53 protein-coding genes (1 of these 53 only partly in view) are annotated in these 57,671 nt (G+C 59.0%); 37 read left to right on the top strand and 16 right to left on the bottom strand.

Annotation, left to right across the window (positions count from 1 at the left end; translation table 11 throughout):
- Positions 1-253 precede the first annotated feature (253 nt).
- From rpmH to V5E99_RS15960, 26 genes are all read left to right on the top strand, one after another.
- Positions 254-388: a 50S ribosomal protein L34 gene (rpmH, locus tag V5E99_RS16085; protein WP_003213577.1), complete on the top strand. Its 135-nt coding sequence runs from the start codon at positions 254-256 to the stop codon at positions 386-388.
- Positions 369-806 carry a ribonuclease P protein component gene (gene rnpA / locus V5E99_RS16080; protein WP_499803316.1) on the top strand — a complete coding sequence of 146 codons (438 nt, stop codon included), beginning with the start codon at positions 369-371 and terminating at the stop codon, positions 804-806. Before rpmH ends, rnpA begins: the two co-directional genes overlap by 20 nt.
- Positions 799-1,044 carry a membrane protein insertion efficiency factor YidD gene (yidD, locus tag V5E99_RS16075; protein ID WP_083355989.1) on the top strand — a complete coding sequence of 82 codons (246 nt, stop codon included), beginning with the start codon at positions 799-801 and terminating at the stop codon, positions 1,042-1,044. The genes rnpA and yidD overlap by 8 nt, the downstream gene beginning before the upstream one ends.
- Positions 1,045-1,046: 2 nt before the next feature.
- Positions 1,047-2,735, top strand: coding sequence for a membrane protein insertase YidC (gene yidC / locus V5E99_RS16070; protein ID WP_499803315.1), 1,689 nt, complete (start codon positions 1,047-1,049; stop codon positions 2,733-2,735).
- 79 nt (positions 2,736-2,814) lie between these two features.
- The gene (gene mnmE / locus V5E99_RS16065) at positions 2,815-4,185 is read left to right on the top strand and encodes a tRNA uridine-5-carboxymethylaminomethyl(34) synthesis GTPase MnmE (RefSeq protein ID WP_499803314.1); all 1,371 of its coding nucleotides are present in this window, start codon (positions 2,815-2,817) and stop codon (positions 4,183-4,185) included.
- A 549-nt stretch (positions 4,186-4,734) separates the two neighbouring features.
- Entirely contained in the window at positions 4,735-6,633 is a 1,899-nt protein-coding gene (gene mnmG / locus V5E99_RS16060; protein ID WP_054048147.1) for a tRNA uridine-5-carboxymethylaminomethyl(34) synthesis enzyme MnmG, read from the top strand.
- Positions 6,630-7,274: a 16S rRNA (guanine(527)-N(7))-methyltransferase RsmG gene (gene rsmG, locus V5E99_RS16055; protein WP_499803313.1), complete on the top strand. Its 645-nt coding sequence runs from the start codon at positions 6,630-6,632 to the stop codon at positions 7,272-7,274. The genes mnmG and rsmG overlap by 4 nt, the downstream gene beginning before the upstream one ends.
- Before the next feature lie 18 nt (positions 7,275-7,292).
- The gene (locus tag V5E99_RS16050; protein ID WP_133835237.1) at positions 7,293-8,090 is read left to right on the top strand and encodes a ParA family protein; all 798 of its coding nucleotides are present in this window, start codon (positions 7,293-7,295) and stop codon (positions 8,088-8,090) included.
- A gap of 9 nt (positions 8,091-8,099) precedes the next feature.
- Positions 8,100-8,972 (top strand): ParB/RepB/Spo0J family partition protein, encoded by an 873-nt coding sequence (locus V5E99_RS16045; RefSeq protein WP_499803312.1) that lies wholly within the window; start codon positions 8,100-8,102, stop codon positions 8,970-8,972.
- A 148-nt stretch (positions 8,973-9,120) separates the two neighbouring features.
- On the top strand, positions 9,121-9,528 hold the full coding sequence (locus V5E99_RS16040; RefSeq protein ID WP_010465473.1) for a F0F1 ATP synthase subunit I: 408 nt from the start codon (positions 9,121-9,123) through the stop codon (positions 9,526-9,528).
- Between the two features lie 16 nt (positions 9,529-9,544).
- Positions 9,545-10,414 (top strand): F0F1 ATP synthase subunit A, encoded by an 870-nt coding sequence (atpB, locus tag V5E99_RS16035; RefSeq protein WP_123408558.1) that lies wholly within the window; start codon positions 9,545-9,547, stop codon positions 10,412-10,414.
- Between the two features lie 134 nt (positions 10,415-10,548).
- Positions 10,549-10,806 (top strand): F0F1 ATP synthase subunit C, encoded by a 258-nt coding sequence (atpE, locus tag V5E99_RS16030; RefSeq protein WP_002555987.1) that lies wholly within the window; start codon positions 10,549-10,551, stop codon positions 10,804-10,806.
- 56 nt (positions 10,807-10,862) lie between these two features.
- Complete coding sequence (locus V5E99_RS16025; protein ID WP_008027535.1) at positions 10,863-11,333, top strand: F0F1 ATP synthase subunit B; 471 nt, start codon at positions 10,863-10,865, stop codon at positions 11,331-11,333.
- A gap of 12 nt (positions 11,334-11,345) precedes the next feature.
- A complete protein-coding gene (locus V5E99_RS16020; protein WP_499803311.1) occupies positions 11,346-11,882 on the top strand; it encodes a F0F1 ATP synthase subunit delta in 537 nt (178 codons plus the stop codon).
- 21 nt (positions 11,883-11,903) lie between these two features.
- Positions 11,904-13,448, top strand: a complete 1,545-nt coding sequence (gene atpA, locus V5E99_RS16015; protein ID WP_008007884.1) for a F0F1 ATP synthase subunit alpha — start codon at positions 11,904-11,906, stop codon at positions 13,446-13,448.
- 50 nt (positions 13,449-13,498) lie between these two features.
- Positions 13,499-14,359: a F0F1 ATP synthase subunit gamma gene (atpG, locus tag V5E99_RS16010; RefSeq protein ID WP_054048164.1), complete on the top strand. Its 861-nt coding sequence runs from the start codon at positions 13,499-13,501 to the stop codon at positions 14,357-14,359.
- A gap of 27 nt (positions 14,360-14,386) precedes the next feature.
- Entirely contained in the window at positions 14,387-15,766 is a 1,380-nt protein-coding gene (gene atpD / locus V5E99_RS16005; RefSeq protein WP_123408561.1) for a F0F1 ATP synthase subunit beta, read from the top strand.
- A 45-nt stretch (positions 15,767-15,811) separates the two neighbouring features.
- Complete coding sequence (locus tag V5E99_RS16000; RefSeq protein ID WP_140665201.1) at positions 15,812-16,237, top strand: F0F1 ATP synthase subunit epsilon; 426 nt, start codon at positions 15,812-15,814, stop codon at positions 16,235-16,237.
- Between the two features lie 117 nt (positions 16,238-16,354).
- Positions 16,355-17,722, top strand: coding sequence for a bifunctional UDP-N-acetylglucosamine diphosphorylase/glucosamine-1-phosphate N-acetyltransferase GlmU (gene glmU / locus V5E99_RS15995; protein ID WP_499803310.1), 1,368 nt, complete (start codon positions 16,355-16,357; stop codon positions 17,720-17,722).
- 190 nt (positions 17,723-17,912) lie between these two features.
- Positions 17,913-18,689: a DeoR/GlpR family DNA-binding transcription regulator gene (locus V5E99_RS15990; RefSeq protein ID WP_499803309.1), complete on the top strand. Its 777-nt coding sequence runs from the start codon at positions 17,913-17,915 to the stop codon at positions 18,687-18,689.
- Between the two features lies 1 nt (position 18,690).
- Complete coding sequence (gene glmS / locus V5E99_RS15985) at positions 18,691-20,526, top strand: glutamine--fructose-6-phosphate transaminase (isomerizing) (protein ID WP_499803308.1); 1,836 nt, start codon at positions 18,691-18,693, stop codon at positions 20,524-20,526.
- Positions 20,527-20,944: 418 nt separating this feature from the next.
- Complete coding sequence (locus tag V5E99_RS15980) at positions 20,945-21,460, top strand: hypothetical protein (RefSeq protein ID WP_499803307.1); 516 nt, start codon at positions 20,945-20,947, stop codon at positions 21,458-21,460.
- 123 nt (positions 21,461-21,583) lie between these two features.
- Positions 21,584-22,147 (top strand): hypothetical protein, encoded by a 564-nt coding sequence (locus tag V5E99_RS15975; protein WP_499803306.1) that lies wholly within the window; start codon positions 21,584-21,586, stop codon positions 22,145-22,147.
- Between the two features lie 115 nt (positions 22,148-22,262).
- A complete protein-coding gene (locus V5E99_RS15970; protein WP_499803305.1) occupies positions 22,263-22,793 on the top strand; it encodes a hypothetical protein in 531 nt (176 codons plus the stop codon).
- A 338-nt stretch (positions 22,794-23,131) separates the two neighbouring features.
- Positions 23,132-23,872, top strand: a complete 741-nt coding sequence (locus tag V5E99_RS15965; RefSeq protein ID WP_216642224.1) for an SDH family Clp fold serine proteinase — start codon at positions 23,132-23,134, stop codon at positions 23,870-23,872.
- A gap of 577 nt (positions 23,873-24,449) precedes the next feature.
- Entirely contained in the window at positions 24,450-26,291 is a 1,842-nt protein-coding gene (locus tag V5E99_RS15960; protein ID WP_499803304.1) for a hypothetical protein, read from the top strand.
- Positions 26,292-26,478: 187 nt separating this feature from the next.
- On the opposite strand, the gene V5E99_RS15955 is transcribed toward V5E99_RS15960, so the two are convergent.
- Together V5E99_RS15955 and V5E99_RS15950 are read right to left on the bottom strand one after the other, a co-directional pair.
- Positions 26,479-27,579 carry a hypothetical protein gene (locus V5E99_RS15955; RefSeq protein ID WP_499803303.1) on the bottom strand — a complete coding sequence of 367 codons (1,101 nt, stop codon included), beginning with the start codon at positions 27,577-27,579 and terminating at the stop codon, positions 26,479-26,481.
- Positions 27,576-28,565 carry a hypothetical protein gene (locus V5E99_RS15950; protein WP_499803302.1) on the bottom strand — a complete coding sequence of 330 codons (990 nt, stop codon included), beginning with the start codon at positions 28,563-28,565 and terminating at the stop codon, positions 27,576-27,578. The genes V5E99_RS15955 and V5E99_RS15950 overlap by 4 nt, the downstream gene beginning before the upstream one ends.
- Positions 28,566-28,775: 210 nt before the next feature.
- Between V5E99_RS15950 and V5E99_RS15945 the strand changes: the two genes are divergently transcribed.
- Positions 28,776-28,970, top strand: coding sequence for a hypothetical protein (locus tag V5E99_RS15945; RefSeq protein WP_499803301.1), 195 nt, complete (start codon positions 28,776-28,778; stop codon positions 28,968-28,970).
- Between the two features lie 809 nt (positions 28,971-29,779).
- On the opposite strand, the gene V5E99_RS15940 is transcribed toward V5E99_RS15945, so the two are convergent.
- The 6 genes from V5E99_RS15940 to V5E99_RS15915 are packed head-to-tail and all read right to left on the bottom strand — an operon-like array spanning position 29,780 to position 35,505.
- On the bottom strand, positions 29,780-30,712 hold the full coding sequence (locus tag V5E99_RS15940; protein ID WP_163910545.1) for a phosphatidate cytidylyltransferase: 933 nt from the start codon (positions 30,710-30,712) through the stop codon (positions 29,780-29,782).
- A gap of 1 nt (position 30,713) precedes the next feature.
- Positions 30,714-31,334, bottom strand: coding sequence for a lysophospholipid acyltransferase family protein (locus tag V5E99_RS15935; RefSeq protein ID WP_499803300.1), 621 nt, complete (start codon positions 31,332-31,334; stop codon positions 30,714-30,716).
- Positions 31,335-31,345: 11 nt separating this feature from the next.
- A complete protein-coding gene (locus V5E99_RS15930; RefSeq protein WP_499803299.1) occupies positions 31,346-31,801 on the bottom strand; it encodes a hypothetical protein in 456 nt (151 codons plus the stop codon).
- Positions 31,791-33,098 carry a phosphatase PAP2/dual specificity phosphatase family protein gene (locus V5E99_RS15925; protein WP_499803298.1) on the bottom strand — a complete coding sequence of 436 codons (1,308 nt, stop codon included), beginning with the start codon at positions 33,096-33,098 and terminating at the stop codon, positions 31,791-31,793. The genes V5E99_RS15930 and V5E99_RS15925 overlap by 11 nt, the downstream gene beginning before the upstream one ends.
- A complete protein-coding gene (locus V5E99_RS15920) occupies positions 33,098-34,855 on the bottom strand; it encodes a bifunctional alpha/beta hydrolase/class I SAM-dependent methyltransferase (protein ID WP_499803297.1) in 1,758 nt (585 codons plus the stop codon). The genes V5E99_RS15925 and V5E99_RS15920 overlap by 1 nt, the downstream gene beginning before the upstream one ends.
- Before the next feature lie 26 nt (positions 34,856-34,881).
- Positions 34,882-35,505 carry a CDP-alcohol phosphatidyltransferase family protein gene (locus tag V5E99_RS15915; protein WP_499803296.1) on the bottom strand — a complete coding sequence of 208 codons (624 nt, stop codon included), beginning with the start codon at positions 35,503-35,505 and terminating at the stop codon, positions 34,882-34,884.
- Between the two features lie 147 nt (positions 35,506-35,652).
- Between V5E99_RS15915 and V5E99_RS15910 the strand changes: the two genes are divergently transcribed.
- The 3 genes from V5E99_RS15910 (at position 35,653) to V5E99_RS15900 (ending at position 39,504) form a co-directional block, all read left to right on the top strand.
- Positions 35,653-36,552: a LysR family transcriptional regulator gene (locus V5E99_RS15910; protein ID WP_499803295.1), complete on the top strand. Its 900-nt coding sequence runs from the start codon at positions 35,653-35,655 to the stop codon at positions 36,550-36,552.
- A gap of 239 nt (positions 36,553-36,791) precedes the next feature.
- Positions 36,792-37,418: a glutathione S-transferase family protein gene (locus V5E99_RS15905; protein WP_499803294.1), complete on the top strand. Its 627-nt coding sequence runs from the start codon at positions 36,792-36,794 to the stop codon at positions 37,416-37,418.
- Positions 37,419-37,473: 55 nt separating this feature from the next.
- Positions 37,474-39,504 carry a 2Fe-2S iron-sulfur cluster-binding protein gene (locus V5E99_RS15900; protein ID WP_499803293.1) on the top strand — a complete coding sequence of 677 codons (2,031 nt, stop codon included), beginning with the start codon at positions 37,474-37,476 and terminating at the stop codon, positions 39,502-39,504.
- 39 nt (positions 39,505-39,543) lie between these two features.
- Here V5E99_RS15900 and V5E99_RS15895 read toward each other — a convergent pair whose 3' ends face one another.
- From V5E99_RS15895 to V5E99_RS15860, 8 genes are read right to left on the bottom strand one after another with little or no spacing between them, the layout of a single operon-like run.
- A complete protein-coding gene (locus V5E99_RS15895; protein ID WP_499803292.1) occupies positions 39,544-40,674 on the bottom strand; it encodes a glycosyltransferase family 4 protein in 1,131 nt (376 codons plus the stop codon).
- Positions 40,675-41,805 (bottom strand): glycosyltransferase family 4 protein, encoded by a 1,131-nt coding sequence (locus V5E99_RS15890; RefSeq protein ID WP_499803291.1) that lies wholly within the window; start codon positions 41,803-41,805, stop codon positions 40,675-40,677.
- Positions 41,789-43,159, bottom strand: a complete 1,371-nt coding sequence (locus V5E99_RS15885; protein ID WP_499803290.1) for a glycosyltransferase family 4 protein — start codon at positions 43,157-43,159, stop codon at positions 41,789-41,791. Before V5E99_RS15885 ends, V5E99_RS15890 begins: the two co-directional genes overlap by 17 nt.
- Entirely contained in the window at positions 43,156-44,421 is a 1,266-nt protein-coding gene (locus V5E99_RS15880; protein WP_499803289.1) for an ABC transporter ATP-binding protein, read from the bottom strand. The genes V5E99_RS15885 and V5E99_RS15880 overlap by 4 nt, the downstream gene beginning before the upstream one ends.
- Complete coding sequence (locus V5E99_RS15875; RefSeq protein ID WP_499803288.1) at positions 44,421-45,218, bottom strand: ABC transporter permease; 798 nt, start codon at positions 45,216-45,218, stop codon at positions 44,421-44,423. Before V5E99_RS15875 ends, V5E99_RS15880 begins: the two co-directional genes overlap by 1 nt.
- Positions 45,219-46,661, bottom strand: a complete 1,443-nt coding sequence (locus V5E99_RS15870; RefSeq protein ID WP_499803287.1) for a mannose-1-phosphate guanylyltransferase/mannose-6-phosphate isomerase — start codon at positions 46,659-46,661, stop codon at positions 45,219-45,221. It lies immediately after the preceding gene.
- A gap of 3 nt (positions 46,662-46,664) precedes the next feature.
- Positions 46,665-47,636 carry a GDP-mannose 4,6-dehydratase gene (gmd, locus tag V5E99_RS15865; RefSeq protein WP_499803286.1) on the bottom strand — a complete coding sequence of 324 codons (972 nt, stop codon included), beginning with the start codon at positions 47,634-47,636 and terminating at the stop codon, positions 46,665-46,667.
- Positions 47,633-48,547: a GDP-mannose 4,6-dehydratase gene (locus V5E99_RS15860; RefSeq protein ID WP_499803285.1), complete on the bottom strand. Its 915-nt coding sequence runs from the start codon at positions 48,545-48,547 to the stop codon at positions 47,633-47,635. The genes gmd and V5E99_RS15860 overlap by 4 nt, the downstream gene beginning before the upstream one ends.
- 430 nt (positions 48,548-48,977) lie before the next feature.
- On the opposite strand from V5E99_RS15860, the gene V5E99_RS15855 reads away from it, so the two are divergent.
- From V5E99_RS15855 to V5E99_RS15825, 7 genes are all read left to right on the top strand, one after another.
- Positions 48,978-50,645, top strand: a complete 1,668-nt coding sequence (locus V5E99_RS15855) for a glycosyltransferase (RefSeq protein WP_499803284.1) — start codon at positions 48,978-48,980, stop codon at positions 50,643-50,645.
- Positions 50,639-51,943, top strand: a complete 1,305-nt coding sequence (locus V5E99_RS15850; RefSeq protein ID WP_499803283.1) for a glycosyltransferase — start codon at positions 50,639-50,641, stop codon at positions 51,941-51,943. Before V5E99_RS15855 ends, V5E99_RS15850 begins: the two co-directional genes overlap by 7 nt.
- An 8-nt stretch (positions 51,944-51,951) precedes the next feature.
- Positions 51,952-52,821, top strand: coding sequence for a class I SAM-dependent methyltransferase (locus tag V5E99_RS15845; RefSeq protein ID WP_499803282.1), 870 nt, complete (start codon positions 51,952-51,954; stop codon positions 52,819-52,821).
- Entirely contained in the window at positions 52,818-53,972 is a 1,155-nt protein-coding gene (locus tag V5E99_RS15840) for an acyltransferase family protein (protein WP_499803281.1), read from the top strand. Before V5E99_RS15845 ends, V5E99_RS15840 begins: the two co-directional genes overlap by 4 nt.
- Entirely contained in the window at positions 53,966-54,793 is an 828-nt protein-coding gene (locus V5E99_RS15835) for a class I SAM-dependent methyltransferase (protein ID WP_499803280.1), read from the top strand. Before V5E99_RS15840 ends, V5E99_RS15835 begins: the two co-directional genes overlap by 7 nt.
- A 148-nt stretch (positions 54,794-54,941) precedes the next feature.
- On the top strand, positions 54,942-56,138 hold the full coding sequence (locus tag V5E99_RS15830; protein ID WP_499803279.1) for a DUF3142 domain-containing protein: 1,197 nt from the start codon (positions 54,942-54,944) through the stop codon (positions 56,136-56,138).
- A protein-coding gene (locus V5E99_RS15825) for a hypothetical protein (protein WP_499803277.1) crosses the window boundary here: on the top strand, positions 56,125-57,671 show its 5' portion. The gene runs 592 nt beyond the window's last position; the window shows 1,547 of its 2,139 coding nt (coding positions 1-1,547); the start codon lies at positions 56,125-56,127; the stop codon falls past the right edge of the window. The genes V5E99_RS15830 and V5E99_RS15825 overlap by 14 nt, the downstream gene beginning before the upstream one ends.

Here is a 57,671-nt window from a genome sequence, read left to right as displayed (position 1 = left end):
AGAAGGGCTGAAGGCAGTTATCCACAGAGGATGGTGCCCCTAGCTTTTATAAGCTTTACAGAAAAGCTTTAAATAATTCCCTTCTTTATTTCTATATCTAGCGAAGGAGCGTTGATCGAGAAAACGGCTGGAGATCTATTTATAAGGAAACGCTGGTTGGAAATTGACCTAGAGGCTTGCTTTCTCTAGAATCCCCGGTCTCTTAAAACGGGGGCCATTCCGGCCCGTTGTGGACGAACCAGGTAACACGACAATGAAACGTACTTTCCAACCAAGCACTATCAAACGCGCTCGTACCCACGGTTTCCGTGCTCGCATGGCTACCAAAAACGGTCGTGCCGTCCTGTCGCGTCGTCGCGCCAAAGGTCGTGCGCGTCTGGCAGTTTGATAATCCGGCACTGGAGGTGAGTCAGGACTTCAGTCGGGACAAGCGTTTGCTTACGCCCCGGCATTTCAAAGCAGTCTTTGACTCCCCTACCGGCAAGGTTCCGGGGAAAAACCTCCTGCTCCTTGCGCGCAACAACGATCTTGATCACCCCCGTCTCGGGCTGGTTATCGGGAAAAAGAGCGTAAAGCTCTCCGTCGAGCGCAATCGCCTCAAACGTCTGATGCGCGAATCGTTTCGCCTGAACCAGGATTCACTGGTCGGCTGGGACATTGTTATCGTCGCGCGCAAAGGTTTGGGGGACGTAGAAAACCCCGAATTGATTCAGCATTTCGGCAAACTCTGGAAGCGTCTGGCACGCAGCACGCCAGTACCAGCAGTCAAAGCCGAAACTGTAGGGGTAGACAGTCCCGATGCGTAAACTGGCACTCGTTCCGATCCAGTTTTATCGCTATGCCATTAGTCCCCTGATGGCAGACCACTGTCGTTTCTACCCCAGTTGTTCCTGCTACGCGTTAGAGGCCATAGAAAATCATGGTCTTCTGCGCGGTGGCTGGCTGGCCTTTCGTCGTTTAGGTCGCTGTCATCCGTGGAATCCCGGTGGTTATGACCCGGTTCCGCCTATCCCTACCTCCCGTTCTTCTTCGATGGCCGAGTAATCATGGATATCAAACGCACGATCCTGATCGTCGCCCTGGCAATCGTGTCCTACGTTATGGTTCTTAAATGGAACCAGGACTATGGTCAGGCTGCCCTGCCGACTCAGAATGTTGCTTCCAGTACTACCGCACCGGGCCTACCGGACACGGCGACTGGCACTAATGCTTCTGTCAGTGACGACATTCCACGCGCCGCAAGCGATACCAGTCCCACTGCACCTGCCGAAACGCCGGTTGCTGTCAGCAAAGACCTCATCCAGATCAAAACGGATGTGCTCAACCTGGCTATCGATCCACAAGGTGGTGATGTTGCCCAACTGACCTTGCCGCTGTATCCACGTCGCCAAGACCATCCGGAAATTCCTTTCCAGTTGTTCGATAACGGCAACGAGCGGACGTATCTGGCCCAGAGCGGTTTGATCGGTACCGACGGTCCGGACGCAAGTCCAGCCGGTCGTCCGGTTTACTCCTCGGAGAAGAAGATTTACCAACTGGCTGACGGTCAGGACCAATTGGTCGTAGACCTGAAGTTCAGCCAGGACGGCGTCAACTACATCAAGCGTTTCACTGTGAAACGTGGCCTGTATGACGTAACCGTTTCCTACCTGATCGACAACCAAAGCGCCAAGCCTTGGTCCGGTGCGATGTTCGCGCAACTGAAGCGTGACGCCAGCTCCGATCCTTCGTCCAGCACCGCTACGGGCACCGCGACTTACCTGGGCGCCGCCCTGTGGACAAGTAACGAGCCGTACAAAAAAGTGTCCATGAAGGACATGGACAAGGGTCAGTTGAAAGAAACCGTTAACGGTGGTTGGGTTGCCTGGTTGCAACACTACTTCGTGACCGCGTGGATTCCGGCGAAGGGCGAAAGCAACGTCGTCCAGACCCGTAAAGACAGCAAAGGCAACTACATCATCGGCTACACCGCTCCGGCATTGACCGTGGCGCCAGGTGCAAAAGCCGAAGTCAGCGCTGTTTTGTACGCCGGTCCTAAAAGCCAGGCTGTGCTGAAAGAGTTGTCCCCAGGTCTGGAACTGACCGTCGACTACGGCATTCTGTGGTTCATTGCCCAGCCAATCTTCTGGCTGCTGCAACACATCCACGCCATCGTCGGTAACTGGGGCTGGTCGATCATCTTCCTGACCATGCTGATCAAAGGGCTTTTCTTCCCTCTGTCGGCTGCCAGCTACAAATCCATGGCGCGCATGCGTGCAGTGGCACCGAAACTGGCCGCGCTGAAAGAGCAACATGGCGACGACCGGCAAAAAATGTCCCAAGCCATGATGGAGCTGTACAAGAAAGAGAAGATCAATCCGCTGGGTGGTTGCTTGCCAATCCTCGTGCAGATGCCGGTTTTCCTTTCGCTGTACTGGGTTCTGCTGGAAAGCGTTGAAATGCGCCAAGCGCCGTTCATGCTGTGGATCACTGACCTGTCGATCAAAGACCCGTTCTTCATTCTGCCGATCATCATGGGTGCAACCATGTTCATCCAGCAGCGGTTGAACCCAACGCCTCCGGACCCGATGCAGGCCAAGGTGATGAAGCTGATGCCAATCATCTTCACCTTCTTCTTCCTGTGGTTCCCGGCTGGTCTGGTGCTGTACTGGGTGGTCAACAACTGCCTGTCCATCAGCCAACAGTGGTACATCACCCGTAAGATCGAAGCTGCTACCAAAAAAGCCGCTGCGTAACTTACTCTGTGGATAACCACTCAAAACGCCCCCTAGTGGGGCGTTTTGCTATCTGTCACTTTTGTCTGGATACCGGTTTATGAGCGTTCCTCGTGAAACCATCGCTGCTGTCGCCACCGCTCAAGGTCGCGGTGGCGTGGGCATCGTCCGTATTTCCGGGCCGCTGGCGAGTGTGGCGGCCAAAGCCATCAGCGGTCGCGAACTGAAACCGCGTTTTGCCCATTACGGCCCGTTCCTCAATGAAAACGAGGAGGTTCTGGACGAAGGCATCGCCCTTTATTTCCCGGGACCGAACTCGTTCACCGGCGAAGATGTGCTGGAACTCCAGGGCCACGGCGGTCCGATCGTGCTGGATATGCTGCTCAAGCGCTGCCTAGAACTGGGCTGCCGACTGGCCCGGCCGGGTGAATTCAGCGAACGCGCCTTCCTTAACGACAAACTCGACCTGGCCCAGGCCGAAGCGATTGCCGATTTGATTGAGGCGAGTTCTGCACAGGCTGCACGAAATGCCCTGCGTTCCCTGCAAGGTGCGTTCTCCCTGCGTGTGCATAACCTCACTGAGCAATTGATTGGCCTGCGTATCTACGTTGAAGCCGCCATTGACTTCCCGGAAGAAGAAATCGACTTCCTCGCCGATGGCCACGTGCTGAGCATGCTCGACAAAGTCCGGGATGAATTATCCACAGTCCTTCGCGAAGCCGGGCAGGGCGCCTTGTTGCGGGACGGGATGAACGTGGTGATTGCCGGTCGGCCAAACGCCGGCAAGTCCAGTCTGTTGAATGCCTTGGCCGGGCGCGAAGCGGCGATCGTCACCGAGATCGCCGGCACCACCCGGGACATTCTTCGCGAACATATCCACATCGACGGAATGCCGCTGCACGTGGTCGACACCGCAGGCCTGCGGAATACCGATGACCAGGTGGAGAAAATCGGTGTCGAGCGTGCATTGAAAGCCATCGGCGAAGCGGATCGGGTGTTGTTGGTGGTCGATGCCACCGCACCGGAAGCGCTCGATCCGTTTGCGTTGTGGCCGGAGTTCCTCGAAACCCGCCCAGACCCGGCCAAAGTCACGCTGATTCGGAACAAAGCCGACCTGACGGGCGAGGCGATTGCCCTGGAAATCAGTGACGATGGCCATGTCACCATCAGCTTGAGTGCCAAATCGGCCGGCGAGGGCCTTGAGTTGCTGCGTGAACACCTCAAGACCTGCATGGGCTACGAGCAGACGTCTGAAAGCAGCTTCAGCGCACGCCGGCGTCACCTGGAGGCGCTGCGACATGCCAGTGCGTCCCTTGAGCATGGCCGTGCGCAACTGACCTTGGCGGGTGCTGGTGAGCTGTTGGCGGAAGATTTGCGTCAGGCTCAACATTCTTTAGGCGAAATCACCGGTGCTTTCAGCTCCGATGATCTGCTGGGAAGGATCTTTTCCAGCTTCTGTATCGGTAAATAGTCCTTCTGCTGTTCACAGACAGGCCATTCGCGCCTGTCTGTTCCCTCCTTTTCTGAAAATTCCCCCGAGTGCCGAGCAGATTCTTTTTGCCTGGGCGGTTTTCCCGTGTCCGAGATTCCCTCATTTGCGGCTTTTCTGTGGATTAAGCCCTGTGAATAACTGCCACTAAGGGCAGTTGATAACAGGGCCTAAAAACTGAAGATAAACCCCTCTGTGGATAACCACCCCTTTCATCCACAGGCTTAAACCGGTTATCCAAAGGCCTCCTTGGCACATGACCACAGGGTTTTGAATCTCTGTACATATTGAAAATAAAGGCCTGTAGGAATCTATCCACAGAAATGGTGCTCAGTATAAATAAACATAAAAACAAAGATTTAATAAATTTCTTTCTTTTTAATTTCTATAACCCCGACTTCTCCACAGCTGGTTAAATTTTGTGCAAAGGGTTCTTTAGGAAGGGCGAAGTCCCTATACTTGCCGACCGGGTCCAGAAACCGGGCTCAAACTATTCCTGAATTACCTACTTAAGCAGGCACGAGGTGCGTGGTGGATTTCCCTTCCCGTTTTGAAGTGATCGTCATCGGCGGCGGTCATGCCGGTACCGAGGCAGCACTGGCGTCAGCACGCATGGGGGCAAAAACCCTATTGCTGACGCATAACGTGGAAACCCTGGGTGCCATGAGTTGCAACCCTGCCATTGGCGGGATCGGCAAAAGCCACTTGGTCAAGGAAATCGACGCCCTCGGCGGTGCGATGGCCATGGCCACCGATAAGGGTGGTATCCAGTTTCGCGTGTTGAACAGCCGCAAAGGCCCGGCCGTGCGAGCGACTCGCGCTCAAGCCGACCGGGTTCTGTACAAGGCCGCTGTCCGCGAAGCCCTGGAAAACCAGCCGAACCTGTGGATATTTCAACAAGCCGCTGATGACCTGATCGTCGAACAGGAAACAGTGCGCGGTGTTGTCACCCAAATGGGTCTGCGTTTCTTCGCCGATTCCGTGGTGTTGACCACTGGCACCTTCCTCGGTGGACTTATCCACATCGGAATGCAGAATTATTCCGGCGGTCGCGCCGGCGATCCGCCATCGATCGCCCTGGCTCACCGTTTGCGTGAATTGCCATTGCGCGTCGGTCGCCTGAAAACCGGTACGCCGCCGCGTATCGACGGTCGCTCTGTGGATTTCTCGGTGATGACCGAGCAAGCAGGGGATACGCCGATCCCGGTGATGTCGTTCATGGGTTCCAAAGAGCAGCACCCGAAACAGGTGAGCTGCTGGATTACCCACACCAACGCCCGTACTCACGAAATCATTGCCGCGAACCTCGACCGTTCGCCGATGTATTCCGATGCAGGCTTGATCGAAGGCATCGGCCCGCGTTATTGCCCGTCGATCGAAGACAAGATCCACCGCTTTGCCGACAAGGAAAGCCATCAGGTCTTCATCGAACCGGAAGGCTTGACCACCCACGAGCTGTACCCGAACGGGATATCCACAAGCTTGCCGTTCGACGTGCAATTGCAGATCGTTCAATCGATCCGTGGCATGGAAAACGCGCACATCGTTCGGCCGGGCTACGCCATCGAATACGACTACTTCGACCCGCGTGACCTGAAGTACAGCCTGGAAACCAAAGTGATTGCCGGTCTGTTTTTCGCCGGGCAAATCAACGGCACCACCGGTTACGAAGAGGCCGGCGCCCAAGGTTTGCTGGCCGGGGCCAACGCGGCACTGCGTGCTCAGGGCAAAGACGCCTGGTGCCCGCGTCGCGACGAGGCGTACATCGGCGTGTTGGTGGACGACCTGATTACCCTCGGTACCCAGGAACCGTACCGGATGTTCACGTCCCGGGCCGAATACCGCCTGATCCTGCGTGAAGACAACGCTGACCTGCGCTTGACCGAAAAAGGTCGCGAACTCGGTTTGGTGGATGACGCGCGTTGGGCGGCGTTCTGCAAGAAACGCGAAAGCATCGATCTCGAGGAGCAGCGCCTGAAAAGTACCTGGGTGCGCCCGGGTACCGAGCAAGGCGATGCGATTTCCGAAAAGTTCGGCACGCCGCTGACCCACGAATACAACTTGCTCAACCTCTTGAGCCGTCCGGAAATCGACTACGCTGGTCTGATCGCCGTGACAGGCGGTGGCGCAGAAGATCCACAGGTCGCCGAGCAGGTCGAAATCAAGACCAAATACGCCGGCTACATCGATCGCCAGCAGGATGAAATCGTGCGCCTGCGGGCCAGCGAAGACACAAAACTGCCTGTGGATATCGATTACACGAACATCTCCGGTCTCTCCAAAGAGATCCAGAGCAAGCTCGGCGCGACCCGTCCGGAAACCCTGGGCCAGGCCTCGCGTATTCCGGGCGTGACCCCGGCAGCCATTTCGCTGTTGATGATTCATTTGAAAAAACGCGGCGCGGGCCGTCAGTTGGAGCAAAGCGCTTGAGTTCGTTGGTTACCTCGCAACACGCCGAAGAGTTATCCACAGGTGCTCGCCAGCTCGGTATCACCCTGACAGACACCCAGCACACGTTGCTGCTGGGTTATCTGGCCCTGTTGATCAAATGGAACAAGGCCTACAACCTGACCGCCGTGCGCGATCCGGACGAAATGGTCTCGCGTCATCTGCTCGACAGCTTGAGCGTGATGTCGTTTGTGGAAAACGGGCGTTGGCTGGACGTGGGCAGCGGTGGCGGCATGCCGGGTATTCCGTTGGCCATCCTGTTTCCAGAGTCCCAGGTCACGTGCCTGGACAGCAACGGCAAGAAAACCCGCTTCCTGACCCAGGTCAAACTCGAACTCAAACTGGATAACCTGCAAGTTACCCACAGTCGCGTCGAAGAATTCCGGCCGCAACTGCCATTCAACGGGATCATCTCCCGGGCGTTCAGCAGCATGGAGAACTTCAGCAACTGGACTCGCCACCTCGGCGATAGCGATACACGTTGGCTGGCAATGAAGGGCGTTCATCCCGCCGATGAGCTGGTAGCATTGCCGGCAGACTTCCACCTCGATAGCGAACACGCCCTGGCCGTACCTGGTTGCCAAGGCCAACGCCATCTGCTGATACTGCGCCGCACGGCATGATTGGGAACACAAGCAAGAATGGCTAAGGTATTCGCGATAGCGAACCAAAAGGGTGGTGTGGGCAAGACCACCACCTGCATCAACCTCGCAGCTTCCCTGGTCGCTACCAAGCGCCGGGTGCTGTTGATCGATCTCGATCCACAGGGCAACGCCACCATGGGTAGCGGTGTGGATAAACATGGCCTGGAAAACTCGGTCTACGACCTGTTGATCGGTGAATGCGACCTGGCCCAGGCCATGCACTTCTCCGAACACGGTGGTTACCAGTTGTTGCCGGCCAACCGCGATTTGACTGCGGCTGAAGTGGTTCTGCTGGAAATGCAGATGAAGGAAAGCCGCCTGCGCAGTGCGCTGGCGCCGATCCGTGAAAACTACGATTACATTTTGATCGACTGCCCGCCGTCGCTGTCGATGCTGACCCTCAACGCATTGGTCGCCGCCGATGGGGTGATTATCCCCATGCAGTGCGAGTACTTTGCGCTGGAAGGGTTGAGCGACCTTGTGGATAACATCAAGCGCATCGCCGAACTGCTGAACCCGAACCTGAAAGTCGAAGGCCTGCTGCGGACCATGTATGACCCGCGCCTGAGCCTGATGAACGATGTCTCGGCCCAGCTCAAGGAACACTTCGGCGAGCAGCTCTACGACACCGTGATTCCACGCAACATCCGCCTGGCCGAAGCGCCAAGCTATGGCATGCCGGCGCTGGCGTATGACAAATCATCGCGCGGCGCCATTGCCTACCTGGCATTGGCCGGCGAACTGGTTCGCCGTCAACGCAAAAACTCACGCACCGCCGCCGCTCAGGCAACTTAAGGAATCCCCATGGCCGTCAAGAAACGAGGTCTCGGACGTGGACTGGATGCACTGCTGAGTGGTCCGACTGTCAGCTCGCTCGAAGAGCAAGCGGTACAAGCCGATCAACGTGAGCTGCAACACCTGCCCCTGGACCTGATCCAGCGCGGCAAGTACCAGCCGCGTCGGGACATGGACCCACAGGCGCTCGAAGAGCTGGCGCAGTCGATCAGGGCCCAGGGCGTGATGCAGCCGATCGTGGTTCGCCCGATTGGTGGCGGTCGCTTCGAAATCATCGCCGGCGAACGCCGCTGGCGTGCGAGCCAGCAGGCTGGCCAGGAAACCATCCCGGCGATGGTGCGCGATGTGCCGGATGAAACCGCCATCGCCATGGCGCTGATCGAGAACATCCAGCGCGAAGACCTGAACCCGATCGAAGAAGCGGTGGCCCTGCAGCGTTTGCAGCAGGAATTCCAGCTGACTCAGCAACAAGTGGCCGAAGCGGTGGGCAAATCCCGGGTAACCGTGGCGAACCTGCTACGCTTGATCGCGTTGCCGGAAGTTATCAAAACCATGCTGTCCCACGGTGACCTGGAAATGGGTCATGCGCGTGCTTTGCTCGGTTTGCCGGAAAATCAACAGGTTGAAGGGGCGCGACATGTTGTCGCACGTGGGCTGACGGTGCGCCAGACCGAAGCACTGGTTCGCCAGTGGTTGGGGGGTAAACAGGAGCCTGCTGAACCGGTAAAGCCAGACCCGGATATCGCGCGACTCGAACAGCGCCTGGCCGAGCGCCTAGGCTCTGCGGTGCAGATCCGCCACGGAAAGAAGGGCAAAGGTCAGTTGGTGATTGGTTACAACTCTCTCGACGAGCTTCAAGGCGTGCTTGCACACATCCGCTGAAACATTTCCTCATGTAGCGCGCAGTCGGAAATCACTACCTGACAGTTGAATAGGGGCTGAACCGCCCCTATACTCTGCGCGCATTTTGTCGGCACAAATTATGCCAAGTTATTGAATTCTGGCAGCCGACCATTGGGGAGTAAAAGTGATGGAAAGCCGCACGCCAAACCGCTTGCCGTTCCATCGCCTGGCAGTTTTTCCGGTGTTAATGGCTCAATTTGTCGTTTTGCTCATTGCCGCTTTGGCGCTCTGGCAATGGCACGGAGTCGTTGCCGGGTACTCAGGACTCTGCGGAGGCCTGATAGCCTTGCTACCCAATGTTTATTTCGCTCACAGGGCATTTCGGTTTTCCGGCGCCCGAGCAGCTCAAGCCATCGTCCGGTCTTTTTATGCCGGCGAGGCGGGCAAACTGATTTTGACGGCAGTGCTCTTTGCATTGACGTTTGCAGGTGTGAAGCCATTGGCGCCGCTAGCTGTATTCGGCGTCTTCGTGTTGACCCAACTGGTCAGCTGGTTCGCGCCCCTGCTGATGAGAACAAGACTTTCGAGACCTTAGGGCGTTTGAGGCAACCATGGCAGAAACAACCGCTTCGGGCTATATCCAGCACCACTTGCAGAACCTGACCTTCGGTCAGCATCCAACCGGCGGCTGGGGCTTTGCCCACACCGCAGCAGAGGCCAAAGAAATGGGCTTCTGGGCTTTCCACGTCGATACTCTCGGCTGGTCGGTCGCATTGGGTCTGATCTTCGTTCTGATTTTCCGCATGGCGGCAAAGAAGGCGACGTCGGGTCAACCGGGTGCTTTGCAGAACTTCGTTGAAGTATTGGTCGAATTCGTCGATGGCAGCGTGAAAGACAGCTTCCATGGCCGTAGCCCGGTGATTGCACCGTTGGCACTGACCATCTTCGTCTGGGTCTTCCTGATGAACGCCGTCGACCTGATCCCGGTCGACTGGATTCCTCACCTGGCCATCCTGATCACTGGCGATGCGCACATTCCATTCCGTGCCGTATCGACCACTGACCCGAACGCTACCCTGGGCATGGCCCTGTCGGTGTTCGCGTTGATCATTTTCTACAGCATCAAGGTCAAGGGCATCGGCGGCTTCATCGGCGAACTGACCCTGCACCCGTTCGGCAGCAAGAACATCTTCGTTCAAGCCCTGCTGATCCCGGTGAACTTCCTGCTGGAGTTCGTGACACTGATCGCCAAGCCGATCTCCCTGGCTCTGCGTCTGTTCGGCAACATGTATGCCGGCGAGCTGGTCTTCATTCTGATTGCTGTGATGTTCGGCAGCGGTCTGCTCTGGCTTAGCGGCCTGGGCGTAGTTCTGCAGTGGGCGTGGGCTGTGTTCCACATCCTGATCATCACCCTGCAGGCGTTTATCTTCATGATGCTGACCATCGTTTACCTGTCGATGGCGCACGAAGAGAACCATTAAGACCAGTTTCGACTAGTCTGATGTCCCACTCGGTCAAACGAGTGGGTGCCCGAACAGGGCTTATGAAACGATTTGTTTTACCGCTTTAAAATCTAAAAAACCTAAACCATACGACGTAAAAGTCGGGAGGAAAGATGGAAACTGTAGTTGGTCTAACCGCTATCGCTGTTGCACTGTTGATCGGCCTGGGCGCACTGGGTACCGCAATTGGTTTCGGCCTGCTGGGCGGCAAGTTCCTGGAAGGCGCAGCGCGTCAGCCAGAAATGGTTCCAATGCTGCAAGTTAAAATGTTCATCGTTGCCGGTCTGCTCGACGCCGTAACCATGATCGGTGTTGGTATCGCTTTGTTCTTCACCTTCGCGAACCCATTCGTTGGTCAACTCGCTGGCTAATTACTCGAACCTTCGAGTAATTGGTGTGATGTGCAACGAACGAGCGAGGTGTTGGCGTGAACATTAATGCAACCCTGATTGGCCAGTCCGTTGCGTTCTTCATTTTTGTACTGTTTTGCATGAAGTTCGTGTGGCCTCCGGTCATCGCGGCTTTGCACGAACGTCAGAAGAAGATCGCGGATGGACTGGACGCTGCCGCCCGAGCAGCTCGCGACCTGGAGCTGGCCCAAGATAAAGCGGGTCAGCAACTGCGCGAAGCGAAAGCTCAGGCAGCCGAAATCATTGAGCAAGCCAAGAAACGCGGTAACCAGATTGTTGAAGAGGCTGTTGAAAAGGCCCGTATCGACGCTGACCGTGTGAAGGTTCAGGCTCAGGCCGAGATCGAGCAGGAACTGAACAGTGTCAAAGACGCGCTGCGTGCCCAACTGGGTGCACTGGCCGTCGGCGGCGCCGAGAAGATCCTGGGTGCCACAATCGATCAAAACGCGCACGCGGAGCTGGTAAACAAACTGGCTGCTGAAATTTAAGCGAGGGCGATCATGGCAGAATTGACCACGTTGGCCCGACCTTACGCTAAGGCAGCCTTCGAGCACGCCCAGGCCCACCAGCAACTGGCCTCTTGGTCAGCCATGCTCGGCCTGGCTGCAGCAGTGTCGAAAGACGACACCATGCAGCGCGTGCTCAAGGCCCCGCGACTGACGAGCGCAGACAAGGCCGCCACGTTTATTGACGTGTGCGGCGACAAGTTTGATGTGAAGGTGCAGAACTTCATTCACGTCGTTGCCGAAAACGACCGTCTCCCGCTGTTGCCGGAGATCGCCGCTCTGTTCGACCTGTACAAGGCCGAACAAGAGAAATCGGTAGACGTTGAAGTCACCAGTGCTTTCGCATTGAACCAAGAACAGCAAGACAAACTCGCCAAGGTTCTCAGTGCACGACTCAACCGGGAAGTGCGCCTGCAAGTTGCGGAGGATGCCGCCCTTATTGGTGGTGTCATCATTCGCGCCGGCGACCTGGTAATCGATGGCTCGATTCGCGGCAAACTCGCGAATCTTGCCGAAGCATTGAAATCTTGAGTTTGAAGGGGCAGCAGAGCAATGCAGCAACTCAATCCTTCCGAAATAAGTGAAATTATCAAGGGCCGCATCGACAAGCTCGATGTGACCTCCCAAGCCCGTAACGAAGGCACTGTCGTCAGCGTATCTGACGGTATCGTGCGGATTCACGGTCTGGCCGACGTTATGTACGGCGAGATGATCGAGTTTCCGGGCGGCGTCTTCGGCATGGCTCTCAACCTTGAGCAAGACTCCGTAGGCGCCGTTGTATTGGGCTCCTACCAGTCTCTGGCTGAAGGCATGAGCGCCAAGTGCACCGGCCGCATCCTCGAAGTTCCGGTTGGTAAGGAACTGCTGGGTCGCGTAGTCGACGCACTGGGTAACCCAGTTGACGGCAAAGGTCCGCTGAACAACACCGAGACCGATGCGGTCGAGAAAGTTGCTCCAGGCGTGATCTGGCGTAAGTCGGTAGACCAGCCTGTACAGACTGGCTACAAGGCTGTCGATGCCATGATCCCTGTCGGCCGTGGCCAGCGTGAGCTGATCATCGGTGACCGTCAGATCGGTAAAACCGCTCTGGCGATCGACGCGATCATCAATCAGAAAGACAGCGGCATTTTCTGCGTCTACGTAGCGATCGGTCAGAAACAATCGACCATCGCCAACGTGGTTCGCAAGCTGGAAGAAAACGGCGCACTGGCTAACACCATCGTCGTGGCAGCGAGCGCTTCGGAATCTGCAGCACTGCAATTCCTGGCACCGTACTCCGGTTGCACCATGGGTGAATTCTTCCGCGACCGCGGTGAAGACGCGCTGATCGTTTATGACGATCTGTCCAAGCAAGCAGTGGCTTACCGCCAGATTTCCCTGCTGCTGCGCCGTCCACCAGGCCGTGAGGCTTACCCAGGCGACGTGTTCTATCTCCACTCCCGTCTGCTGGAGCGCGCATCCCGCGTTTCGGAAGAATATGTAGAGAAGTTCACCAACGGCGCAGTGACCGGCAAAACCGGTTCCCTGACCGCACTGCCGATCATCGAAACCCAGGCTGGCGACGTTTCCGCGTTCGTTCCGACCAACGTGATTTCCATCACCGACGGTCAGATCTTCCTGGAATCGGCCATGTTCAACTCCGGGATTCGTCCTGCAGTGAACGCCGGTGTTTCGGTATCCCGTGTGGGTGGTGCCGCTCAGACCAAGATCATCAAGAAGCTCTCCGGTGGTATCCGTACCGCTCTGGCTCAGTACCGTGAACTGGCGGCATTCGCCCAGTTCGCTTCTGACCTGGACGAAGCGACCCGTAAGCAACTTGAGCATGGTCAGCGCGTTACCGAGCTGATGAAGCAGAAGCAATACGCACCAATGTCGATCGCTGACATGGCGCTGTCGCTGTATGCCGCTGAGCGTGGGTTCCTGACTGACGTTGAAATCGCCAAGATCGGCAGCTTCGAACAAGCGCTGATTGCTTTCTTCAACCGCGATCACGCCGATTTGATGGCGAAGATCAACGTGAAGGGTGACTTCAATGACGAAATCGACGCTGGCATGAAAGCCGGTATCGAGAAGTTCAAGGCCACCCAAACCTGGTAAGCCGCAGCGGGAGCCGCAAGGCTCCCGCTTGCTAACCTGATAGGTGTTACATGGCAGGCGCAAAAGAGATTCGCAGTAAGATTGCGAGCATCAAAAGCACGCAAAAGATTACCAGCGCCATGGAAAAAGTGGCGGTCAGTAAAATGCGCAAGGCACAAATGCGCATGGCTGCTAGCCGTCCTTACGCGGAGCGCATCCGCCAGGTTATTGGTCATTTGGCCAACGCTAACCCGGAATATCGCCACCCCTTCATGATCGACCGTGAAATCAAGCGCGTTGGTTATGTGGTAGTGAGCAGTGACCGTGGTCTGTGTGGTGGCTTGAACACCAACCTGTTCAAGGCCTTGGTCAAGGACATGGCGAAAAACCGTGAAAACGGCGTCGAGATCGATCTGTGTGTAGTTGGTAGCAAGGGTGCGGCTTTCTTCCGCAACTTCGGCGGTAACGTCGTAGCCGCTATCAGCCACTTGGGTGAAGAGCCATCGATCAATGATCTGATTGGCAGCGTCAAGGTGATGCTGGATGCCTACCTCGATGGTCGTATCGACCGTCTGAGCGTTGTATCCAACAAGTTCATCAACACCATGACGCAGCAGCCTACCGTGGAGCAGTTGATTCCACTGGTGGCAACCCCGGATCAAGAACTCAAGCACCACTGGGACTATCTCTACGAACCGGATGCCAAAGAGCTGCTTGACGGCTTGATGGTTCGCTACGTGGAGTCGCAGGTCTACCAGGCGGTGGTCGAGAACAACGCGGCTGAACAAGCTGCGCGGATGATCGCGATGAAGAACGCTACCGACAACGCCGGTGATTTGATCAGCGATTTGCAGCTGATCTACAACAAGGCGCGTCAGGCTGCGATCACCCAAGAGATCTCGGAAATCGTCGGCGGCGCTGCCGCGGTTTAACGGTTCAAATATTCAGAGGATCCAGCTATGAGTAGCGGACGTATCGTTCAAATCATCGGCGCCGTTATCGACGTGGAATTTCCACGCGACAGCGTACCGAGCATCTACAACGCTTTGAAAGTACAAAGCGATGCCGGCACCACTCTGGAAGTTCAGCAGCAGCTGGGCGACGGCGTGGTTCGTACCATTGCGATGGGTTCCACCGAAGGCTTGAAGCGCGGTCTGGAAGTCACTGACTCTGGCGCAGCCATTTCCGTACCAGTCGGTAAAGCGACCCTGGGCCGGATCATGGACGTCCTCGGTAACCCGATCGACGAAGCCGGTCCAATCGACACCGAAGAGCGCTGGGGCATTCACCGTCCTGCGCCAACCTTCGCTGAACAAGCGGGCGGCAACGACCTGCTGGAAACCGGCATCAAGGTTATCGACCTGGTTTGCCCGTTCGCCAAGGGCGGTAAAGTCGGTCTGTTCGGTGGTGCCGGTGTAGGCAAAACCGTAAACATGATGGAACTGATCCGTAACATCGCCATCGAGCACAGCGGTTATTCCGTGTTCGCCGGTGTGGGTGAGCGTACTCGTGAGGGTAACGACTTCTACCACGAGATGAAGGATTCCAACGTTCTGGACAAAGTGGCACTGGTTTACGGTCAGATGAACGAGCCGCCGGGTAACCGTCTGCGCGTAGCACTGACCGGCCTGACCATGGCCGAGAAGTTCCGTGACGAAGGTAACGACGTTCTGCTGTTCGTCGACAACATCTATCGTTACACCCTGGCCGGTACTGAAGTATCCGCACTGCTGGGCCGTATGCCTTCCGCAGTAGGTTACCAGCCGACCCTGGCCGAAGAGATGGGCACTCTGCAAGAGCGTATCACTTCGACCAAAAACGGTTCGATCACCTCGATCCAAGCGGTATACGTACCTGCGGATGACTTGACTGACCCGTCGCCAGCGACCACTTTCGCCCACTTGGACGCCACCGTCGTTCTGTCCCGTGACATCGCCTCCCTGGGTATCTACCCAGCGGTCGATCCACTCGACTCGACTTCGCGCCAGCTGGACCCGAACGTGATCGGCCAGGACCACTACGACACCGCTCGCGGCGTCCAGTACGTTCTGCAGCGTTACAAAGAACTGAAGGACATCATTGCGATCCTGGGTATGGACGAGCTGTCGGAAGCCGACAAGCAGTTGGTAAACCGTGCTCGTAAGATCCAGCGCTTCTTGTCGCAGCCGTTCTTCGTGGCTGAAGTCTTCACCGGTGCTTCGGGTAAATACGTTTCCCTGAAAGACACCATTGCTGGCTTCAAAGGCATCCTCAACGGTGACTACGACCACCTGCCAGAACAAGCGTTCTACATGGTCGGCGGCATCGAAGAAGCGATCGAGAAAGCCAAGAAACTGTAATCCCGGCGCCCGGCAACGGGCGCTAATTTAGGTTGAGGCAATCAGATGGCTATGACAGTCCATTGCGATATCGTCAGCGCGGAAGGGGAAATCTTTTCCGGCCTGGTCGAGATGGTGATTGCGCACGGTGCACTGGGTGATCTTGGTATCGCCCTGGGTCACGCGCCGCTGATCACTAATCTGAAACCAGGTCCTATCCGCCTGATCAAGCAGGGCGGGGAAGCCGAGGTGTTTTACATCTCCGGTGGTTTCCTCGAGGTTCAGCCGAACATGGTCAAGGTTCTTGCCGACACCGTGCAACGTGCTGCCGACCTGGATGAAGCCTCCGCTCAGGAAGCCGTTAAGGCTGCCGAGAAGGCCTTGCATGAACGTGGCGCGGAATTCGATTACGGTTCTGCTGCCGCACGTCTGGCCGAGGCGACAGCTCAGCTGCGCACCGTCCAGCAGATCCGCAAGAAGTTCGGCGGTTAATCCGTCATCGGCTTGTTGTGCGATTGATTAAAAAGGGTAGCCTCGGCTACCCTTTTTTCTTTTCCGACTTTCATAACCCGGTCGCAGTTGCTGACCACCCAGGATTGGTAGCCAGTCATGTCTCTTGAAATCGTTATCCTCGCTGCCGGCCAAGGCACTCGCATGCGTTCGGCGCTGCCAAAGGTTTTGCACCCGATTGCCGGCAATTCGATGCTGGGCCATGTTATCCACAGCGCCCGGCAACTTGATCCACAGCGCATTCATGTGGTGATCGGCCATGGCGCCGACGCCGTGCGTGAACGTCTGGCGGCGGATGACTTGAATTTCGTGCTGCAGGACAAGCAACTGGGCACCGGCCACGCCGTCGCCCAAGCCGTGCCGTTCATCACCGCCGATACCGTGCTGATTCTTTACGGTGACGTGCCGCTGATCGAAGTCGAAACCCTGCAACGCCTGCTCAAGCAGGTGGCACCGCAGCAACTGGGCCTGCTCACCGTCCAGTTGGATGATCCGACCGGTTATGGCCGTATCGTTCGCGATGCCGAGGGCAAGGTCACGGCCATCGTCGAGCAGAAAGACGCCAGCGAAGCCGAACGCGCGATCACCGAAGGCAACACCGGCATTCTGGCCGTACCGTTTGAGCGACTGGGCGACTGGATGAGCCGGCTCTCCAACAACAACGCCCAAGGCGAGTACTACCTGACTGACGTGATTGCGATGGCGGTCAGCGATGGTCTGGTGGTGGCCACCGAACAACCCGTTGATGCCATGGAAGTGCAGGGCGCCAACGACCGCAAGCAACTCTCTGAGCTGGAACGCCACTATCAGCTACGCGCCGGTCGTCGTTTGATGGCTCAGGGCGTGACCCTGCGTGACCCGGCTCGTTTCGATGTACGCGGTGAAGTCACCGTCGGTCGCGATGTGCTGATCGATATCAACGTGATCCTCGAAGGCAACGTTGTGATCGAAGACGACGTGGTGATTGGCCCGAACTGCGTGATCAAGGACAGCACCCTGCGCAAAGGCGTGGTGATCAAGGCCAACAGCCACATCGAAGGCGCTATTTTGGGTGAAGGCAGCGATGCCGGCCCGTTCGCTCGTTTGCGTCCAGGCACGGTGCTGGAAGCGCGGGCTCATGTGGGTAACTTTGTCGAACTGAAAAACGCACACCTGGGCGAGGGCGCCAAGGCCGGTCACCTGAGTTACCTGGGTGATGCCGAAATCGGTGCGCGGACCAACATCGGTGCCGGCACCATTACTTGCAACTATGACGGCCAGAACAAATGGAAAACCGTGTTGGGCGACGATGTGTTCATCGGTTCCAACAACTCGTTGGTCGCGCCTGTGGATATCTCTTCGGGTGCGACCACGGCGGCGGGTTCGACCATTACCCAGAATGTGGATAACGCGCAGTTGGCCGTCGGCCGGGCGCGGCAGAAGAACATCGACGGCTGGAAGCGGCCGGTGAAGATCAAGAAGAGCTGAGTTATCCACAGATCAAAAGATCGCAGCCTTCGGCAGCTCCTACAGGGTGTACAAAATCTGTGTAGGAGCTGTCGCAGGCTGCGATCTTTTTGCTTTACCCACAGATCTTTTTTTGGACGCCGGGTTGACGAAGTTTCGCCAATAGGTTTCTATTGCTTCCGTTATCTTTCGAATCGAAACTTACCAGCTCATGTCGAAGCGCAATACACCTCAACGCCGCCACAATATCCTCGCCTTGCTCAATGAGCGGGGCGAAGTCAGCGTGGATGAATTGGCCAAGCGTTTCGAAACCTCGGAAGTTACGATTCGCAAGGATCTGGCCGCCCTTGAGAGCAACGGCTTGCTGCTGCGTCGTTACGGCGGCGCGATCACCATGCCGCAGGAATTGGTCGCAGACCTTGGCCAACCGGTTTCCAAGTTCAAGCAAGCCATCGCTCGCGCCGCCGTCACGCGGATTCGCGAGCATGCGCGGATCATTATCGACAGCGGCAGCACCACCGCCGCGATGATCCCGGAACTCGGCCAGCAGCCGGGTCTGGTGGTGATGACCAATTCCCTGAATGTGGCCAGCGCCCTGAGCGAGCTCGAGCACGAACCGGTGCTGTTGATGACCGGCGGCACGTGGGACCCTCATTCCGAGTCCTTTCAGGGGCAAGTGGCCGAGCAGGTACTACGCTCTTACGATTTCGATCAGTTGTTCATCGGTGCCGATGGCATCGATCTGGTTCGTGGCACCACCACCTTCAACGAACTGCTGGGCTTGAGCCGGGTCATGGCTGAAGTCGCCCGGGAAGTCGTCGTGATGGTCGAGGCCGACAAGATCGGCCGCAAGATTCCCAACCTGGAGCTGCCCTGGAGCAGTGTCCATACCCTTATTACCGATGATCGCCTGCCGCTGGAGGCACGGGATCAGATTCAGGCCCGCGGTATCAATGTGATCCTCGCGGCTGTCAGTCAGGAGAAATAGCATGTGTGGAATTGTCGGCGCAGTCGCAGAACGTAACATCACCGCCATCCTGCTCGAAGGGCTGAAACGCCTGGAATACCGTGGCTACGACAGCGCCGGTGTGGCGGTTTTCACCAATGACGGGATTCTTGATCGCGTCCGCCGTCCGGGTAAGGTCAGTGAGCTGGATCAAGCCTTGGCCGCGTCGCCACTGGTCGGTCGCCTGGGCATCGCCCACACCCGTTGGGCCACCCACGGTGCCCCTTGCGAGCGTAACGCCCACCCGCATTTCTCCGGGCAGAACCTGGCTGTGGTGCACAACGGCATCATCGAGAACCACGAAGCACTGCGCGAACAGTTGAAAGCTCAGGGTTACGTGTTCACCTCCGATACCGACACCGAAGTGATCGCCCACCTGCTGGCGCACAAACTCAAAGACCTGCACGACCTGACTGTGGCCCTCAAAGCCACGGTTAAAGAGCTGCACGGTGCTTACGGTTTGGCGGTTATCAGCGCCGACCAACCGGATCGCCTGGTCGCCGCCCGCAGCGGCAGCCCGTTGGTGATTGGTCTGGGCCTGGGGGAAAACTTCCTCGCGTCCGACCAGTTGGCCCTGCGACAGGTCACCGACCGCTTCATGTACCTGGAAGAAGGCGATATCGCCGAAATTCGTCGCGATAGCGTACAAATCTGGGACGTTAACGGCAAAGTTGTCGAGCGCGAAACCGTGCAATACCGCGACAGTGCCGAGTCCGCCGAGAAGGGTGAGTTCCGCCACTTCATGCTCAAGGAAATCCACGAGCAGCCATCGGTTGTACAGCGCACCCTGGAAGGACGTCTGAGCCAGCAACAAGTGCTGGTGCAAGCATTCGGTCCCCAAGCGGCCGAGCTGTTCGCCAAGGTTCGCAATGTGCAGATCGTCGCCTGCGGCACCAGCTACCACGCCGGTATGGTTGCCCGTTACTGGCTCGAAGAACTGGCCGGTATTCCGTGCCAGGTCGAAGTGGCCAGCGAATTCCGCTACCGCAAAGTGGTGGTGCAGCCCGACACCCTGTTCGTGACGATCTCCCAGTCCGGCGAAACCGCCGACACCCTGGCCGCCCTGCGCAACGCCAAGGAACTGGGTTTCCTCGCCAGCCTGGCGATCTGCAACGTCGGCATCAGCTCCCTGGTGCGTGAATCCGACCTGACCCTGCTGACCCAGGCCGGTCGCGAAATCGGCGTGGCCTCGACCAAAGCCTTCACCACTCAGTTGGTGGGCCTGCTGCTGTTGACCCTGTCCCTGGGCCAAGTGCGCGGTACGTTGGACAAAGCGGTCGAAGCCACTTTGGTGGAAGAACTGCGTCGCCTGCCAACCCGTCTGGGCGAAGCCCTGGCGATGGACAGCACCGTGGAAAAAATCGCCGAGCTGTTCGCCGACAAGCACCACACCTTGTTCCTCGGCCGTGGCGCGCAATACCCGGTGGCGATGGAAGGCGCGCTGAAACTCAAAGAGATCTCCTACATCCACGCCGAAGCCTATCCGGCCGGCGAGTTGAAACACGGCCCATTGGCGCTGGTGGATAACGACATGCCGGTGGTCACCGTGGCGCCGAACAACGAACTGCTGGAGAAGTTGAAATCCAACCTCCAGGAAGTCCGCGCCCGTGGTGGCCAGTTGATCGTCTTCGCGGACGAAAAGGCCGGCATGACCAATGGCGAAGGTACGTACGTGGTGCAGATGCCGCACATCCACGACATCCTGTCGCCGATCCTCTACACCATCCCGCTGCAGTTGCTGTCGTACTACGTGGCTGTTTTGAAGGGCACCGACGTTGACCAGCCGCGTAACCTCGCGAAGTCGGTGACGGTGGAATAAGTTATCCACAGCGGATGCAGAAACTGTCTGCAATAAATAAAGGTTGTCACAAGTGTTGGCGCTGACGTCGAATTGACCCAGTTGCCGAGATGTCCCAGCCCAGTCGGACCCCTGAAACACATCGCCTAAGCAGGGCTTGTGCCGGTTTGGAGGTGTGGCATTCTTGTGTCGGCACGTGGGTCAATTCGGCATAGGCCTCAACACCCAATCCCATCAAAGACGGCAACGCTCGATCGCCTCCAGCGTATGTCGTACTTGCTGAGGTAGGGGACTGGCTGTAGCGACGCATGGATAAACGCCAAGGACCTACGAACGGTGCGAAACAATTTGCCGAGGCTTGAAGTCGAGCTAAGGCTGCCGTTAAGCAGGGTTGCCGAGGTAAGCTGCGGAAACGGAAATATCGGCTCGGGAAATGGCCATGACTAACGAAATAATTTTTTACACGCAGATCGCCTCAATCGTCACCTTCATCATCGCCCTTTTCACGGTTTATAACGTCTTGGTGCAGGCCAAGGATGCAGCGATCCAGTTGCTCAAAGAACGTCTGATCAATAAGGACGAGCAGATTGCAGCGTTAAAAGCTCAGACGTCCGACACACTGGTATCCATCCTCAATGATCGGATCAAGGTTACCCAAGAGGAAATTGGCCGTCTAAAAAATGACGGGGACATGCATCGCATAGAGATCGACTTGAAGGAAGAGGAGCTTCGCGGTATTCAAAACAAGCTGTCCGCCCTGTCCGAATTGATCCGTGAAAGCGATTTCGTTTGCCCGAAATGTGGATATCCACTGGCTGGCCGCCAGTCGCACACGATCTATGGAGGTGCGGACGGTGAACAGGAAGCGGACATCCTGATCAGTAATTATGAGTGCGGATACTCGATCGCAGACGATGGTAGAGAGCTCTCGCGCTGCAAACATCAAGCAAGCTGAATGGAAACGCTGGGTGCCGCTCGTTGGCACATTGATACCCGCTCGCCCCTTCTAAGCAATTGGATGGACTGGAGGAAGATAAGTGCGGGTCTGGGCTATGCAGTTAACGGGGGCTAAAGCCTAATGAACAGCAAGTTCCTTGCTCGACAAATCAGTGCGATCGAATCTTCGAGGCTTCCCAGAAGCCTCTATGGTTACATCTATGCCATAGGCATGGACCGCCAAGATTTCACCGACTACAGCGAGTGGCAGCAATACTGCGTGCTTTATAAGGCAATGGTCGCCTTACAAGGACAGGAAGGATTCGCGATATTAGCCGCCCGAATAATTGCTTTCACAGAAAAGACCCGGCCAAAACCAAGTCTAGCTACTCCAAATACCGCTCAGCGGCTCACCAAGAAAGAGCGGCGCCGTTTGGGGCAGGAAGGGCCGGATCAGAGTCCGAGCAAAGCAGAACGTCGTCTAGCTAAAGAACTACGTAGAGCAAAGCCCACGCCAAGCAAAACGATTGAGGACTGGAACGCATCGCCAAAAATTGGTCTCGGAATCAAAAGCACAATGCCACCCCCGCCGAAAACTAGACGCGATCAAGTGAAGTTAGATGCTCACACGAGCCCTCCTCATCAGAACGACCCATCTCATATTTTGTACGTCGCCGGATGGACAATGGCAGAGGACGAAAATTAGCCCTTTGCCAGCTTCGCTTCCCGGCAACCACTCTTGCGGCGCCTCGCCGGTATTATCCTCGATTCCCGCTCAGCCATCCTCCACGACCCAATGTCAGGTTTTGTCGAGCCGATCCATGTTGAGTTTTGATATGTCGCTGGCGCTGACCAGATCGAGCGGTATCCACTCTGGTCTCCACGGTTTGGATACTTCATCACCTAGAGGAATAAACATGCTCTACAGAGGCGTCTCGCTCGCGATCCATACCGAATCAGCGGGCACAATCAAGGTAAACGGTGATCAGGGGGAAATTATCCCCTTGCATGACGGCAAAGCACGCTATGACGGAACCTTCACATATGGGGCCTCCGAGGAAAATGCCGTGAATGCTCAACAGATCGAGACGGGGACATGGGGCTCTGCGTTCATCTCGACAACTCGAGATAAGAAGACGGCAGAGTATTTCGCTACCCATGATAGAGACGGTAACACCGTACCAGGAGTCGTTTATTGGATCGATGACACACTGTTCGAACAGCACGGCTTGGTAGCCATCGAATCTCAACAGCCGAAGTATCCTGAAGAACGCGAAGTTTCAATCCGGCCCAGCTCAGGCCGAATAATTCCAAGCGAGGTTATCATCAGGATTGAGCACATCGATTCGTAGCCAGCACTATTGATAAATGCTCCATGAAAGGCTGGCGCCAAGCCGGCCGGCGTGTTTAATGCAGACATATCACGCCCCTGGATTACGCGAACCTCCTGTGGGAGCGGACTGCGTGGCGCAGCGGAAAAATGGCATGACCTCAAATTGCCAGCTAAGGTGGCTTAAGTAAAAGTGTCTTGGACTGTCGAGTTGAGAGAACTCAGGGATCTAATGTGCCTAGTCTTGATAATCACATTCTCATTGCGTTGACTCATTATCGGGGGCTGATTGCGAAGCACTTCGGATGCTCATTGCTGGCATATTCCGGCCCCATACACCCTGCAGTCCAAAGCGCGTACGTGAATGCAATCGAAGAGTTAGTTCAGCATCGCGCCGATACAGAAAATCCGAACCGAATTTGCATCGTCATAGCTACGCCAGGCGGGGTGGTTGAAGCTGTTGAAAAAATGGTTGAGGTAACTCGACATCATTTTAATGAAGTCTTTTTCGTGGTACCTACGGCAGCGATGTCCGCTGGTACAATTTTTTGTATGTCCGGCGATAAAATTTTCATGGACTACACCTCCTCGCTCGGCCCCATTGATCCGCAGGTTCCCTTGGCAGATGGGCAGCTTGTCCCTGCTCTCGGTTACATCGACAAGGTGAATCAACTCATCGAAAAATCTGCGGCTGGGAGCCTCACTGATGCAGAGTTCATGATGCTACAGCGTCTGGATCTCGCGACTCTTCGTCGCTATGAACAAGCCAGGGATCTCTCCGTTAGTCTGCTAAAACTCTGGCTTGTGAAATATAAATTCAAAGACTGGACAGTCCATGGTTGTACCAATCCGGGCACGGCCGTATCCGAAGCAGAAAAAGAGGCCCGTGCCGAACAAATTGCAAAAGATCTCAGCGATAACAACCGTTGGCATTCGCACGGCAGAATGATCGGAATCAACACGTTAACCGGTGGTCTGAAGCTAAAGATCGAAGACTATACTGATGATCAAGAACTCAGGCAGAATCTGCGCGTTTATTCAGAACTGATCGCTGAGCACGCAGAACGTCAGCGATCTGCTTTCATGCTTCACTACACATAACCAGCTAGGGAGGGATGCCATGACGACGCTTGCAAACCGTACAGCAGAAGCGCTTGAACGCGAGTCGGTAATCCGTTCGGGGGAGAGATCCCAGCGCCTTTCAGCGATCAACGACCGTTATGATCGCCTTGTAAAGTCTGGAGCCGTTCAGCCTGAGCGCTACAACATTGCTCCAATTAACCCGTCGTCGATGACTCTCCCGCCAAGCTCCCTGTGAGTTTACGTTGAACCCAAAGCCCTGCTATCAGCTGGGCTTTTGTTTTTTTGGCTAATCAACTTTGCAGCAGATCAGTGAGGCTTTCATGCGGAGGATCAGCTATCGCGAATTCATTTCGCCGTGCCGTGACAAGTAGGTAAGGCGAAGTGAGAGTAAAAAGCACAGATCCTCAGGCGGCAGCGGGCTGGCACATTGACATCCTATAGTGATATGGCTTTAGCATTTGCACCTTCTTCAACATGCCACGGATGAGCAATGCCAAGCGCAAAGAATTTGACACCCAGCCAACTATGGGCTCGTTTGATCAAACAGGCTGGCCTAGAGCTTCGGCTTAAACAAAAGCCGGGGCGGGATGCTGATATGGAGCTGGCCGTTCTCCAGCAACTGGACCCCGCCAGCGGCACCGCCGGGGCATACCAAACGATCAGAGCCTTACTAGAGGCTGACCAGGATTTACCTGCACCGACGGTGACGGTGGAGCGCTTGCTGATTGCCGTATTGGAATCGCAGAAGGGCTTTGCGGCCATGATGAACGAGATTCTCGAAACGCTCGTCATGGCAGAGGGTACCTTGGGCGAAAGCAACCTTGAGTTCGAATTCAACTTTGATGCGGTGGCAGGCCCGCTGAGGTTGACCCTTGAGCAGTTCCAAGCGTATGAGGAGCGTACGCGTCGGGTGTGCGCCAGCCGCTTCGTACCGTTGTCACAGCAACAGCGTTGGCAAATCAGTAACATACTGTCCGACCTCCGCTTCCATTGGGAAAATCGCCCGGACGATAGCCTGCCAGACGCGCCTCAGGTCAATGCCAGATCTGCTCCTGCAAGGTTTCATGTGCCTTTGCTCGCGTTGGAAGCCGCCGTGGCAGATTTTCTGCAGCGCTGCAGCTCCGTTGGGCTATCGCGGACAGGCAACTTTCGTCGCCTAAATGAGCAACGGCAAGGCACCCCCAGGACTGCGGAGCAACAGGAAGAGTTCGATAGGATCGTGGATGCAACCGATTTTTGGGATGTTTCAATTGTCGATAGTATCAACTTCATCAAGGACGGCCTGAGCACACGGGACCTGGACCAAGACCGTACTTTCGAAATACTTATGCGGGCGGTGGAATTGATACCGGTCAAGCAACAGTGGATCGATGAGAGCTACCAGGAGTTACTCGACCTGTTGAACCTACCGACCTGGAAACGACGCCATGAGCTCTATTCGGTCTGGGTCGGGACACGCCTGCTGAACGTCGCCAAGCAGCACGCAAGCAAACTTGAATTCCATCCTCGCGATAGGGTGCTGTCGTTCGCCTTTGGGGGTAGTTCGTTGGCCAGTTACGAGGCGCATGGCGAGCATTTTTCCATTCACTGTGAGGTACGCAGTGAACTGGTGGGGGCAAGCCGCAAACGCAAGCGCGCCATCCAGCCGGACTTCAGGGTGCTTCGTGAAGGTGGGACGGCAACAACGAACGATGCCACCCGCTTGGTGGTTGAGTGCAAGCATTACCTGCAGCAAAGCACTTCCAACTTCTCCAGTGCAGCTAACGATTATGCGCGCAGTTGCTGTTTTGCGACCGTATTGGTGGTTAACCATGGCCCGGTGACCGAGGCAGCATTACTGGATGCCGTAGAGCCTGAGGTTCGCAATCGCGCACGGTTCATTGGAGATGCGGTACCGAACGCTTCGGATGGGCTGCAAGAATTCTTACGGACAACGCTGTTTTCGGCACCCGCGACGCTGTCATCGACTCCAGAGCAGCGTTCGCAACCGCGCGCTGATGCTACTAACGTTGTCATACCGGTAGGAGAGTTAGCGCACCCACAGGTGTCGTTGGAAGTGGAGTGGGACGAGACCCTGCAAGACATCGACCTGGCACTTGCCTTTAATCTCGACACGAGCAATGAGCAAGTCATGGTTGATTTCAGAAACCGGGGAGGGCTGAAGGCGCGGTTTTTCGCGCAATTACTCGAAGACGTGCGAGAGGGACCTGGCGTCGAGATGATCAACATCTACCAACTCAATGCAAAGCGCTACGAAGTCATCGTGCGTAATTATAGCGAGCCGGGCCATTTTCCAGCGGGACACCTGCGCGGCCGTATCACCCTCGGGAACAGCACTCTCGTGGTAAACCCGCCTACGCATGGAGTGCACTTGGGCGACTGGAAGATGGCAACCTTGCTGGTCAACGCAGACGGTACGGTCGCAATTCAAACCTGACCGCGCCTAAATTCGGCTAAGGGCGGGCGATCAAGGGCGCCTGTTGCTTGGCCGACCGGGGAAGCTACTTCCGCATTATCTGTATATATGGGCGGTATTGTTGTCTAGGTAGTATTAGGTGATTCGGGACGTGTTGTCGCTCAAGCCGAATTGACCTATGGGTCAAAATCGCATCAGCGCCAACACGCTACGGATCGACAAAGCGCCTTAGCCAGGAAAATATCCCTACACCTACGAACACTAAGAATCCAAGGATGCGTGGCACTGCGACCAGCCAAAGAGAAGGCGGTTTCCACGAGCCCTCCTTCACAAAGCAACCTTCCGGTCTAAAAGGCCCAAGCGGACGCGTCAGGAAGCTGTGCCAGAGGCCGTTTTTTCGAATCAGGCCACCAAGGTTCTCCGGTCTGAAAAAACTGGAATGACCAAAAGCATCGTTTCGAACGTTTATAACCGCCCGGCTCGTATAACCGACTTTCCCACCCGGGCCTGACCCGGGAATGCACCATTGAGCGAATGGCACAGATCCATCCTTGGCAGCGACGTGATTCATCACCGCTTCCACCCGCTTCTCTGCCAAGTGGCGATCCCAATCGAAGTTGGGCGTGATGATGCTCCCGGCAGTGATGACTCGTCCGAACTTCAAGTCCGCAAAGCCGGGATCTTCAAGCACTAACGAGAAGAGGCGTGTCCCAAAGCTATGGGCAACAACGTCAGGACGGTCGGGCCGTCCCATTGACCGCGCCGCCTCAATTGCAGTCCGAAATCGCTCACCTAATTTACGGGCCATCCGGCGATGCACGGGTGCCAAAAGGACTTCGACCGTTGCCCAACCGTACTTGTAGATTAGTACCGGCGCGGAGTACTTTAGCTGGTTAGCGATCTCCCAACTGAACGTCTCCTGCCAGGGAGCACGGCTGTTCATCCCATGGATGACGACCATCCAGCGAATGTCGCGACTGATAACGGCGGTGAGCCGAAAATATTGCTCAGGAATGGCTTTTGCGTCAGCCTCGACAAAGTTTGTCTTACAGTATGGACAGGCGACGGGGTCAACCCCATTCGGAAGTGTCCGTCGGCAGCTGTCAACAGGGCAAATGAAAGCGGTAAACCCGATGGCCGAGCCCCACCCCACTATTTTGGTAAGGAACGCTTCAAGGCGAACAACATCAGACTCACCCAATTGGCGTGCGAGTAAAGCTGCGGAAAACTCGATGTTTTCACCGAGTTCAACCCGACAACTGAGTTCCCTGGCCCATCGCTCCTCTGGTGAATCCTCAGCGGTAGTCACGGTGCGTTGTACCCCCAGATCAATCGGAGAATCACCAGCACGTCCTCACGCTTGCACTGAGCCCAAATTCTCAATTTTGCCTCGGCGCCGAACACCTCCACGGAGAGGTCACGGCTCGTCCCGTGCTCCAGAGAGACGAAATTGAGCATCCCTTGCGCCCTGGCAAACTGGTTCGTGTCCACGGCCTGCAAAACTACTCGCACGGGCCCTACCGCCTCGATCCCCATTCCCGGTAAGTTAGAGCCAACCTCGACGTAGCCGGCATCCTGCTCAAACCGGGTCGATTGCACGCCATTAATCCTCTGGGCTGACGTCCGGATAGCCTGCGTAAGCGGCACGAGCCTTACAGGCAAGTTGCCACACCCGAATCGCGCGAGCATCTCTCCAACGGCCTCAAAAACGTCATGGTGCTTGATCTCAGGATTACGGTGGATGAGGACAAGGCAGTATTCGTCGCCGAATCGCCACTCAAATCGAACGACGCTTCGATCAAGGCGTTGCCGGTAGGCAACGTATCGGTACCGTTCAACCCCTTCCTCCTCCTCGTAATCCTTCCGTGACCAGCGGTTCCATGCTTCCTTGCCTTGGTGCCACACCATCGACAAATGCTGGCCATCCACTGCAATCTGCTTGAGCTCCAGGTCTTCTGGAAACTCCGGGCTAGCCGCAGCATCGTTGAGGTGAGCGACTGGGCTCGCGTTGATGGCTCGAGTTAGCGCTGCAGCATCAATCGCCGGCGGCGATAGCACGTAGACATACTGATCGCCCCAGCCCTCGACCTCTGCAAGCCAAGCCTCCAGGCGGGCCTGGGTCAAGCGACCTTCGTCGATGGCACCGTCCAGGTTCTGGACGAAGTCCTGCTTGGTGGCGCCGATTTTGCTATCAGTGGCACGCAGCAGGTCTTTGATGAAGTTGTTGCCCTGGGCAACCACTACTTGCTTCACTAGCTCTTTGAGCTGCGCAGTGGACAACACTTCGTTGGGCATGTCTGTTCCTTTCGATTAGTCGATGATCCCGAATGCTGATCTAGCACGCCGCAGCATAGCGAGTAGCCATCATACGGGATCCAAACCGGAAGAGAATGGGGGGAGCAGCGTGTTCGTCGGGAGCGTCACGGGAAGCACCAGTACGGGCCGCTCACAGCTGAGTATGGAGGTTGCGCCGTATCCGAATGGCAGATGGCTTGCCGGCTTTGCATGAGCAAACAACCGATGCGAAGCTCAACGCTGACGCTGACGCTGACGCTGACGCTGACGCTGACGCTCAGTTCTGTCGGTGTGCCCGTGTGGACGCCGAATCGAGTTAACGTGACCACCAAAGGTGGACGACCATCTGATGAGCGGTGTGTTTGGGCGCTGTGCCCAGGTGCCGCCTACCTCGACATGCCGTAATGAATCGGCGAGCTATGTGGTGTGCGTTGCCAACGGTTCCAGCGCATCTCTTTACGAATTTCGTAACCCCAAAGGCCTTGTGACAATCTTTATTGTTTGCAATGGAGCCGTTTTTTTGGAGATTTTGAGTTTTGTGACAAACTTTATTTTTATGGAGCTAGCTTTGTAATGACCTACGGGCCCCGGAATACGCGGGGCACTGTGACAATCTTTATTGTTTCATCACAGAAACTGGTTTTGAACAATAAAGATTGACACAAAACAATAAAGTTTGACACTCATGAGCATAGATTGACACAAGGCTCAAACCCCCGTATCTACGGGGGTTTTCCTTTCCAGGCTTTCCCTTTGGTCTGGATTCATCGCTTCAACTTTCAGCGGGTGTAGTCTGGAAAATGTTTTGAATACGGCCGTTTTGGCGGTCGTGTCCTTCTACGACTTTTTCTCGGCGCGAGGTGAAGCGTGATGGGGACCGGTCGAAGGTTGCGCACGGATTTAGACATCGCACTGAGCCTGTGCTGAAAAAACGCTATTTCCGCACAGGTGAGTGACCGGTCGCGCTCACATAATGTTTCGGCCTGAATGAACGCTCTCGATGTAGTGTCAATCTATGTTGTTACCAATCGAGCCCCGTATTTGAAGTGCGACCCATCTGTGTCAATCTATGTTGCTGTTGCCTTTACCCCGAATCATCCTACAGACCCCGATTTACGGGAGGGGCTGTGTCAAACTATGTTGTTGATAACCAGAAACAAAAAGACCGCAGCTTTGGCTGCGGTCTTTTTTTGCCTCGGATAAGGCCGGCTATTTCAAGTCCACCAGTAGCGCACCAGATGAAAGAAGATCGGCGCGGCAAAACACACCGAATCCAGTCGATCCAGCATCCCGCCATGCCCCTCGATCATGTGGCCCCAATCCTTGACGCCGCGATCGCGCTTGATCGCCGACATCACGATGCCGCCGGCAAAGCCCAGCAGGTTGATCAGCAACGCAATCAAGAACGACTGCCACGGGTTGAACGGCGTGGTCCACCACAACGCCGCGCCAATCAGCGACGACAGCAGCACGCCGCCGACAAAGCCTTCGACGGTTTTCGACGGCGACAGGTTGGGGGCGATTTTGTGTTTGCCGAACAGCTTGCCGCACACGTACTGCAACACGTCCGAGAGTTGCACCACGATCACCAGGTAAGCGATCAGCAGCAGGTTGCGGCCTTCATATCCGACGATGTCCAGGGTCAGCAGCGCCGGCACGAACGACACGCAGAACACCGCGATCATTAAGCCCCACTGCACTTTCGAGGCGCGTTCGAGGAAGTGCGTGCTGTCCCCGCCCAGGGACGCGAGGATCGGCAGCAGCAGAAACACGTACACCGGGATAAAGATCGAAAACAGTCCGTACCAATCGAAATAAATCAGCAGGTATTGCAGCGGCAACGCCAGGTAAAACGCCGCGACCAGCGCCGGGTAGTCGCTGCGACGGGTCGGCGTGAGGGTGAGGAATTCGCGCAGGGCATAGAACGACACCGCGTAGAACAGCAGGATCACCGCGCCGGTGCCCAGCCAAAACGCGATGCCGATCACCACCACCATCACCCACCAGGCGTTGATGCGGGCGTTGAGGTTGTCGACCACTGCGTTCGGCGTGCCACGGGTGCGCAGTTTGAGGATCAGGCCGATCAGCGAGGCCAGCACCAGAATCATGCCGATCCCGCCGAACAGCATCAGGGTTTGTCTATCCATGTCAGGAATGCTCCGGGGCGAGGGCCAGCAGGGCGTCGCGGCTGCGGGTCAGAAACTGCGTTTTGCTCTCGTCTTCTTCCAACTGCAAAGGGGCGCCGAAACTGGTGGTGCACAACAGCGGCAGTGGCAGCACTCGACCCTTGGGCATGACGCGATTGAGGTTGGCGATCCACACCGGAATCACTTGGGCCTGTGGGTAACTTTTCGCCAAGTGATACAGACCGCTTTTGAACGGCAGCAGACCGTCCTCCAGATTGCGCGTGCCTTCGGGAAAGATAATCAGCGAATCCCCGTTCTCCAGAGCATCAAGCATGGGCTGCAAGGGGTTATCCACAGGCTCCTTGCGCTCGCGGTCGATCAACACGCCGTTGAACACGCGGTTGATGATGTAGCGGCGCACGACGCTTTTGTTCCAATAGTCGCTGCCGGCGACGGGCCGCGTGAGTTTGCGCAGGGCGGGGGGCAGCGAGGCCCAGAGCAGCACGAAGTCGCCGTGGCTGCTGTGGTTGGCGAAATAAATCCGCTGCACCGGTTCCGGCGCGCAGCCCATCCACAGGCTGCGGGCGCCGGTGACGGTGCGGGCCATGGAGGTGATGAGGGTGGCGACCACGGGTTCGAACATAAACGATTTCCTTATCCGGCGAAGGACAGCCAGGGGCTGGCCAGGATGATGGCCAATGTCGGCAGCACTTGGGCTGCCACCAGGACAGCCTGATTGCGCAGCAGTTTAAGCGCCCCGCGCTGACGCTCGGCCCAGGGCCGCCCGGCACGATTGGCCGGATGCAGGCCGAGGCTGTGCAAGGCTTGATCGAGATCGACAGTGCGGTGCGGCACGGCGTCAGCGTCTTGGGCCACGGCATCGAACAAGTCCGCGTCGAACGCGACGCGCAGTGCCCAGTATTTTTGCAACAAACCGACGACGATCAGCCAGGCACTGAGCAGCAGGCCCAGCGCCACCGGGGTGATCAACAGCAGTTGCAACAGCCCGAACACCACACCGAGCAGCGTCAGCCCTGTGGATAACTGATCGAGGCTGCGACCCCGACGCAGCAGACTGGCGACCACGTGCAATTCCATATCAACCGACATAGGCGTGCTCCAGGGCTTGGCGATGGGCCGGGTGCAACACCACGTGCGGGCGTGCGGCTTGAATCATCGTCACGGCGGCATCGACTGTCGCTGCTCGTCCGCTGTGCAGCAACCACGCAGCCACGGCGGTGGCACTGCGTGAATAACCCAACGCGCAGCACACCAGTAGCGGGCCGTGCTGGCGCAATTGTTCAATCGCTTGGGCGGCGGCGAGGCATTGCTCAGCGCTGGGCGCGGTCAGGTCGAGCACCGGAATACTTTGATAAGCGCGGCCACTTGGATTCAGTGGTAGTTCGGCGCAGAGATCGACCACGGCGTTAAACGGCGCCAACTGATCCGCGTCGGGCAGGCGACCGAGCCAAACGTTATCCACAACCTCATTGGGCTGTGGATGCTTGCGTGTCCACAGCCGTGAATTGATCCACGCCGCCGCGACGTAAGGCGCAAACAACCAACGGGCCGCCGGGCTCAGGCGTCCGTCGGCGCGTTTCTGAAAACCGGCGGCGTCGAACAACGCGTAATTGAGCGCGACCATGAATGAAGCCACGGCGGGCCAGATCAGCCACAACCACCCGCCGCCCAGGCCAAAGGCCGGGATCGCGAAAATCGCAGCGCCGACGCCATATCGCAGGGCCAACCGCCAACGTTTCGAATCCTTGGCCAGTCGCAGGCTGCTCAACGGACTCGGCCGATCCAGCGGCCACAACCACACGCACAGCCAACCGGCGAGGGCACCTGTGGGTAAGTCGATAAAGTGATGTTGATAAGTGGTCAGCACCGAAATCCCGATCAACGCGAACCAACCGTGCACCACCCAGCGCCAAAAGCCTTGGGTGTGCCGTTGATACATCACCCACAAAATCACCAACAGGGCGATGTGCAGCGACGGTGCCTGGTTGAACGGTTTGTCGAACCCGGCCAGTACCGCGAACAGCCAGCCGAACACCCCGTCCAGTTCCGGCCGGTCGAAGGTGAAGCGCAGCGGCCACAGCAGGAAGCAACTGACCGCAATCACCTGAGCGCTCAGTAGCCGCAAGGCGTGGCGTTTGAGCTCGTGGCGGCTGTTGGGCAGCAGCAGGGAAAAGCCGTACAGCAGATCAATCGTCCAGTAGGGCACGATGGTCCACGCCCAGAAGGGCATGGCGCTTTCCCACTCGAACACGAAGGTGCCGACGTCGCTGCGCTGGTTGGTGACCCACGTGGCAAAGCCGTAGCTGGCGAAAAACAGCGGCGCCAGCAGCAACAACCAGAGCACTGCTGGTTTGAGTAATCCCGGTTCCCTTGGCGCTTGGAGCATCATTGCACCCGTTGTGCGAGAGACACCGTGAAGATCCCCCATTCATCCACACGCTGGGTGATCTTGCGGAAACCTGCCGCTTCCACCAGTTGATCCATTTCCGCCTGGCTGCGCCGACGCATCACCCAGGCCTGGCCTTGGCGGTGGCTAGTGAGGGCGCGGGCGATCAGTTCCAGTTGCGGGTGCCACGGCTGGCCGGTGTAGACCAGATAACCACCGGGTTCCACCGCTTCGGCCAGGCCCGCCAGCGAACCGCCGACCAGCCCGTTGTCGGCAAACAACTCATACAACCCGGACACCACCGCCAGTGTCGGCTTCGGCTCCAGCGCTGCCAGATCAGCGCGGTCAAACGCGTCGCCCTTGACGAATTGCGCGATGCCGCCGAGGCCTTTATCGCGGATCAACGCACCGCCGTCGCGCACGTTGATGTCGCTGTAATCGCGCAGCAGGATCGATTCCGGCAGCGGACTCACGCCTTGCAAGGCTTCAAGAATGTAGCGGCCATGACCGGCGGCGATGTCGACGATGCGCACCGGGCGACCTTCGTCGCGCAGTTTGGCCATGGTCAGGCGCAGCAGTTCTTCGACGTTGAGTTTGCGTTGGCGAATACCGCGCCAGCCGATGGAATTCAGGTAGTTCTGGTCAATCATCCGCCCCAGTCCACCCTTGCCGGTGGGCTGGTTGCGGTACACGTAATCCAGGGTGCTGCCGGAGTCGAAACCGGTGTCGAAGCCCAGTTTCACGCCATCGGACAGTTTGCTGCCCAGGCGCATGCTGGCGCGGGTCATACGCCAGTACAGGTCGCGCAGCGAGTTGTGCGGCAGCGGCGCGGCGAGGGATTCGGATTCGGCGCAGGTCAGGCCGATTTTGTCGGCGTCCAGCAGCGAGGCGCGGTCCAGCGGGTAGTCGAAGTTTTGCAGGATAAAACGCTTGGCGCTGGCCACCGCCACGGCGCGATCCCGCTCGCCGAGGGTGTCGTGGAAGAAGCCCGGCAGGATGTGTTTTTCCTTTTTCAGGCTGCCCAGGCGTTCGAAAAACTGTTCCTGGGGTTTGCGATGGACCACAAAGTCCGAGCCGGAAATCAGCAACTGGGTCGGCACCTGGATCGCCTGGGCATCGGCCACCACGCGGTCGGCGGCTTCGTATAAACCGAGCAACACATTCACCGAAATCGCCTTGGTGATCAGTGGATCGCTGTCGTAGGACGCCACGCGTTCCGGGTCATGGCTGAGGAACCTGGCCTTGACGTAGCTGTTGACGAAAAAGTTGCCGCGAAACCTGCGCATCAGCCCCAGGCCCGAACGGGCGAACGGTACGTAGAGCTTGACCTTGAACGCGGGCGAGGCGAGCACCAGCGAACGGATGCGTGGCGCGTAATCGTGGACCCAGGTCGACACAATCACCGCGCCGACGCTCTGGGCGATCACTGCAATGTTCTCTTCGTCGATCTGGTGGGCGCTGTTCAGGTGATCGCAAAAGGTCTGCACGTCCCGCACGCTGGTGGCGAAACTCGGGCTGTCGCCGCGTGCGCCGGGGGACTGGCCATGGCCGCGTGCGTCCCAGGCAAAGAAGTCGAACCCGGGCAGGTCCAGTTCATCCACCAAGTGGGCGATGCGCCCGGAGTGTTCGTGGCCGCGATGGAACAGCAGCACCGCTTTGCGCGGTTCATCCGGATTGCCTGCGGTGGCCGGCCAGTGACGGTAGAACAGCTCGACGCCGTCGTGGGTGGTGAAGGTCTGAGTCTGGGTTTCGCGCATTGCATGCTCCATATGCTGTGTGGCCCTTACGCTGAAGGGGCTGTTTCCTGCACTTCTTTGAGGCCCTGGCGGACCCGGTTGATCAAGGTGTAAGCCAGCAGGACGGCGACCACCCCAAACACAACGTTAATCCACAACGGGTTGATCCAGCCGAGGGCGATGCCGGTGGCCACCACGCCCAAGACAAACGCCCGATCACTCTTGCCCATCGGCCCGTCATAACGCCGGGATGCGCCGACCATCGGCCCGAGGACGCCACTGTACTCGCTGAACACGGCCAGCAGCGTGACCGACAGCACAATCAACACGCTCACGTCGGCAATCAAGGCAAACGGCAGGATCAGCGCGCAGTCGGCGACGATATCGCACAGCTCATTGAGGTAGGCACCGAGGCGCGACTGCTGGCCGAACTCCCGGGCGAGCATGCCGTCGATGGCGTTCAGCGCCATGCGCAGGATCATCCAGACCGGAATCAGCACAAACACCCACGGATGATTGGCCAAGCAGGCAATCGCGACGCCCACCACCACCGAAATGACCCCGGCCAGCACGGTGATTTGATTGGCGGTGGTGCCGTTATCGAACAAGCGTTGAACCAGCGGTCGCAACAGGTTCTGGAAGGCGGGTTTGAGTTGATAAATGGAGGGCATCGGCGGACGGTCTCGGCAAATGAACGCGTGAACGTTCAGGGTTATACGTCACAATAATCGCAATGCCAGCAATACTGCACGGCTCATCCGCTTCCCGCGACCTCCACGCCCTTAGGCGAGGGTTGTTCAGTGCTCAGGAGTTTACCCATGGACCGCTTCCAGGAAATGCAGGTCTTCGCCGCCGTAGCCCAGGCCCAGGGCTTTTCGGCGGCGGCACGGCGCTTGGGGATGTCGGCGGCCAGTGTCACCCGGGCAGTGGCGGCGCTGGAGCAACGCATCGGCACGCTGCTGCTGACGCGCACCACCCGCAGCGTGCACCTGAGCGAGGCGGGCCAGCGGTATCTGGAAGACTGTCGGAGAATTCTCGCCGAGGTGCAGGAAGCGGAGGATTCGGCGGCAGGCAGTCACGCCCAGCCCCGTGGGCAATTGACGATCACCGCGCCGGTGTTGTTCGGCGAGTTGTTCGTCACGCCAGTGATGGTGCGTTACCTCGACCAATTCCCTGAAGTCACGATCAACGGCTTGCTGGTGGATCGGGTGGTGAGCATGGTTGAGGAGGGCATCGACGTCGCCGTGCGCATTGGTGAACTGCCGGACAGCAATCAGCACGCGATTCGGGTCGGCGAGGTGCGGCGAGTGATCTGTGCGTCGCCGGCCTACCTGAACGCCCATGGCCGGCCTCGGCATCCTGAGGATTTGTCCGGGGCGCCGGTGGTGGCTACCTCGTCCATTGGCCAACTGCGGAGCTGGCCGTTCCTCGATAAAGGCCAGCCCATCAGTGTTCGCCCGGAGCCACGGCTGGTGGTCACCGCCAATCAGGCTGCAATCACGGCGGTATCCCTGGGGTTGGGGATGACCCGCGTGCTGTCCTATCAAGTGGCGAGCAAAGTCGCGGCCGGTGAGCTGGAAATCGTGCTGGCCGACTTCGAACTGCCGCCGCTGCCGATCCACATCGTCTATCAGGGCGGGCGCAAGGCTCCGGCGCGCATCCGCAGTTTTGTCGATTTTATGGTGAAGGCACTGCGCGAACACCCGGCCCTGGGATAAGCGAAAACCTGTGGGAGCGGGCTTGCTCGCGAAAGCGGTGTATCAGTCAGCATAAAGGTTGAATGACACACCGCTTTCGCGAGCAAGCCCGCTCCCACAAGTAGGGCAGGGTTTGTTGCGCTGGATGAAATAATAGATTGCGTTTGCTGGTTATTCTGTTGTTTTGGCGATGGGTGGATGATGTCTGCCATCGGTGCTGATCATTATCTGAACGGCGCCACCACCCAGCGGAGTCGATCATGCACGCCATCAAACTCTACAACTTCCCCCGTTCCGGCCACGCTCACCGTGCTGAGTTGATGCTGTCCCTGCTGCAACTGCCGACAGAACTGATTCTCGTCGACCTGGCCAAAGGCGAGCACAAACAGCCGCAATTCCTGGCGCTCAACGCGTTTGGCCAAGTGCCGGTACTGGATGATCAAGGCGTGGTGCTGGCGGATTCCAACGCCATTTTGGTGTACCTCGCGCAAAAATATGGCAACGGTCGCTGGCTGCCCACCGACCCGGTCGGAGCCGCCAAGGTTCAGCGCTGGTTGTCGGTGGCGGCCGGGCAAATTGCCTTTGGCCCCGGCAGAGCGCGGCTGATTACTGTGTTTGGTGCACCCTACGACGCCGAAGAAGCAATCACGCGTTCACACGACTTGCTCAAGGTGATCGATCAGGAACTGACCAACAACCAATATGTGGTGGGCAACGAGCCGACCATTGCTGACATCGCGGCCTACAGCTACATCGCCCATGCGCCGGAAGGCAATGTGTCCCTGGCGGACTACGCCAACGTCCGCGCCTGGCTGGCCCGCATCGAAGCCTTGCCGGGGTTTGTCGGCATGCCGCGCACCGTCGCCGGCCTGCAACAAACCGCCTGATGCTTGCGGCCCGACTGTGTCGGGCCGTCCACATTGCACTTCGGGAGATGGCGTTATGGAACATTCACCGTGGCATGCCGGCGAACGGCAGTTGCAGGAACATGTGGGTGTTGCCGAGCGGATGGAAACCCTCGGCCGTCGGGTGATTCGCAGCGAGATGCCAGACCAGCATCGCCAGTTCTATCAGCAACTGCCGTTCATGCTATACGGCGCGGTGGACGCCGACGGTCATCCCTGGGCGAGCATTCTCGAAGGGCCGCCAGGTTTTGCCCATTCTCCCGAACCTTCAAGCTTGCAGTTCGATCGCTTGCCGGCCGCCGACGACCCTGCGCAGTTGCAGGCCGGGTCCGCCATCGGTTTGCTCGGTATCGAATTACACACCCGGCGGCGCAACCGTCTCAATGGCCGGGTCGGAACGATGACGGCGAGCGGTTTCGGTGTTTCGGTGGATCAGTCTTTCGGCAACTGCCCGCAATACATTCAGCTCAGGCAGTTCCGCACTGTGCCATTGGCCGACCCCTCGACCCGCATCGCGCAGCACCTCAACGGGCTGGACGATGCGGCCAAAGCGCTGATCGCCGGGGCCGACACCTTGTTTGTCGCCAGTTATGTGGACGTCGACGGCCAGCGCTCGGTGGACGTTTCCCATCGCGGCGGCCAGCCCGGTTTCGTCCGTATCGAAGGCAATCGCCTGACGATTCCGGATTTCGCCGGCAACCTGTTTTTCAACACGTTAGGCAACCTGCTGACCAATCCACGGGCCGGTTTGCTGTTCATCGACTTCAATTCCGGAGACTTGCTGCAACTCAGCGGACGCACCGAGGTCATCCTCGATGGCCCGCAGATAGAGGCGTTTCAAGGTGCCGAGCGGTTGTGGACGCTTGAGGTTGAACGCCTGGTGCGGCGTCCGGCGGCGTTGGCCCTGCGCTGGCGCTTCGATGGCATGTCGCCCAACAGTTTGATGACCGGGAACTGGGAACAAGCCGCCGCGCGCCTGCAAGCCCAGGCTTTGGGGGACGCTTGGCGGCCATTGCGGGTGGTGCGCATCGAAGCGGAAAGCCAGAACATTCGCTCGGTCTATCTGGCGCCCGCCGACGGTGTCGGGTTGCCGGTGTTCCAGGCCGGGCAGCATTTGCCGTTGCGCTTCACGATTGGCGGCCAGACCCATATCCGCACCTACAGCCTGTCGAGCGCACCGTCCGACGATTTTTTCCGCATCAGCGTGAAGCGCGACGGGTTGGTGTCTTCCCATGTGCATGACGAGATTCATGTCGGTGACGTGCTGGAAGCCCGAGCGCCCCAAGGGCATTTCACCGTGGCGCCCCACGAACGTCGGCCATTGGTGTTGTTGGCCGCTGGCGTGGGCATCACGCCGTTGCTGTCGATGGTGCGCGAGGTGGTTTATCAGGGCTGGCGCACGCGGCACATTCGGCCGACGTTTTTCCTGCAGAGTTCGCGGACCCTGGCCGATCAACCGTTTCGCGCCGAGCTGGACCGTTTGCTCGAAGGCGCCGGCGATACGGTTCGCGTGCCGCGCCTGCTCAGCCAACCGGAACCCGAGGCGCGGGAGGGCGAAGACTTCGACCTGACCGGGCGCATCGACACGGCGTTGCTCCAGTCGATCCTCGACGTCGAAGACTACGATCAGCTGGATTTTGTCCTCTGCGGCCCGGGCAGTTTTACCCAAGGGTTGTACGACAGCCTGCGGGAACTGGACATTCGCGATTCAAGTATTCACGCCGAAACCTTTGGCCCGTCGACGTTGCGTCGGCGTCTGGACCCGGACGCGATTGTCATCGAGCAACCGCCCGCCGCGACGACCTCGGTGCCCGTGGTGTTCCAGCGCTCGGCCAAAGAGGCGCGCTGGCAACCGGACGGCGGCAGTTTGCTGGAGTTGGCGGAAAGCCGTGGCTTGCGCCCGGAATTCAGTTGTCGCGGCGGCTCGTGCGGGACGTGCAAGACCCGGTTGATCAGCGGCCAGGTGAATTATCCACAGCCCCCGGCGGAAGTTCCGGAGGAGGGGCAGGTGCTGATTTGTTGTGCGATTCCGGCCAAGGGTGCGCAGCCATTGGTGCTCGATCTCTGACCTGTAGGAGCAAGCTTTGCTCCTACGGGGTATGGCGGCTCAGGCGTAGGACAGGGATTTTTCTTCCAGTAGCTCTTGATAAAGCTCCGTCCACTTGCGGCCCATGTCGTCGGCGGTGAACAACTGCCGATAGCGCGCTTCGGCCTTTATGCCCATGTTCGCCGCGAGCACCGGGTTTTCCCACAAGGTACGCATCGCTTCGCGGAACGCCTGTGGATTACTCGGTGGCACCACCAGCCCGGTTTCGTTGTGGATATTGATGTAGCTGGTGCCGGTGCCGATTTCGCTGGAGATCATCGGTTTGCCGTACATCGCGCCTTCCAGCAACGAAATGCCGAACGCCTCGGAGCGCAGGTGCGACGGAAACACGATGGCGTAGCTCAGTTGCAGCAGCGCAACCTTGTCTTCATCCCCCAACCGCCCGAGGAAGTGGATATTGCGCAAACCCAACGCCTTGGCCTGGGTATGCAGTTCTATTTCCTTCGGGCCGGCGCCGACGATTACCATCGGATAGTTCACGTCTTTCAATGCGTCGAGCAGGATGTGCAAACCCTTGTAGTAGCGCATCACGCCCACAAACAGGAAAAACTTATCCCCAAGCTTCTGCCGCCAATGGGCCATGCGTTCGGTGTCAGGCTGTGGATAACCGGCCTTGTTCAAACCGTAGGGGATGATGCGGGTCTTGTCCTGAAACTGCTGCAACACATCGCTGGTGTGCAGGTAGTTGGGCGAGGCGGCGACGATGCGGTCGGCGCTGGCCAGGAAGCGGTTCATCAGTGGCCGGTAGAGTTTGAGCAATGTTTTCTGGCGAATGATGTCCGAGTGGTACGTCACAACGCTGGGCTTACGCGTCCCGCTGGCGAAGTGAACTACATCCATGAACGGCCAGGGAAAGTGATAGTTGATCACGTCGGCCTCGGCCGCCAATTCGCGAAATTTTTTGAAGACGCTCAGGGAGAATCCTGTGGAGGCGAACTGAAGATCGAGTTTGGCCCGATGCACTTCATGCTGTCCGATTTGCACCATGGGTGGTGTTGGATCGCTGCTTAGGGACAGCACTTGGCCCTCTATGCCTTGCTGGGCACAGCTTTCGCAGAGTTGGAAGATCACTTGCTCGATCCCGCCGACGGTATCGGGAAGGGACGTCTTGTAAAAATGAAGAACTCGCATTCAACCTCTCAGAGCCTGGCGATAGGCGCGGGCGGTAATTTTCGCGCAGCGCTCCCAGGAAAAAAGCTTCGCTTGTTGCAGCCCCGCTTCTCGGCAGGCCTGCCAATGCGTCTTGTCGTCGATCAAGCGGCTCATGGCATCACGCAAGCCGTGGGGATCGTCCGGTTCGATGTAGTTGCCCGCCGCGCCCGCGACTTCCGGCATCGCCGAATGCCGAACCAGCATCACCGGCGTGCCGCTGGCCATGGCCTCCAGCACAGGCAAACCAAAACCTTCGTAGAGCGACGGAAAAATCAGCGCCCGCGCGCCGGCCAGCAGTTGCGCCACGTCCTCATCCGGCAAATAGCCGAGCAAGCACACGTGACCGGCGGCCAGGGCCTGGCGCAACTCGTCGCTGAATTGCTCGCGCTGCCAGCCGGCCATGCCGACGATCAACAACGGAAAGCGCTGGCGTTGTGCCTCGGGCAGCAAGGCATGGGCGCGCAGGGCCAAGGTCAGGTTTTTGCGCGGCTCCAGAGTGCCGACGCACAGGAAATACTCCCGAGCCTCGACCCCATGGGCCTTGAGCACGGCGTCGATGGCGTCGGGCTCGCGGGGGTGGAACCGCGCGGCCACCCCCAGCGGCGCGACGACAAAACGCTCGGCCGGCAGGGCGAAATAGTCCCGGGCCTCGTCGGCGATGGCCTGGGAGTCGGTCAGAATCAGCCGCGCCTGCTGCACGCCATTCGCCAGTCGCCGCTCGATTTCCCGCAAACGGGCCGGTGGTTGGGTTTCGGGGTAATGCAGGTGCGTCAGGTCATGCAGGGTGATGACGGTCGGGCCGTCGAACGACAGCGGCCACAGGCTCGGCTCGTGATAGAGGTCGATGGCCTGCAACCGGCCTTGATCAAAGCGTTTCTGCGCCAGCCAGCGGCGGGCCTGATAAGCGCCGGGGATTTGCCGCAACAGTGGCGTCAGTCGCGAGTAACCGGGCATCGCCGCTTCAGGCAGCGAAGCGCTCCAGCCCCAGCCGTGGAACAACGACAGCTCAACGTCCGGCTCACAGGCGAGGGCACCCACCAGTTCGGCGACGTAATGGCCGATACCCGTGCGCGGGGCCTGGAGAATCCGGGCGTTAAGGGCTATTCGCATACTGACGCTCTGGCAGCGGGCTGTTGAGGTTGCGTTCGATCCGTTGCACCAATTGCGCACTCGCCTCGCGCCAGCTCAGCCAGCGCCAGTGTTCGAGGGCCAGCGGTGCCGGAAACACCCCGGAACGCTCCATGTCGGTCACCAGGTCGGTCAGGCTCTGCGGGTCCGCCAGGTCGAAATAGGCCATGTAGTCGCCGCCGATTTCCCGGAACACCGGAATATCGCTGCCCATCGCCGGCAAACCGCGCTGCATGGCCTCCACTAACGGCAGGCCGAAACCTTCGACGTAGGACGGGAACACCAGCGCCGTGGCGTGGGAGTAGGCGTGCTCAAGGCTTTTGTCCGAGAGCGTGTTGAACATGAACAAGCGGTGATTCAGCTGCGGATGCTGGCGGATACGCTCGATCAGCGCGTCGCACTTCCAGCCGATCTTCCCGGCAATACACAGCCGGGCCTTGGACCCGGCAGCCCAGGCGCGTTCGAACGCGTCGAGCAGGTACGCGTGGTTTTTGCGCGGCTCGATGGTGCTGACCATCAGGAACACCGGTTCCGGCTTCTTGAACATCTGCAACAGACCGCGATCAACTTCGGCGACGGGGTCGGTCAGGTCCAGTTCGGAACCGAGGTGGAAATAGTCGAACCAGCGCTGCTGGACCTGTTGCGCACCGATGCGGCGCAGCATTTCCTGGCGCACCTGATCGCGGATGGTGGTGGAAATCGCCACATAGCCGTCGGCCGTGCGGGCGATCCAGTCGAACCAGTCGTTGAACACCTTGACCAGCCCGGCGTCGCAAAATTGCGGGTGGGTCAGCGGGATCAGGTCATAGATCACCGAAACGATGCCGACCCCGTCGCGCTTGAGTTGCTCGGCCAACGGGAAAAAATTCGCGTGCCAGGATGAGTCAAGCAACACCAGTTGATCGCCGGCCCGATGCTGTAACGGCACGCAGCGCTCAGGGATCTGCTTGCCTTTGAGCACCCGGTCCAACAGGCGCATCGGAAGACTCAGGCAGGCAAACGCAAAGAGGCGACAACCGACATACAGCACGCGCCGGGCGAAATGCGATTGGCTGAACGGGCGCCGTCGTTCCAGTGCGCGGTGGCGCATCCAGAAGGTATTGGCCCACTGTTCCAGCTTCACCCGCAGGCTCATCAAATCGACTTTCGGCGTGTTCAACGGCGCCAGGCTTTTCACCTCATAGAGGCGGCCATCGAGCATCACCACCGGGATGCATTCGCGCGTTTCGTCAGCCTTCGGCAGTTGCTGAATCACATTGCGCACCACCCGTTGAATGCCCGAGTTGGCATTGGGGTGCTCGAAGACGTAGGTGCATTCCACCAACAGTCGGCTCATGGCGACACCTGCGGGTCTGCCGCGTGTACAACGGCGTCACTGGAGCGGGTGATGGTGGTTTGCGCTTGCAGCCACGAGCAGCCGACAAAATCTTCCTGACGGTTGTTGATCACGTGGAAGACCAGGCCGTAGTCGCGCCATTCGAAGTTGCGATCCAGGTGCGAGTCCAGGCGTGACAGGCTCAAGGCAATCGAATAATTGCCCTTGCCCAGGCGCATGTCGAAGGCAAAACGGAAGGTGACCCGCTCGCCGGCACTCAGGTCGGTGACCGGTTTGTCCAGACGATGGGTGTTGATGCCGTAAATGGCCTGGCCCAGGCGATCCTTGATCATGAAACCCAGGATCAACCGTTCGATGTCTTCGCGGACTTCGGTCTGCACTTCCAGCACCATTGGCTGGCCGACTTCCGCCACTTCCACGGGGCGCCCTTGGGCGTCGAGCAGGCGCACGCTGAGAATGCGCGCCTCACCGGTGCCGGAGATGGTTTGCACCTGACCGTTGGCGAGCATTTCCTGGCGCACGGTCTGGCCTTCGCGCTGGGCGAGCATGGCGTTGTAGTAGTCCATGACTTCTTCGGGTTTACCGCGCATGGCCATGCGCCCGCCTTCGAGCAGGATGGCGGTGTCGCAGATCGACTGAATCGCCGAGCGGTCATGGGAGACGATCAGCAGGGTAGTGCCGGCCTTGCGGAAGTTGCGGATGCGGTCGAAGCTTTTGTGCTGGAAGTAGGCATCGCCCACCGACAACGCTTCGTCGACGATCAGGATGTCCGGGCGCCGCGCCGTGGCGACGCTGAACGCCAGGCGCATTTGCATGCCGCTGGAGTAGGTGCGCACCGGGTGGTCGATGGCTTCGCCGATTTCGGCAAAATTTTCGATTTCCGGCATCAACCCTTCGATCTCTTCAAGCTGCATGCCCAATAACTGACCGGCCATGAAGACGTTCTGCCGGCCGGTAAAGTCCGGGTGGAAACCCATGCCCAGTTCGAGCAACGCGGCCACTCGGCCTTCGAGTTGAATCTGGCCGCAGGTGGGTTGGGTGGTGCCGGTGATCATCTTCAGCAGCGTGCTTTTGCCCGCGCCGTTGACGCCGACGATGCCCACGGCTTCACCGGGCTGGATCTCGAAATCGACCCCTTGCAAGATCCAGTGCTGGTGGTGATGGGTGCCGGAAAACGGCACCAGCCATTCGAACAGCCGGCTCCAGCGGTTCGGGTACTGTTTGTAGGCCTTGCCCAGGCCACTGACGCGTATATGTCCCATCAGAGTTCGTCCACCATTTCACCGACACGCTGGCGGAAAAGCCGCAGCGCCATCGCGCAGAACACCAGCCCGACCACCAGCAACGGGATCAGTGAGTGCCAGTCCGGCCATTGGTTGTAGAGGAACACGTTCTGGTAACTGGTCATCAGCGCAGTCATCGGGTTGAGCCCGATCACATGCTGGATGCCCGGCGGCAGGATCGAGATCGGGTACACGATCGGTGTCAGCCAGAACCAGAATTGCAGGAGGATGCCGAAAAACTGCCCGACGTCGCGAAAGAACACGTTGAGAATGCCGAGGATCATCCCCAGCCCGGCGGCGAAGATCACTTGCAGGATCAGCAGCGGTATCAGCGCCAGCAACGCCATGCCGGGCAAGCGTCCGCTGATCAGCAGAAAGCCGAAGAACAGCGCCAGGATGATCGCGAAGTTGATCCCGGCGTTGAGCAGGGCGATCACCGGCAGGCAGATGCGCGGGAAGCTGATTTTCTTCAGCAGGTTGGCGTTTTCCAGAAACATGCTCTGGCTGCGGGTGGTGATTTCCGAGAACAGGCCCCAGGTCAGCAGCCCGGCACACAGGTAGACGCTGTAGGCCAGGCTGTCATCCACGCCCGGCAAGCGGGCGCGCATGATCTGGGAAAAGATCACCGTGTACACGACGATCATCGACAGTGGGTTGAGGACGGTCCACAGGGCACCGAACAGCGAATTGCGATAACGCGCCTGGAATTCCCGCTTGACGCTGCCGAGGACGAATCCACGGTAGTTCCACAACGAGCGGTACAGATTAAGCAGCATTCAAACCGTCCTGCCGTATTGGTCTTCGAAGCGGACGATATCGTCCTCTCCCAGGTATTCGCCGCTTTGCACTTCGATGATCACCAGATCGATGACCCCGGGGTTTTCCAGGCGATGCTTGTGTCCGGCGGCAATGAACGTGGATTCGTTCTTGGCCACCAGATGGGTGCCGGTGCCGTTGTTGGTGACCTTGGCCATGCCTTCGACCACGACCCAGTGTTCGTTGCGGTGGTGGTGCATTTGCAACGACAACTTGCCGCCCGGTTTGACCACGATGCGCTTGATCTTGAAGCGCGTGCCTTCTTCGAGCACGGTGTAAGTGCCCCACGGGCGGCTGACGGTGCGGTGCAGGCGATAGGCCTCGTGTTTGTCGTCCTTGAGCTGCTTGGCCACCCGGCGCACATCCTGGGCGCGGTCGGCATGGGCCACCAGCACGGCGTCGGCGGTGTCGACGATGATCAAGTTATCCACACCCACGGCAGCGACCAAGCGGCCCTCGCTCTGGACGAAGTTGTTATGGCTGTCGACGAAAATCGCGTCGCCACTGGCGCGGTTGTTTTGTGCGTCCGCCGGCACCAGCGCGGCCAGGGCACTCCAGGAGCCGATGTCGCTCCAGTCGAATTGGGCGGGCACCACGACCACTTTGTCCGAGCGTTCCATCAACGCGTAGTCGATGGAGATGTCGGTGATCTCGGCAAACAGCGCCGGCGACAGTTCCTGTTGCAGGCAACCACCGGTTTCCACGGCTGCGCTGACGGCCATGCAGGCGCGGGTCTGTTCCAGCAATTCGGGCGCGTGGGTTTGTAGCTCGGCCAGCACCGTGGCCACCGAGAAACAGAACATCCCCGAGTTCCACAGGAAGTTGCCGCTTTCCAGGTAATGCGTCGCGGTTTGCAGGTCGGGCTTTTCCACAAAGCGCTGCACCCTGGCGGCGCCTTTGTCGTCCAGCGGGGCGCCGGTCTCGATGTAGCCGAAGCCGGTTTCCGGCGCCGTCGGCACCACGCCAAACGTCACCAGATAACCGTTTTTGGCCAGCGTCACGGCGTGCTTGACCGCGCTGTGCAAGGCATCCACGTTGACGATCAGGTGATCGGCCGGCATGACCACCATGATCGCGTCGTCACCGTGCAGGGCTTGCAGCGACAACGCGGCGGCGGCGATGGCCGGGGCGGTGTTGCGGCCCGTCGGCTCCAGCAGGAAGTGCCCGCGATGCCGGGCCAGTTGCGCGTCCTGGTAGTGATCCTTGCTCTGGAAGTAGTACTCGCGGTTGGTCACCGTGACGATGTCACCCCAACCATCGAGCAGGCCCGCCGCCCGCCGATAAGTCTTGCCCAGCAGCGACTGGCCGTCGGGCAGGGTCATGAACGGCTTCGGATGCCCTTCGCGCGACACCGGCCACAAACGGGTCCCGGCACCGCCGGAGAGAATCACAGGAATCAGCATGGCCTACTCCTTGGCAACGCGTTTCATGTCCGCATCCATCATCATGCGGATCAAGGTATCCAGATCGGTTTTTGGCTTCCAGCCCAGTACACGCTGGGCCTTGGCCGGGTTGCCGAGCAGCACGTCGACCTCGGCCGGGCGGAAGAACGCCGGGTCGATCTTCACGTAGTCGCGGTAGTTCAGGCCAATGTGATCGAAGGCGATCCGGCACATCTCGCGCACGGTGGTGGTCACGCCGGTGGCGACCACGTAATCGTCGGCCTTGTCCTGTTGCAGCATCATCCACATCGCTTCGACGTAGTCGCCGGCAAAGCCCCAGTCGCGCTTGGAGTCGATATTGCCCAGGCGCAGTTCCTGCTGTTTGCCTTGCTTGATGCGGGCGGCGGCGTCGGTGACTTTGCGGGTCACGAATTCGATGCCACGCAGTGGCGATTCGTGATTGAACAAGATGCCGCTGCTGGCGTGCAGGTTGAAGCTCTCGCGGTAATTCACGGTGATCCAGTGGCCGTAGAGCTTGGCCACGCCGTAAGGGCTGCGCGGGTAGAACGGGGTGTTTTCGTCCTGCTGCTCGGCCTGGATCAGGCCGAACATTTCGCTGGTGGACGCCTGATAGAAACGGGTGTGCGGGCTGAACTGGCGGATCGCCTCGAGCAGGTGGGTCACGCCCAGGCCGTCGACGATGCCGGTGGTCACCGGTTGATCCCAGGAGGCGGCGACAAAGCTTTGTGCCGCCAGGTTGTAGACCTCGTCCGGCGCCGACTTGATCACCGCGCGCTGCACCGAGCAGGCATCGGCCATGTCGCCGTCCAGGTAAACGATGTCACCCTCGACCCCCATCTCGCGCAGGCGCCAGCGTGAATCGCTGCTGCGCCGGGCCACCAGGCCGTGAACCTTGTAGCCCTTGTCGAGCAACAGTTTGGCCAGATAAGCGCCGTCCTGGCCGGTGATCCCTGTGATCAGTGCACTTTTAGTCATTCTTCTCTTACTCGCTTCTCCCAGTCGGACAGGATCGCCCGCAGGGATTGTTGTGTTGTGATTTCAGGCGTCCATCCTGTGGTCTGGGCAAGCTTGGCAGGGCTACCACAAACGCGACGCTGATCGGCGCGCCGAAGACGCGCCGGGTCCTGAATCAATTGCAGGTCGACCTGGGCGAGGTCCCCCAGTTGTTCGATCAAACTGCGGATGCTCTGCTCGCGCCCCGAGCAAATGTTGTAGACCTGCCCCGGCGTGCCTTTTTCCAGCAGCGCCAGGTAAGCCGAAATCACATCGCCGACATCGAGGAAATCGCGGCTGACGTCGATGTCGCCGACTTCCAGTTGCGGGGCTTGCAGGCCTTGTTTGATTCGGTTGATCTGCCGCGCGGCGCTGGCGATGACGAAGCTGTCCTTCTGCCCGGTGCCGATGTGGTTGAACGGGCGGGCGACGAGCACCGGCCAGTCTTCGCTCAGACCCCACTGCAGGCTGAGGAATTCCGCCGACAGTTTGCTCACGGCGTAAGGATTGCGCGGGCAGGGTGGCTGGAGTTCGGTGATCGGCAGTTGGGCTTCGCTGACCTGGCCGTAGACGTCGCCGGAGCTGACGTACAGGAAGGTGCCCTTGAAACCGCGCGCCTTGAGGGCTTGCAGCAGGTTCAGGGTGCCGAGCAGGTTGATGTTCAGCGTGCGCGCAGGGTCGCGGAAGGCTTCGGGAACGAAGGTCTGGCCGGCCAGGTGAATGACCGCATCGGGCAGTTCGGGCCACAGGTCTTTGAGGCTGTCCGGGTTGCCGAGGTCATAGCGGGACGGCGCAGGCAGCAGCTCCCATTCCGAGGCCTTTGCATTCAGACGCGATTGGATGTGTTGTCCTACGAATCCACTCAGACCCGTAACGAACAGACGCTTTTTCAAACAGCGACCCCTCGGTCATTACACTTCGTCCATTCCCCACAGGCTTTACGGAGATGTCTTACAGACCGGGTGGATTGCTGGGTCGAAAGACAGGCGAAATGTTTTGTTGTAGTTGTTTGGTAGCCAATCTGTGCCAATTGCTTGGCAATTTCAACAGGCCAAACCGTGACTGGTCAGTTCTCGTTAGCGTCGCCCGATTTATTCTCGCCGGGCGGTTCACGAATCCTCAACGGATGTGTTTAGAATGCCCCTCGTCACGATTACCCAAGGTTCGGTCGGGTTGTTCTGAAACCTCGCGAAGCTGACCATTAAAACAAGAACGTAGACGGGCAAGAAGACGATGGACGAGGGCCGGCAGACGCCGACTCGATCCGTGGCTTTGCCGTCATAGAGTGGGGCTGCCGGAAGGGCGGTTTCATCGTGAGATGCCATGAATTTCATTCTTTACTCGGACGTCAACGACAGCTCCATCAGCCAGAGTCTTGGTCGTCCCGAATACAGTTATTACTTCGTGCTCAAGGCGTATCGCCCGGTGTTGGAAAGCCTTGGGCGGGTGCACGTGGTGTCGTCGGCCGCCGAAGTCGATCCGCTGTATCGGCAATTGCAGCAGGCCGGCCAGGAATGCCTGTTCCTCTCGTTCTCGCCACCGAATAAAACCCCGACCGATTTGCAATGCCCGATGGTGTGCGTGGTGGCCTGGGAGTATGACTCGATCCCGTCCGAGGACTGGAGCGACGACCCACGGCAGGATTGGAGCCAGACCCTGGCGCGGCATGGCCGGGTGATTACCTTGTCCAGCCACACCGCCCACGCTGTACGCCGCGCTTTGGGCGAAAACTTCCCTGTGCTGGTGCTGCCCACGCCGTTGTGGGAGCGTTTCGCGCAGGTGCGTCAGCAGTATCCGAGTGCGCCGATCAATCCGGGTTCCACGCTGCAGATCAAGGGCTGCATCATTGACAGCCGCACCTTGGGATTGTCGGCCGATGGCTTGATCGCGCCGATTCTCAACGAGCAGGAACTGGAACTGCGCGACCTGATTGTCGAAGAGCCTGAACCCGAGCCGGAATCCCCGCCACCACCACCGCCGCTGACCTTGCGCCGCCGTGGGTTCATCACCAAGCATTACCTGCGTGAGGGCTACCGGGCCCTGACGACCGACACTGAGCACCGGCCGCTGTTTCTGCTCAAGCACAACCTGTTGATGTGGTATCGCGAAGCCGTTCGCGACCTGGTGCCGCAGGCCCTGCGCGCGCAACTGACGCGGTTTCGTTCGCCAGCCCCCGAGCCATTGCCAGAACCATTGTCAGAACCGTTGCCACTGCCGCTGGCAACCACCGTCAGCGAAGCGCTGGAGCAGACCGAGCACCCGCAAGCCTGCCTGCCCGACACCACTGAACAGGTGGGCATCGAGGTCAGCGGCGTGGTGTATGTCAGCGTGTTCAACCCTGATGACGGGCGCAAGAACTGGCACCACCTGATCACCGCATTTTGCTGGGCCCTGCGTGATGCCGAAGACGCTACGCTGGTGCTGAAAATCACCCAGAACGACTTGTCGACCTACTACGTTCACTTGATCACGTTGCTCTCGCAACTCTCGCCGTTCGCCTGCCGGGTGGTGGTCATGCACGGCTACCTGCAAGACGAGGAATTCGCCCGGCTCTACGGCGCGGCGAGTTTCTACGTCAACGCGTCCCGCTGCGAAGGCTTGTGCCTGCCGTTGATGGAATTCATGTCCTGCGCCCGGCCGGTGATTGCGCCGAACCACACGGCGATGGGCGATTACATTGATGAGCGCGTCGGGTTTATCGTCAAGTCCAGCCATGAGCCGACGATCTGGCCGGAAGACACGCGCATCCTCTATCGCACCCTGCGCCATCGCCCGGACTGGGGCTCGTTGAAAGCCGCTTATGCGGACAGCTATGCCATGGCGAAAAATCGTCCAGAGGACTATCAGGCCATGGCCAGCGCCGCCAATGAACGTATGCGCGATTACTGCAGTTTTGCGCCAGTGCAGCAGCGTCTGGCGCAGTTTCTCGGGATGACCCCGGGCAGCGAAACCACGGCGCTGGAAGCCGAGGCGGGGACTGCATCATGCTGATCATCATTCATTCGGAAACCAACAAGAGCAACATCCAGCAGAACCTCGGGCGGCCCGAATACAGCTACTACTTCGTGCTCAAGGAATTCCGCCCGGTGCTGGAGCGACTGGGCCAGGTCATCGAAGTCAGCGACCCTGACGAACTGGTCGACCGCTTGTATTTCGACTGCTTGAGCCGGGGCGAGGACTGCATTTTCCTGTCGTTTTCGCCGCCCCATCGCACGCCGATTCATTACGCCTGCCCGACCGTCCCGGTGTTTGCCTGGGAGTTCAGCACCATCCCCACCGAGAGCTGGCAGGGCGAGCCTCGCCACGACTGGCGACTGGTGTTGGACGCGTGCGGCATGGCGATTACCCATTCGACGTTTACGGTCAACGCCGTGCGCGATGTGATGGGCGCCGAGTATCCGATCTGTGCCATCCCCGCGCCGGTGTGGGACCGGTTTGCCGCACGGGGCCAGCAACTGAGCAACCGCCCGGTGGTGGAACCGGTGCAACTGAACCTGCGTGGTTTGTTGATCGACAGCCGCACCACGGATTTGCGCGCCTATGGCCCGGCCGAATTACGCGAGGGGACGCCAATTGCGCTCGACGGCCCGCCGCAGGATTGCTCGTTGCAGCTTGCAGGCGTGGTCTACACCTCGGTGTTCAACCCCTACGACGGGCGCAAGAATTGGCAGGACATGCTCAGCGCGTTCTGCACCACGTTCCGCGACACCCCCGATGCGACCCTGGTGTTGAAACTGACGCACCATGACATCGCCAACGCGCTGAACGACATGCTGCACCACCTCTACAAGAATCAGTCCTACCAGTGCCGGATCGTGCTGATCCACGGTTATCTGGCCGACGCGGATTATGAACGGTTGGTGGAGGCCACCAGTTACGTGGTCAACAGCTCCTACGGCGAGGGGCAGTGCCTGCCGCTGATGGAGTTCATGTCCTGCGGCAAACCGGCGCTCGCGCCGCTGAACACGGCGATGGCCGATTACGTCGACAGCGACAACGCGTTCATCGTCGCGTCCACCGACGAGCTGACCGCGTGGCCCCACGATCCCCGGGCGGCCTACCGCACGCTGCGTTACATGACCGATTGGGATTCGCTGTGCAGCGCTTATCGCGCCAGCTATGACGTGGCGAAAACCGATGCGCAACGCTATGCCCGGATGTCGGCCCATGCGGTCGAAAGCCTGGAGCGATTCTGCAGCCAGGCCAGCACCGAACAGCGCTTGCTGAGGTTTTTCGAACAACGGTTGCACCGGGCCAAGGCCTTGCCTGTGGAAGCCTCGGGCGCATGATCCGGCGCTTGCTCGCACGATTGCGGCCAGCGTCGCCGCCAGCGCCAGTGGCGATCGCCAGTGTGTCGCCGCGCGATGTCGGTTTGCATGACGCCATCCTCGACGGCTGGTTCTTGAACGCCACCGGCGAACTGCTCAAGGGCTTTGCGATCACCGCTGAGGACACGTTGCTCGACGTCGGTTGCGGTGAAGGCGTGGCGACCTTGTTTGCGGTGCGGCAGGGCGCGTCGGTGATCTTTACCGACAGCGAACACGACAAGGTCCGCGACCTCGCCCGGCAAGTGGAAGCGCAGTCCGACAAGCCGAATCTGGGGCTGGTGAGCAACAGCCTGCCGCTGCCCCTGGCCGATGGGTGCGCGAGCAAAGTCGTGTGCATGGAAGTGCTTGAGCACATCGACCAGCCGGAACCGTTCATGGCCGAACTGGTGCGCATGGGCCGCCGCGGCGCGCTGTACTTGCTGAGCGTGCCGGCGCCTGTGGGCGAGCATTTGCAGCAAGGCATCGCGCCGGCCAGCTATTACCAGGCACCCAATCACGTACAGATTTTTACCCCCGAGCGCTTTGCCGCGATGGTGGAAGACGCCGGGCTGGTGATCGAACATCGCCAGGCCAGCGGGTTTTTCTGGGTCATGGGCATGATCTTTTTCTGGGCCAGCGAACGGGCCGCCGGGCGTGACTTGGGCGGCGCGGTGCGCGACCGGATTCAGGCGCCGTACCCGCCGCTGATGGAGAGTTGGGCGAAAACCTGGCAAGACCTGCTGGCACAGCCCAACGGTTTGGCGATCAAGCAGATGCTCGATCAGTTCATGCCCAAGAGCCAGGTGATCATCGCCCGCAAACCGCTGGCTGCCGAGGCAACGCCCGGGAGAATCCCATGAGCAGCAAACGGATCATGGACATCGAGTTGCTGCGGGGCATCGCGGTGCTTGGCGTGTTGTTCCATCACCTGCAAGGCAGCCTGTTCACCGACACCGTGCCGTTGCTGGAAAACATCCATGCCTGGGCGCAGCCGTGGTGGGGCGTCGATCTGTTTTTTGCGATCTCCGGTTTTGTCATTGCCCGCAGCCTGATCCCGGCGTTGCAGGGTTGCAGCACGCGCCAGGAATACTGGCAGCAGACGCGCAACTTCTGGCTGCGTCGGGCCTTTCGATTGTTGCCGTCGGCGTGGCTGTGGCTGGCGCTGATGTTGCTGGCCTGCGTGCTGATCAACCGCTCCGGGGCCTTCGGCACCTTGCACGCCAACCTGCAAGCAACCCTGGCCGGGGTCGCGCAGTTTGCCAATTTCCGGTTTGCCGACAGCTTCTATCGCTACGAGTACGGCACCAGTTTTGTCTACTGGAGCCTGTCGCTGGAGGAGCAGTTCTATCTGCTGTTCCCGCTGCTGATTCTGATCTGCCGCAAGCACCTGGTCTGGGCCTTGCTGGCGTTGGTCGCGGTGCAGTTGTTCACCTTGCGCACGCCGATCCTGATGGTGGTGCGCACCGACGCACTGGCCCTCGGCGTGCTGTTGGCGATGTGGAGTGCGCGCCCCGATTACCAGCGTTGGGAACCGACCCTCTTGCGCAAGCCGTGGGCCGGTGTATCGGCGCTGCTGATCCTGGCGGTGGCGCTGAGCGTGATGGCCACCGATCGCTTCACCTTCACCAGTTACCGGATCGGCGTGATTGCCGTGCTCAGCGCGGTGCTGGTCTGGATCGCCTCCTACAACCGCGATTACCTGATGCCCGCCGGTTGGCTGAAAAACCTGATGGTGTGGATCGGCAGTCGCTCCTACGGGATTTACCTGATCCACATTCCGGCCTATTCGCTGGTGCGGGAAATCATCTTCCGCTTGCAAGCCGCCGGTTTGCCGAGCCCGGCCGGCCACCCGGCGCTGACGATCCTGATCGCGGGCGTGCTGATCGTGCTGTTGAGCGAACTGAATTACCGCTTGGTCGAAATGCCCATGCGCAATCGCGGCGCCGCGCTGGTGCAACGCTTGAGCACATCCCGAACCGCCGTCCCATCCTCTGGAGCGACCTCATGCTGAGGCTTTTGAAGAAACTCACGGCGGGCACGCCCGCTCCTGCGCCTGTGCATCCCGTGGCTCCGGTCGCCAACAAGGTTGACCCGTACATGCTCGGCCTGCGCGACGCGGTGCTCAGCGGCTGGTTCAACCAGCAAACCGACGAGCTGTTCACCGGTTTCCGGATCACTCCTGAGGACACCGTGCTCGACGTCGGCTGCGGCGATGGCGGCAACGTGCATTTCTGCGGCATGCGCGGGGCGAAAATCATCATTGCCGACATCGACGGGGCCAAGGTCGAAGCGACTCGCCAGCGCCTGGGCGACACGCCGGCGCGGGACGTCGAATGCCACGTCACCGACTGCAACCCGCTGCCGATTGCCGATGCGACCGCCACCCGCGTGGTGTCCACCGAAGTCATCGAGCACGTCGACGACCCGGCGCAGTTCCTCGCCGAGCTGGTGCGGGTCGGCAAACCGGGGGCGCTGTACCTGCTCAGCGTTCCGCATCCGAGCTCCGAAGACCTGCAAAAGGACATCGCCGCGCCGGAGTATTTCCAGAAGCCGAACCACATTCGCATCATCAGCGAAGAACAGTTCAAGGCGATGGTCAGCGACGCCGGCCTGGAAGTCCTGAGCCACACCCAGTACGGGTTTTACTGGTCGATGTGGATGCTGTTGTTCTGGGAGGCCAAGGTTGATTTCAGCAATGCCGACCATCCGTTGCTCAACCATTGGGCCGACACCTGGGAAGCCATCCTCGCCTCGCCACGGGGCGCGCAGATCAAACAGGCGCTGGACGCGGTCGTGGCGAAAAGCCAGGTGATCATCGCCCGCAAACCCTGAACCCGCCTGCCTGTGGGAGCGGGCTTGCGCTCGAAGAGGGCCTGTCAGTCACCCTCATGGTTGAATGACACACCGCTTTCGCGAGCAAGCCCGCGCCCACAGGTTTTGTGTACCCTGTAGGCCTGCGTTTTCAGGGATCAGGGATTTCATGCCGTTTTTCGTTCGTCTCTCGGTCCTGCTTTGCGCGGTGCTGTTGCTCAATGCGTGTGAGCAACCCAATGCACCCCCACTCGATCAACAACTCTACGTCTGGCAACGCCAATGGACCCCGGCTCATGAAGCCGCGTTGCGGGACAGTCGCGCCGATTTCTCGACGTTGCGGGTGTTAGCGTTGCAGGCCTTCCCGCAGGAAGGCTGGCGGCGGGCGCGGATTGATTCGGGGCTGCTCAAGCAGGATGGCCGGCCGCTGATTGCGGTGATTCGCCTGGACGGCCAGCTCAAGGCACTGGATCAGGACGACGTCATTGCGCAGATCCAGCACGTGCTCGGCGACTGGCAAACCCAAGGCTTGACCCTGGCCGGGGTGGAAATCGACCACGATGCCGGCAATGCGCGGCTACCGGCTTATCGGATGTTTCTCACGCAGTTGCGCGCCGCATTGCCGGCCGCTTTACCGTTGAGCATCACGGCATTGCCAGCATGGCTCGACAGCCCGGAATTGCCAGGGTTGCTGGCGACGGTCGATAGCAGCGTATTGCAGGTGCACGCAGTCAGTGATCCACGGCGTGGGTTATTCGATGCCGATCAGGCCAGGCAATGGGCCAAGGCTTGGAGCCGCACCACCGCCAAGCCGTTCTATCTGGCGCTGCCGGCCTATGGCGTGGCGTTGTTGCCGGACATCAAGGGTGCCCCGGTCGTGGAAAGTGAAGTGCCCATTGCGCGCGGCGGCAAACGCCGGGAATTGCTGGCCGATCCTGTGCTGTTGCGCCAATTGGTCCTGGAATTGCGCCGCGATCCGCCGAAGCATCTGGCCGGGCTGATCTGGTTCCGCCTGCCGCTGGCCGGTGACCGCCGGGCCTGGAGCCTGACGACCCTGGGCGCCGTGGCCCGTGGCGGTTCATTGAGCAGTCGCCTGAGCCTGCAACTATCCGAACAAAACGGCCTCTATGACATCGCCGTGCGCAATCAGGGCAACCTCGACAGCGCCTGGCCCGAACGCCTGACGCTGGCGGTGCAAGGCTGTGATGGCGCCGATGCCCTGGCCGGATATGCGTTGCAACAAACCCCGGACCTGCTTACCTTCACCCGCTTGCGCGACGGGCGAATGGCGGCCGGAGGCCAGCGTGCCATCGGTTGGGCACGTTGCACAAAAATTGATCAAGGAGGTTCGAATGTTCAGCCGTAACTGGCCACGCCATCTGCTCTGCCTGAGCCTCAGTTTGCCGCTGGGCTCGGCGCTGGCCTGCGGGCCGATTTTCCCGATGCGCCTGCTGGATGACCGGGAGCAGTCACTGTCGGAGCTGCCGGAAGGCAACTTCCGCTTCGAGGTCAATCGCCTCGGGCAGGCCATCGCCGGGCTGAAGAAGGTCACGGCGGCCACCAACAGCCCGGGTTACAACTACGGTGATACGCCGTCCTACACCGAGCAACGGGACAGCGCCGAGCAGGCCGGTTTGACCGCTGAACAGCAAGCGTTGGTCAAGCAACTGCGTAGCCTGACCGATGGCCATCAAGTGGAGGCTCAGGGCGCGATCCTGCCGATTGATCTGCGCTTATACCTGGCGGGGGCCGTGGCGTTCAACGCCGGGGAGCATGAGCTGGCCGCCGAGTATTTCCAGAAGGTGCTGGCACTGCCGGCGGACCAACGAGCGTTGCGCAGCACCTGGGCGGCGTATTCGTTGGGCCGGGCACTGTATGAAATGAGCGCCGAGGCGGATGCCGGGCCGGACCTTTTAAATCAGTCAAAAAAGGCTTTCGAGCTGACCCGCCAGTTGAGCATCGACGGCTTCAGCGATCTCCTGGAACTGGGCGTCGCCAGCCTCGGCGAAGAGGCTCGCGTCGTTCGCACAGCGGGGGACTGGGACCGCGCAATCGAACTCTATGCCACGCAAACCCTTCACGGCTCAGAGGTGGGTTACTCCTCGCTCAAGCAATTGATGAACGAACTCACGGCGCTGCCGGACGATCAATTGGCGGTGTTGCTCAAGGGCAAAACGGTGCAGCAATTGGTCACGGCGTCGTTGATCAGCCGCGTCGGCTGGTCATTCGACGAACAACCGCCGGGCGAGAAGCGCTTGATTCAACGGCTGCAAAACAGCACGCGCGGCAGCCTGGATAACGCCGATCGGCTGGCGGCGATGAATTACCAACAGGGCGACTACGCCAGCGCCAAAGCCTTGGTCGAACACGCCGGCGACGGCGGCCTGGCCTGGTGGGTGCGGGCCAAACTGGCGCTGCGCGACGGCGACAAAACAGCCGCCGCCGGGGCGTATGCGAAAGCGGCCCAAGCGTTCCCGCAGAGCGAATCCTGGAGCGAGCGGCCCACGCCTGACTGGGATTTTGAAGGCATCATCATCCAGCCCAAGTGCCGGGTCGAAGGTGAAAGCGCGATCCTCGCCCTGCAACGTGGCGATTACCTGCAAGCCTTCGATCAGCTCTATCGCAGCCAACACATCTACTGGCTCGATGCGGCCACGGTCGCCGAGCGGGTGCTGACCGTCGACGAGCTCAAGCATTACGTCGACACCCAAGTGCCGGCCGTACCGCCGCTGTCCCAGCAGGATCGCGACAACTACGTGCCGCTGCCGGTGGCGGCGAGCCTGCGGGATTTGCTCGGGCGGCGCTTGTTGCGCGAGGGCCGTTACGACGAGGCGCCGGGTTATTTCGACAATGTCGATTTGCAGAACAAGGCCCGGGCCTACGCGCAATTGCGCCAGGA

The organism is Janthinobacterium sp. LPB2021202312-11-4 (genome assembly GCF_037049705.1).
Taxonomy (GTDB): Bacteria; Pseudomonadota; Gammaproteobacteria; order Pseudomonadales; family Pseudomonadaceae; genus Aquipseudomonas.
Note: the sequence above shows the minus strand (reverse complement) of the source record. Positions and strands in the feature narration are given on the sequence as shown.

What these genes read in the sequence shown, in the direction of transcription:
- rpmH (WP_003213577.1), top strand. Translation starts at nt 254, where the DNA reads ATGAAACGTACTTTCCAACCAAGCACTATCAAACGCGCTCGTACCCAC.
- yidD (WP_083355989.1), top strand. Translation starts at nt 799, where the DNA reads ATGCGTAAACTGGCACTCGTTCCGATCCAGTTTTATCGCTATGCCATT.
- yidC (WP_499803315.1), top strand. Translation starts at nt 1,047, where the DNA reads ATGGATATCAAACGCACGATCCTGATCGTCGCCCTGGCAATCGTGTCC.
- mnmE (WP_499803314.1), top strand. Translation starts at nt 2,815, where the DNA reads ATGAGCGTTCCTCGTGAAACCATCGCTGCTGTCGCCACCGCTCAAGGT.
- V5E99_RS16050 (WP_133835237.1), top strand. Translation starts at nt 7,293, where the DNA reads ATGGCTAAGGTATTCGCGATAGCGAACCAAAAGGGTGGTGTGGGCAAG.
- V5E99_RS16045 (WP_499803312.1), top strand. Translation starts at nt 8,100, where the DNA reads ATGGCCGTCAAGAAACGAGGTCTCGGACGTGGACTGGATGCACTGCTG.
- V5E99_RS16040 (WP_010465473.1), top strand. Translation starts at nt 9,121, where the DNA reads ATGGAAAGCCGCACGCCAAACCGCTTGCCGTTCCATCGCCTGGCAGTT.
- atpB (WP_123408558.1), top strand. Translation starts at nt 9,545, where the DNA reads ATGGCAGAAACAACCGCTTCGGGCTATATCCAGCACCACTTGCAGAAC.
- atpE (WP_002555987.1), top strand. Translation starts at nt 10,549, where the DNA reads ATGGAAACTGTAGTTGGTCTAACCGCTATCGCTGTTGCACTGTTGATC.
- V5E99_RS16020 (WP_499803311.1), top strand. Translation starts at nt 11,346, where the DNA reads ATGGCAGAATTGACCACGTTGGCCCGACCTTACGCTAAGGCAGCCTTC.
- atpA (WP_008007884.1), top strand. Translation starts at nt 11,904, where the DNA reads ATGCAGCAACTCAATCCTTCCGAAATAAGTGAAATTATCAAGGGCCGC.
- atpG (WP_054048164.1), top strand. Translation starts at nt 13,499, where the DNA reads ATGGCAGGCGCAAAAGAGATTCGCAGTAAGATTGCGAGCATCAAAAGC.
- atpD (WP_123408561.1), top strand. Translation starts at nt 14,387, where the DNA reads ATGAGTAGCGGACGTATCGTTCAAATCATCGGCGCCGTTATCGACGTG.
- V5E99_RS16000 (WP_140665201.1), top strand. Translation starts at nt 15,812, where the DNA reads ATGGCTATGACAGTCCATTGCGATATCGTCAGCGCGGAAGGGGAAATC.
- glmU (WP_499803310.1), top strand. Translation starts at nt 16,355, where the DNA reads ATGTCTCTTGAAATCGTTATCCTCGCTGCCGGCCAAGGCACTCGCATG.
- V5E99_RS15990 (WP_499803309.1), top strand. Translation starts at nt 17,913, where the DNA reads ATGTCGAAGCGCAATACACCTCAACGCCGCCACAATATCCTCGCCTTG.
- glmS (WP_499803308.1), top strand. Translation starts at nt 18,691, where the DNA reads ATGTGTGGAATTGTCGGCGCAGTCGCAGAACGTAACATCACCGCCATC.
- V5E99_RS15980 (WP_499803307.1), top strand. Translation starts at nt 20,945, where the DNA reads ATGACTAACGAAATAATTTTTTACACGCAGATCGCCTCAATCGTCACC.
- V5E99_RS15975 (WP_499803306.1), top strand. Translation starts at nt 21,584, where the DNA reads ATGAACAGCAAGTTCCTTGCTCGACAAATCAGTGCGATCGAATCTTCG.
- V5E99_RS15970 (WP_499803305.1), top strand. Translation starts at nt 22,263, where the DNA reads ATGTTGAGTTTTGATATGTCGCTGGCGCTGACCAGATCGAGCGGTATC.
- V5E99_RS15960 (WP_499803304.1), top strand. Translation starts at nt 24,450, where the DNA reads ATGGAGCTGGCCGTTCTCCAGCAACTGGACCCCGCCAGCGGCACCGCC.
- V5E99_RS15950 (WP_499803302.1), bottom strand. Translation starts at nt 28,565, where the DNA reads ATGCCCAACGAAGTGTTGTCCACTGCGCAGCTCAAAGAGCTAGTGAAG.
- V5E99_RS15945 (WP_499803301.1), top strand. Translation starts at nt 28,776, where the DNA reads ATGAGCAAACAACCGATGCGAAGCTCAACGCTGACGCTGACGCTGACG.
- V5E99_RS15940 (WP_163910545.1), bottom strand. Translation starts at nt 30,712, where the DNA reads ATGGATAGACAAACCCTGATGCTGTTCGGCGGGATCGGCATGATTCTG.
- V5E99_RS15935 (WP_499803300.1), bottom strand. Translation starts at nt 31,334, where the DNA reads ATGTTCGAACCCGTGGTCGCCACCCTCATCACCTCCATGGCCCGCACC.
- V5E99_RS15930 (WP_499803299.1), bottom strand. Translation starts at nt 31,801, where the DNA reads ATGTCGGTTGATATGGAATTGCACGTGGTCGCCAGTCTGCTGCGTCGG.
- V5E99_RS15925 (WP_499803298.1), bottom strand. Translation starts at nt 33,098, where the DNA reads ATGCTCCAAGCGCCAAGGGAACCGGGATTACTCAAACCAGCAGTGCTC.
- V5E99_RS15920 (WP_499803297.1), bottom strand. Translation starts at nt 34,855, where the DNA reads ATGCGCGAAACCCAGACTCAGACCTTCACCACCCACGACGGCGTCGAG.
- V5E99_RS15915 (WP_499803296.1), bottom strand. Translation starts at nt 35,505, where the DNA reads ATGCCCTCCATTTATCAACTCAAACCCGCCTTCCAGAACCTGTTGCGA.
- V5E99_RS15910 (WP_499803295.1), top strand. Translation starts at nt 35,653, where the DNA reads ATGGACCGCTTCCAGGAAATGCAGGTCTTCGCCGCCGTAGCCCAGGCC.
- V5E99_RS15905 (WP_499803294.1), top strand. Translation starts at nt 36,792, where the DNA reads ATGCACGCCATCAAACTCTACAACTTCCCCCGTTCCGGCCACGCTCAC.
- V5E99_RS15900 (WP_499803293.1), top strand. Translation starts at nt 37,474, where the DNA reads ATGGAACATTCACCGTGGCATGCCGGCGAACGGCAGTTGCAGGAACAT.
- V5E99_RS15895 (WP_499803292.1), bottom strand. Translation starts at nt 40,674, where the DNA reads ATGCGAGTTCTTCATTTTTACAAGACGTCCCTTCCCGATACCGTCGGC.
- V5E99_RS15890 (WP_499803291.1), bottom strand. Translation starts at nt 41,805, where the DNA reads ATGCGAATAGCCCTTAACGCCCGGATTCTCCAGGCCCCGCGCACGGGT.
- V5E99_RS15885 (WP_499803290.1), bottom strand. Translation starts at nt 43,159, where the DNA reads ATGAGCCGACTGTTGGTGGAATGCACCTACGTCTTCGAGCACCCCAAT.
- V5E99_RS15880 (WP_499803289.1), bottom strand. Translation starts at nt 44,421, where the DNA reads ATGGGACATATACGCGTCAGTGGCCTGGGCAAGGCCTACAAACAGTAC.
- V5E99_RS15875 (WP_499803288.1), bottom strand. Translation starts at nt 45,218, where the DNA reads ATGCTGCTTAATCTGTACCGCTCGTTGTGGAACTACCGTGGATTCGTC.
- V5E99_RS15870 (WP_499803287.1), bottom strand. Translation starts at nt 46,661, where the DNA reads ATGCTGATTCCTGTGATTCTCTCCGGCGGTGCCGGGACCCGTTTGTGG.
- gmd (WP_499803286.1), bottom strand. Translation starts at nt 47,636, where the DNA reads ATGACTAAAAGTGCACTGATCACAGGGATCACCGGCCAGGACGGCGCT.
- V5E99_RS15855 (WP_499803284.1), top strand. Translation starts at nt 48,978, where the DNA reads ATGAATTTCATTCTTTACTCGGACGTCAACGACAGCTCCATCAGCCAG.
- V5E99_RS15850 (WP_499803283.1), top strand. Translation starts at nt 50,639, where the DNA reads ATGCTGATCATCATTCATTCGGAAACCAACAAGAGCAACATCCAGCAG.
- V5E99_RS15840 (WP_499803281.1), top strand. Translation starts at nt 52,818, where the DNA reads ATGAGCAGCAAACGGATCATGGACATCGAGTTGCTGCGGGGCATCGCG.
- V5E99_RS15835 (WP_499803280.1), top strand. Translation starts at nt 53,966, where the DNA reads ATGCTGAGGCTTTTGAAGAAACTCACGGCGGGCACGCCCGCTCCTGCG.
- V5E99_RS15830 (WP_499803279.1), top strand. Translation starts at nt 54,942, where the DNA reads ATGCCGTTTTTCGTTCGTCTCTCGGTCCTGCTTTGCGCGGTGCTGTTG.